Raw genomic sequence first — 44,751 nt, forward strand, 5'->3', positions numbered from 1 at the left:
ATCGCTCCTGGAAAGGCGCCCAGACCGAACGCGAACTGGACGGCCACGGCCTGGTCTTCCACTCCGGCCGCTGGTACGTGACCGGCCACGACCACCGGTCCGGCGAGATCCGCACCTTCCGCATCGACCGGATCTCCTCCATCGTCCCAGGGACGGCCTCCTACGAGATCCCCGAGGAGTCCGACCCGGTGCGGCAGGTCACCGCGTCGCTGGCCCAGGTGCCGTATGCGCACATTGTCGAGGTCATCCTGCACGTTCCCCTCGCCGAGGCCGCCCGCCGCATCCCGCCGTCGGTGGCCACACTCACCGAAACACCGGACGGAGTCCTCCTGCGGACGCGAGCCGAGTCCCTGGACGGCATGGCCGCCATGCTCGCCGGGCTCGGCTTCCCCTTCACGATCTCGTCGCCGCAGGAACTGCGCACCGCCGTCCGACGCCTGGCCCAGCGCCTGCTGGAACAGCCGTTGGAATGAGCACTCCCCGAAACGCTCTACGCGCAGAACCGCAGGTCAGCCCCAACAGCCGGGTTTCGGGCACCCAGAGGCCTGGCCATCTGCGCGACCCGGCGTCGCACCGACACCCAAGCCCCGCCACCGCGCCCGCCTCGCTACCGCATACACCCAGCTCAGCTGAAAGCCGTACTTTCCCGAAATGCCAGTCGATGCGGCACGCACACCTCGTGTGCCTTGTCTGTCCCGCCGCTCAGCCGGTCGGCCAGCAGGTCCACCGCCGACTGCGCGATCAGCGCCTTGTCGGGCGCCACGGTCGACAGTGTGGGCGTGGCGAACCGGCCGTCCTGGATGTCGTCGAACCCCATCACCATCACGTCGCCCGGCACCTCGTACCCCCGCTTGAGCAGCGTCCGCAGGGCGCCCAGCGCGAGCGTGTCGTTGAAGCAGAAGACCGCGTCCGGCGCGCCGGAGTCGAGCAGGCGGCTCATGGCCTCGGCGCCGTCGGCGCGCCCCCAGCGTGCGACCGGCGCGACCAGTGACGGGTCGGCGGGGATGCCGGCCTCGGCGAGCGCCTGCTGGTAGCCCTTCAGCCGCAGGCGGCCCGTCGCGGCGGCGGCCGTGCGCTGCACGCCGATGGCGGCGATCCTGCGTCTGCCGCGCTCGGCCAGGTGCAGGGTGGCCGCCCGCGCGGCGGCCACGTTGTCGATGCCGACGTGATCGTACGGCGAGCGGCCCGTCCCGATGCGCTCCCCGAGCAGCACCATCGGCGTACGCTCGTCGCGCCCGGCCAGGTCCTTGCCGGTGAGCGCGAGCGGGCTGAACAGCAGCCCGTCGATGAGGTGGTCGCGGATCCCGGAGATCACCACGCGTTCCTTGGCCCGGTCGCCCTGGGTCTGGTCGATGAGCACGGTCCAGCCTCGCCGGTCGGCCGCCTCGATGACGTTGGTGGCCAGTTCGGCGAAGTAGGGGTTGTCGAGGTCGGGCACCGCCAGCGCGACCACGCCGGAGCGGCCCGCGCGCAGGCTGCGCGCCGACAGGTTCGGCCGGTAGGAGAGCTCGGCTATCGCCGCCTCCACCCGGGCGCGTGTCTCGTCACTGACATGGGGATAGTCGTTGACCACGTTGGACACGGTCTTGATCGACACCCCGGCCAGCTCGGCGACGTCCTTCAGCCTCGGCCGCACCATGCCCCCTTCGCCATCGGAACCCTACCTGGTTTACAACGATGTAACGAACTGGCGCCAGGCAATTTACAACGTTGGAACCAACGATGTAGAACGTCCGTAACCTCACGGGCAGGAGTGATCTGGCATGTCCCTCGACAATCTCTCCAGGCGGCACGCACTGGGCCTGGGCCTCGGCGCGCTGGTCATCGGCGCCGCGGGCTGCGGCGGAGGCGGCGGCCCCAAGCAGGCGCAGGCGCCGGCCACCACGTCGGCGCCCACCGAATACACCGGTCCCTCGGTCTCGCTGAAGTTCTGGAACGGCTTCACCGGCGGCGACGGCCCGGTCATGAAGAAGCTGGTGGACCAGTTCAACACCGAGCACCCGAACATCAAGGTGTCGATGAACGTCTACAAGTGGGAAGACTATTACGCGAAGGTCCCCGCGGCCGTCTCCGCAGGTCAAGGCCCTGACCTCGGCATCATGCACGTTGACAGCGTCGCCACCAACGCGGCACGGCAGGTGGTCCTGCCCCTCGACGACGTGGCCAACGCGCTCGGCCTCACCGAGGCGGACTTCTCCCCGCCGGTCTGGAAGGCCGGCGTCTACAAGGGCGCGCGCTACTCGATCCCGCTCGACGTGCACCCGCTCGGCATGTTCTACAACAAGACGGTCATGAAGAAAGCCGGGCTCGACCCGGAGCAGCCGCCCAAGACCGGCGAGGAGTACCTGGCGGCGCTGGAGGCGCTGAAGAAGGCGGGCATCCAGGGGCACTGGGCCACGCCGTTCCCGTTCACCGGAAGCATGCAGTTCGGGACGCTGCTCTACCAGAACGGCGGCCGGCTCTTCGCCGACGACGCCGGCGTCTCGCGCTTCGCCGAGGACCCCGGCGTGCAGGCCCTGACCTGGCTCGTCGACCTCATCAACAAGGGCTACAGCCCCAAGAACGTCGGCCAGGACGCCGACTTCATCGCCCTGCAGAACGGCAAGGCCGCGTTCAACTGGAACGGCATCTGGTCCATCAACACGCTCAAGGAGATCAAGAACCTGGAGTGGGGTGTCGCGCCGCTCCCGCAGATCGGGTCGAAGCCGGCGGCGTGGGCGGGCTCGCACCAGTTCGTGGTGTTCAAGCAGCGTACGCCCGACCAGAACAAGCTGACCGCGGCCAAGGTGTTCATCAACTGGATCAGCGGCCACTCGCTGGAGTGGGCCAAGGGCGGCCAGGTGCCGGCGCGCAAGTCGATCCGCGACGGCGCGGAGTTCGCGGCGCTGAAGGAGCAGGCCACGATCGGCACCCAGATCGACTACCTGTACTTCCTGCCGTCGGTGGCGGGCATCGGGGACGCCTCCGCGGTCGTCGACCAGGCGATCAACGCGGCGATCCTGCTCAAGAAGAGCCCCAAGGACGCGCTCACGGAGGCCGCCGCCAAGGCCGACAAGATCCTTGAGGCCAACCGGAAGAAGTACGGCGCCTGATGGTCGCGATCTCGGCGAAGAGGGCGGCGGAAGAGACGCCGGGGCGGGACGTGCCCGTTCCCCGAGCGGGCAAGGCGACGCCGTACCTGTTCCTGGCGCCGTACCTGATCCTGTTCTCCGTGTTCGTGCTGGCCCCGGCCCTGTTCGGGATCTGGGTGAGCCTGCACGACTGGGACTACCTGCTCGAGGGCAAGCCGTTCGTCGGCCTGGACAACTACACGGCGCTGTTCGACGACCAGTCGCCCGTCTACGGCGACTTCTGGATGTCGATGCGGGCGACGGGGATCTTCACCGTGTTCAGCGTGCCGTTCCTGGTCGTGCTGCCGCTCGGGGTGGCGTTGCTGCTCAACCGGCCCTTCCGGGGCAGGACGCTGTTCCGGGGGCTGTTCTTCGCGCCGTTCGTGCTGGGCGTGGCGGTGGTGTGCCTGATGTGGCGGCTGCTGCTCGACCCGAACCTCGGCCTGGTCGACTGGATACTCGGCACGCCGATCCCCTGGACCACCGCGACGCCGTGGGCCTGGATCGCGCTGGTCGGGGTGACGGTCTGGTGGACGCTCGGGTTCAACGCGGTGATCTACCTGGCCGGGATGCAGGACATCCCGCGCGAGCTGTACGACGCGGCGAAGGTGGACGGCGCGGGGCGGTGGGGCGAGTTCGTCCACGTCACGCTGCCGGGGCTGCGGCCCGTCGCGCTGTTCGTGGTGACGACGACGATCCTGGCCTCGGCGAACATGTTCGGGCAGTCGTACCTGCTGACCCAGGGGGCGCCGGGCGGGGGCACGCGGACCGCGATCATGTACATGCTCCAGCAGGGGCTCAGGGAGTACAAGATGGGCAGCGCCTCGGCCATGAGCTACCTGCTCACGCTGCTGCTGATCCTGGTCAGCGTGGCCAACTTCCGGCTGTTCAGGACCCGGCCATGAAGCGCTACACGGGCCTGCTGGCCCTCGCCGTGCTGTTCGTGGGGCCGCTGGTGTGGGCCTTGGGCGTGTCGTTCAAGACGCAGACCGAGGCCACCCGGGTGCCGCCCACGCTGCTGCCCGCCGAGCCGACGACCTCCGCGTACGGGACGGTCTTCCAGGGCACCACGGACACGCCGGTGCTGCGCTGGTTCGCCAACAGTCTCATCGCCGCCACAGGGCACATGCTGCTGGTGCTCGCGGTGTCGTCGCTGGCCGCGTACGCGCTGGCCAGGCTGGAGTTCCGCGGCAAGAAGCTGATGTTCGGGGTGATCGTCGGCACGCTGCTGGTGCCGGGGTTCGTCTTCCTCATCCCGCAGTTCCTGATCGTCGACCGGCTCGGCTGGCTGGACAGCCTGACGGCGCTCATCGTGCCGGGGGCGGCGGGCGCGTTCGGGGTGTTCTTCCTGCGGCAGTTCTTCCTCGGGCTGCCGCGTGAGCTGGACGAGGCCGCGCTGATGGAGGGCGCCAACCACTGGCACATCTTCTGGCGGATCACGCTGCCGCTGTCGCGGCCCGCGCTGGCCACGCTGGCCGTGCTGAGCTTCCTGTCCAACTGGAACGACTTCATCTGGCCGATCTACGTGATCTTCAGTCCCGAGTACTTCACGCTGCCGCCGGGCCTGTCGATCCTGCAGGGCGCGTACACGATCCACTATCCGGTGATCATGGCGGGCGCGGTGCTGGCCGGCATACCCGTCCTGATCCTCTTCAGTCTGACCCAGCGGTACGTCATCGAAGGCATCTCTCGTAGCGGCCTGAAAGGCTGACCTATGCACTTGGCTGTCATCGCCACGCTGATCCTCTCCCTCTTCACCAATCCGGTGTCCAGTTCCTTCTCCGACACGTTCGCCGACCCCTCGGTGATCCGCGGGCAGGACGGCTACTGGTACTCCTACGGCACGTCGGACCCGCTGCGCGAGGGCGAGAAGGTCCTGCACAGGCTGCCGATCGCCCGCTCCGGCGACCTGGTCAACTGGACCTACGTGGGCGACGCGTTCGGGCCGGACAACCTGCCGTCGTACGCGGCGCCGGGCAGTCTGTTCTGGGCACCGGACATCCGTTACCTCGACGGCCGGTACGTCATGTACTTCACCGTCACCGACACCGCCACCACCCCCGCCAACTGGGACTACTCGATCGGCGCCGCCACTGCGCCCACGCCGACCGGGCCGTGGACGCACATCGACGCCCCGGTCGTCGCCCCGCGCCCCTCGGGCAACTCCTACTGGAACACGATCGACCCCTCGCAGTTCACCGACGTGGACGGGCGCAAGTACCTGTACTTCGGCGGGTTCTTCGGCGGCCTGTGGGTGACCGAGCTGTCCGCCGACGGGCTGCACGCCACCGGGCAGCCGCAGCAGGTCGCGATCGACAACAAGTTCGAGGGCGCGTACGTGGTGCGCCACGACGGCTACTACTACCTGCTCGGCTCCTCGGCGAACTGCTGCGCCGGGCCGACCACCGGCTACTCGGTGCTGGCCGGGCGCTCGACCAGCCCGCGCGGGCCGTTCGTCGACCGCGAGGGCGTGCCGCTGCTGGCCTCACGCGCCGGTGGCACCCCTGTCCTGGACCAGAACGGCAACCGCTTCATCGGCACCGGCCACCACGCCCAGCTCACCGACCTTTCCGGTCAGGACTGGATGCTCTACCACGCCATCGATCGAAGCGACCCGTTCCTGGACGAGCCGTACGGGATCAACGAGCGGCCCATGCTGCTGGACCGGCTGGACTGGATCGACGGCTGGCCGACCGTGCGTGCGGGGGCCGGGCCTTCCGAGCAGTCGCGGGAGACGCCGGTGACCCGCGGGGTCGTGGACGACCGGTTCGCGGGCGATCTGTCGGGCTGGCGGAACACGGCCGGCTGGACCGTACAGGATGGATATGTCCGTGGCCAGGGCACGCTCATCAGCCGCAAGTCGCTCGGCGGGGACGTCCGCGTCGAGACCGACCTCAAGACGGACAAGTCCGCCGGGATTCGCATCGGCGGCACGACCGCGGTCGTTTCGCGCGACGGGTTGACGCTCACCTCGGGCGGCGCGTCCCGTACGGTGGCGCTGCCCGGAGGGGCCGCGACCTGGCACAACCTGGCCGTCACCGTCAAGGGACGGACGATCACCGCCGAGGTGACCGAGGCCCGGCTCCGTGACCCACAGGCGAGCGTCACCGTCACGGGCAGCGCGAACGGCCCGATCGGGCTGATCTCCGACGGGGGCGCCGACTTCGACAACGTCTCCGCCGCCCCGCTGTTCAAGGCCGTCACCAAGGCGGCGCCGACGCCGCGTACGGGCAGGCTGCTGGCCGCCGACGAGTTCGACGGGCCGCTCGACTCCCGCTGGACCTGGGTGCGGCAGGACGCCGCGGCCAAGACCGAGGAGGGCGTGCTGCGCTGGCCCGTCCAGGGCGCCGACCTGGTCGGGGCCGGCAACAAGGCGTCGGTGCTGCTGCGCGAGGCCCCCAAGGGCGACTACGTCGTGGAGACCAAGGTCACGCTCGACCTGGGCGAGGACGCCGTACGCAACTACCAGCAGGCCGGGCTGGTCGCCTACGCCTCCGACGACGACTTCGCCCGCCTGTCCCAGGTCGCCATCTGGAACACCCGCCAGGTCGAGTACGGCCGCGAGCTGGCCTTCGCCGACCGCCTGTCCTACGGCGGCAACATCGTCGGCCCGCCCGCCAGGACCACCTGGCTGCGGCTGGCGCACCACGTGGACCCGGCCAACGGGGAGCACGAGTTCCGCGCCGGATCCAGCCGCGACGGCAAGACCTGGACCTGGGGCGGCGTGTGGACCTTCCCCAAGGACACGGCCGTGCGCATCGGCCTGGTCGCCCACGGAGGGGCCCAGCCGGCCGTCAACGCCGACTTCGACTATGTACGCGTCTACCGAGGAGCCTGACCTGTGCCGCAAGCACACCTGACCCTTGACCCCTCTTTCCGCATCGCCCCCGTCAACCGGCGCCTGTTCGGCTCGTTCGTCGAGCACATGGGCCGGTGTGTCTACACCGGCATCTACGAACCGGGCCACCCTGCGGCGGACGACAACGGCTTCCGCACCGACGTGCTGGAGCTGACCCGCGAGATGGGCGTGAGCGTGGTCCGCTACCCGGGAGGCAACTTCGTCTCCGGCTACCGCTGGGAGGACGGCGTCGGCCCCGACCGGCCCTCCCGGCTGGACCTGGCCTGGCGGCAGATCGAGACGAACGCGTTCGGGCTCAACGAGTTCATGACCTGGACCCGGGCCGCCGGGGTGGAGCCGATGATGGCCGTCAACCTCGGCACCCGGGGCCTCCAGGAGGCCTGTGACCTGCTCGAATACGCCAACCACCCCTCGGGTACGCAGTGGTCGGACCTGCGGGTCAAACACGGAGTGACCGACCCGTACGGGATCAAGCTCTGGTGTCTCGGCAACGAGATGGACGGACCCTGGCAGATCGGCCACAAGACCGCGCACGAGTACGGACGCCTCGCGAACGAGACCGCCAAGGCCATGCGGCTCGTCGACCCCGACATCGAGCTGGTGCTGTGCGGCAGCTCCAACAGCGGGATGCCGACGTTCGGCGCGTGGGAGGCCACCGTGCTCGAACACGCCTACGACGCGGTCGACTACCTGTCGCTGCACAACTACTACGAGGAGAATGGCGACCTGCCCGGCTTCCTCTGCAGCGCCGTGGACATGGACCGCTACATCTCGGCCATCGTGGCCACGGCCGACCACATCGGGGCGAAGCTCCGGCGCAAGAAGAAGATCAACCTGTCCTTCGACGAGTGGAACGTCTGGTACCAAAGCCGGTTCACCGGGCGCGAGCGCTCGCCGTTCCAGGAGGCGCCGGAGCTGATCGAGGACACCTTCACCGCCGCCGACGCCGTGGTGGTGGGGGACTTCCTGATCACGCTGCTGCGGCACGCCGACCGGGTGAGCATCGCCTGCCAGGCGCAGCTCGCCAACATCATCGCGCCGATCAGGACCGAGCCCGGCGGCCCGGCCTGGCGTCAGACGATCTTCCACCCGTTCGCGCTGACGGCCCGGCACGCGCGCGGCACCGTGCTGCGGGTGGAGCCGTTCGGGCCGCTCCTGGAGACCGAACGGTACGGCGAGGCGCCCGCGTTGTCGGCGGTGGCCACCGTCGATGGGTCCCGGGTGGCGCTGTTCGCCGTCAACCGGTCGCCCGACCAGGACCTCGACCTCACCGCCCGGCTCCCGGCGGCGGTCAGGCCGGTGTCGGCCTCGGTGATCGCCGCCGGGGACGACCCGCACCGGGTGGAGGCCCTTCCGCAGCCGCTGACCGTACAGGCTGACGGTGACCGGCTGACGGCGCGGTTGCCCGCCGCCTCGTGGACGATGATTCTTGCGGAGTGCGAAAACTTGCGTGATCAGCAATAATTTGTAGATCGAGTCGAGGCCGCGGTCCAGCTCGCGCTGGACCGCGGCCTCGACACCTCTGAGTCTCGGACATGGCGGGGTCTCACCGCGGACGTGGCCGCGCTGACAGTGCGGTCAGGACGCGATGCGGGTCACCGGCCACCTCCGCCGCACGCTATCGTAATTGCGAAGATGCGTAATTGCTGTGAGTGTGGTGTTCGCGGGCTGGGTCGCGCGGGCGGATGAGAGGTGCTGGTGAGCACGGTGTTTGCTGCTGCGGTGCGGGAACGGGTCGGCCTGGCCTGGCAGGCGTTGCAGGCCGCCCGCGACGCTGATGACGCGCACGCGCTGCTGGTGGCCGAGGACGAGTGGGAGGACGCTTGCCGGCTGGCCCAGGCGCACGGGATCGCCGTCGAGCAGGGTCGTCCCGGCTCGCAAGGGGAGGCGGGGGCGTGATGTCGGTACCGCTTTATGAGGCCAAGGCCGAGCTGTTTCGACTGCTGGGCCATCCGGTGCGGATCCGGGTGCTGGAGCTGCTGCAGGACGGGCCCATGCCGGTGCGGGAGCTGCTGGACGAGATCGAGGTGGAGCCGACCGGGCTGTCGCAGCATCTGGCGGTGCTGCGCCGCTCGGGCATGGTGACCGCGCAGCGCGACGGGGCCACCGTGGTCTACGCGCTGGCCGGTGGCCGGGTGGCCGGGCTGCTGCGCGCAGCCCGCGAGCTGCTCGCCGAGAAACTGTCCGGGCAGCACGAACTGCTCAGCGAGCTGCTGGAGGACAAAGCCGAAAGCGGCGCCTCGTGAGCCGGTTGGCCTCGGCGTCCGCCGATCGGAGCGGGCTGCCGGCCGCGTCGCGGCAGCCACCGCGTCGGCCTCGACCCGGGTGATCTTCTGCTGATCGTCTGGGGTCCTGGCTGGTGAGCGGTGGAGGGGCAACGATGGGGTTGTGGCGGAAGATCGTGAAGACGGGCCGGGTGGCCGAGCCCGCGCCGGAGCGCGCACCGGGTGAGCCGCCGGTGGGGGCGGCGGAGCTTGCCGGATCGGTGCAGATCAGGCATGTGGACGCGGGGTCGTGCAACGGGTGCGAGGTGGAGATCGCCTCGGCGTTCGGGCCGGTGTACGACGCCGAGCGGTACGGTGCGCGGCTGGTGGCCTCGCCGCGGCATGCGGACGCCCTGCTGGTGACCGGGCCGGTGACCCGCAATATGGAGGTGGCGCTGCGCCGCACCCATGACGCGGTCCCCGAACCGCGGCTGGTGATCGCGCTGGGTGACTGCGCGCGTAACTGCGGCGTGTTCGCCGGAGCCTATGGGGTGGCCGGTGCGGTGAGCGACGTGGTGCCGGTGGACGTGGAGGTGCCGGGGTGCCCGCCGGAGCCTGAGGTGATCGTGGCGGCGTTGCGGGGGCTGACCGGCCGATGAACCTGGTCGGCACGCTGTATGTGGTGGCGCTGTCCGGCTGCGCGGTCGCCGCTGTGGCCGCCTTGCTGGCTCCGCCACGGGTGCGACTGCGTCTGGCGGGCTGGTGCACGGCAGGCGGGGGCGGGCTGGGAGCGGCGGCGGGTGTGGTGGCCGTGGTGGGTGCCGGGGCCGGTCAGAGCTGGTCGGCCTGGCTGCCGGAGCTGCTGCCGCTGGCCGGGATACGGCTGGCGATCGATCCCCTGAGCGGGGTGTTCATCGCGGTCACCGGGGTGGTGGCGGTGTGCGCGGCGATCTACGGGATCGGCTACTGCTCCCACGGCCTGGACGGGCGCGTCTTCCAGTCCGTGCTGCCGCTGTTCGTGGCGGCCATGCTGGCGGTGCCCGCGGCGGCCAGTGTGAGCACGTTCCTGCTGGCCTGGGAGCTGATGGCGGTGTCGTCGCTGCTGCTGGTCCTGGCCGAGCACCGGCGGCGGGCCGCGGTGGGCCGGGCCGGGCTGTGGTACGGGGTCATGACGCATCTCGGCCTGGTGACGATCCTGGCCGGGCTGGTCGCGTTCGCCGCCGGGGCCGGCGGGGAGAGCTTCGAGCAGTTGCGCGCCGCCGCGCTGTCGCCGACCGCCAAGACCGTGGTGTTCCTGGCGGTGTTCGCCGGGTTCGCCTCGAAGGCGGGCATCGTGCCGCTGCACGTGTGGCTGCCACGGGCGCATCCGGAGGCGCCGAGTCACGTGTCGGCGCTGATGAGCGCGGCGATGGTGAACATGGGCGCTTACGGCGTGATCCGGGTCGGGCTGGACCTGCTGCACGGCGGTCCCGTCTGGTGGTGGCTGCTGGTGCTGGGACTGGGCGCGGCGTCGGCCCTGTTCGGAATCTTGCAAGCGGTGGTGGCCTCGGATCTGAAGCGGCTGCTGGGTTACTCCACGACGGAGAACCTGGGGCTGGTGCTGGTCGGTGTGGGCGCGGCGGGCTTCTTCGCGGCGTCCAGGCTGCCGGCGCTGGCGGCGTTGGCGCTGGCCGCGGCGCTGCTGCACGTGGTCAACCACGCCGCGTTCAAGACGGTGTTGTTCTTGTCGGCGGGCTCGGTGCTGCACGCGACGGGCACCCGCGATCTGGACGCGCTGGGCGGGCTGCGCACGCGGCTGCCGTACACGACCGTCGTGTTCGCGGTCGGCGCGTTGTGCGCCTCGGCGCTGCCGCCCGGTAACGCCTTCGTCAGCGAGTGGCTGCTGCTGCAGAGTCTGATCCACGCACTGCCTGGGTCCGGGGTGGCGGGTGCGGTGACGATGCCGCTGGCCGTGGGGGTGATCGCGTTGTCGGCGGGGCTGGCGGTGGCCACCTTCGTCAAGGCGTTCGGCGTGGGGTTCCTGGCCCGGCCGCGCAGCGCCGAGGCCGAGCGGGCCAGTGAGAGCCCGCCGTCGATGCTGGGCGGGATGGCGCTCGCGGTGGCGGGCTGTGCGGCTTTGGCGCTGGCCCCCACGCTGGCCGTGCCCGCGCTCGGCCGGGCTGTGGCCGTGGTGTTCCCGGCAGCGGACGTGGTGAGCGGGGAGCTGACTCTGCGGCTGACGGGGGTCGCCGGGGTGATCTCGCCGCTGCTGATCGCCGTCGCCCTGCTGGCGGCCGTCATGGGTGTGCTGGGCTTGGTACGTGCGGTGGCGGCGCGGCGGGCACGGCGGGCCGCCCGGCTCTGGGATTGCGGCGCGGGACCGATGTCGGCGCGCATGGAGTACACCGCGACGTCGTTCGCCGAGCCGTTGCAGCGGGTCTTCGACGACGTGCTGGCGCCCGAAAGCGATGTGGACGTCACTCCGGTGAAGGAGTCGGCCTACTTGGTGGAGCGCGTGCGCTTCCAGGCGCGGGTGCCGGATCGGATCGAGCACCGGCTCTATGATCCGCTGATCGCCGCCGTGCCGGCCGTCGGGCGCGCCGCCCGCGCCCTGGCCACCGGCAGCGTGCACCGCTATCTCGGCTACGGGTTCTGGGCGCTGACCGCGGCGATGATCGTTTTGGTGGTGCTGTGGTGACGGGCGTGATCGGAGCGGTGCTCCAGGTGATCGTCGTCGGAGTCGGCTCGCCGCTGCTGGTGGGGGTGATGCGGCAGGTCCGCGCCCGGCTGGAGGGACGCGCAGGGGCCGGGATCCTGCAGCCGTGGCGGGACTTGCGCAAGCTGATGCGCAAAGAGCCGATCACTCCGCGCGGCACCGGCTGGGTGTTCCGCGCCGCGCCGCTGCTGCTGGCCGGCACCGCGCTGGTCGTGGCCGCGGTGGTGCCGCTGGTGACCACGGCCTCGCCGCTGGACGGGGTGGCCGACCTGTTCGCGGTGACCGCGCTGCTGGCACTGGGGTCGGTGGCGCTGGCGCTGGGCGCGCTGGACACCGGGACGGCGTTCGGCGGGATGGGCGCCAGCCGGGAGATGACCGTGCTGGCGCTGGTGGAGCCGACGATCCTGGTGTCGATCTTCGCGCTGTCGATCAGAGTCGGCTCGACCAGCCTGGGAGCGATCGTGACGGCGGCGGTGGAGGATCCGTTGTCGGTGATCTCCCCGGTGAGCGTGCTCGCCGCGGTCGCCCTGGCGATCGTCACGATCGCCGAGACCGGCCGGATCCCGGTGGACAATCCCTCCACGCATCTGGAGCTGACGATGATCCACGAGGCGATGGTGCTGGAGTACGCAGGCCCGGACCTGGCGCTGATCGAGTGGGCGTCGGCGATGCGGCTGTCGGTGCTGCTGGGCCTGCTGGCCAGCCTGTTCTTCCCCCTGGGGATCGCGGTCGCGGACGCGGGAGTGCTCGCGCTGCTGCTGTCGATGATCGCGCTCGTCCTGAAGGTGGGGCTGCTGGGGGTGCTGCTCGCGGTTGGTGAGGTGTTCATGGCCAAGCTCCGGCTGTTCCGCGTTCCCGAGCTGCTGGCCGGTTCGTTCCTGTTGGCGCTGCTGGCCGTGGCCGCTTCCTTCTTCCTGGCCTGAACGTGGACGTGAACATGACTGATGCGATGTACGTCCAGCTGCTGGACCTGGCCTGCGGGGCGTTCCTGCTCACAGGGGTGCTGGTGCTGTGGCGGCGCGAGTTGTCGGCGATCGTGTGGCTGTTCGCCCTGCAAGGCGTGGCGCTGACCGCGCTGATCGTCGTCCTCGGCGTCCGGCAGGCAGACCTCGAACTGATCCTGATCGGTCTCGGGGTGGGCGCGTTGCGCGCCGCGCTGCTGCCGTACCTGATGCGCCGCGCGCTGGTGGCGAGCGGCGAGGGCCGCGAGACACAGCCGCTGGTCAACGTGGCGACCTCACTGCTGGTGGCGGCGGTGCTGGCGATGCTCGCCTACGCGATCTCCCAGCCCCTGGTACGGCTGTCGCCCACCCCGGCCACGCAGGCGGTGCCGATCGCGCTGACCGTGCTGTTGATCGGGTTCTTCGTCCTGGTGACCCGGCGGCGGGCGCTGTCACAGCTGGTGGGCTTCCTGCTGATGGACAACGCCATCACCGCCACCGCGTTCCTGACCACCAGCGGCGTCCCGCTCGTCGTCGAGCTGGGGATCTCCCTGGATGTCCTGCTGGCCGTGCTGGTGCTGCAGGTGCTGACCACCCGGATGCGGGCCGCCTTCGGCGGCACTGATCTGGACGAGCTGCGGGAGTTGCACGACTGATGGACGGCTTGCTGGTGATCGCTCCGGTCGCGGTGCCCGCGGCGGCCGCGTGCGTCTACGCCGTGCTCGGCTGGAACCGCGTCACCGCCTGGTTGGGCACGCTGTCCGCGGCCGGCCTGCTGGCCTGCGCCATCGCGCTGGCCGCGGCGGACCGGCGGGAAGCGCTCGCGGGGCTGCTGCACTGCGACGCACTGAGCGCCTTCATGCTGATCGTGATCGGCGCGGTGGCGCTGCTGGCGATGGCCGCCAGCCCCGCCTACCTGGCGGCCGAGCTCGCCGCCGGGCACACCGGCCCGCGCGCGATGCGCCGCTACGGGGTGCTGACCCAGTCGTTCATCGCCGCGATGGCGCTGGCCGTCCTGGCCTCCAGCCTGGGCCTGCTGTGGGTGGCCATCGAGGCGACCACCATCCTGACCGCCTTCCTGGTCGGGCACCGGCGCACCCGCCAGGCCACGGAGGCCGCGTGGAAGTACGTGGTCATCTGCTCGGTCGGCATCGCGCTCGCGCTGCTGGGCATCGTCATGGTCCACTACGCCGGCACCCACGCCGGCGTGGCCTCCCTGGACTGGGCGGCGCTGGCCGAGCACGCGAACCGGCTCGACCCCGGCGTGATGCGCATCGCGGTCATGCTGCTCGTGCTCGGGTTCGGCACCAAGGCCGGGCTGGCACCGATGCACGCCTGGTTGCCCGACGCGCACAGCCAGGCCCCGGCTCCGGTGTCGGCGCTGATGTCAGGGGTGCTGCTGTCGGTGGCGTTCTACGCCATCCTGCGCGTCAAGGTCATCGCCGATGTGACCCTCAGCGCCGGGTTCATGCGCACGCTGCTCGTCATCGTGGCGCTGGCCTCTCTGGCCGTGGCCGCGCTGCTGCTGCTCGGCCAGCGCGACTACAAGCGGCTGCTGGCCTACTCCAGCATCGAGCACATGGGGCTGCTCGCCCTCGGCGCGGCGATCGGCAACACCCTCGCCCTGGTCGCCGTCCTGCTGCACATCCTCGGCCACGGGCTCGGCAAGTCGGTGCTGTTCCTGTCCGCAGGACAGCTGCACCAGGCGCTCGGCAGCAGCCGCATCCACGCGGCAAGCGGCCTCATGGCCAGAGCGCCGCTGCTGGCCGGGGCGTTCGCGCTGGGGCTGCTGGCCCTGCTCGGCCTCCCGCCGTTCAGCCTGTTCGCCAGCGAGCTGGGCATCGCGCGGGCGGGCTTCGCCGCCGGGCTGGGCTGGGCGGTCGCGGCGGCCCTGGTGCTGATGCTCATCATCGTCGCCGCCATCGGCCGCCACAGCCGCCGCATGCTCCTGGGCGGCGGGCCGGGCGACGCCATCGCGCTACCGGCCACCGTGGCCGCCCCGCTGGTCGCGGGCCTGGCCGCCTGCGCCGTCCTGGGCATCACTCTTGGGCCGCTGCGCTCCTTGCTGCAGGCCGCCGCCACCATCGCCGGAGCAACGCCATGAGCACGCGCGCCATCGCCGTCATCAGCCCCGCCGAACTGCCCGGACAAGCCGCCCGGCTGCTGGCCGACGGCCACCGGCTGGCGCTGGTCTCCGCACGCCAGGAGGCCGGCGGATTCGCCCTGGCGTACCTGTTCGTCGCCGGCCGCCCGGATCGCCGTACCGAGCTGCGGCTCCGCCTCCCCTCCGAGCAGCCGGCCGTGCCCAGCCTGGCCCACCTGTCCTTCCCCGCAGGCCGGTTCGAGCGGGAGATCCGCGACCTGTACGGCATCACCCCCCTCGACCACCCACTCCCCCGGCGGCTGGTGCGCCACCACCACTGGCCGCGCGGCTGGTACCCCATGCGCGCCGATGCCGGGCCGCCGCCGTCGTTCGGCGACCCCGAAGGGCCTTACCCGTTCGTCACCGTCGAGGGCCAGGGCGTCTACGAGATCCCCGTCGGCCCCGTCCACGCCGGCCTCATCGAACCGGGGCATTTCCGCTTCTCCGTGGTCGGCGAGACCATCATCAAGCTCAAGGCACGGCTCTGGTTCGTGCACAAGGGCATCGAGAAGCTCTTCGAGGGCCGCCACCCCGCCGACGGGCTGGAGCTGGCCGAGCGCGTCAGCGGCGACACCTCCGTCGGCCACGCGCTCGCCTACTGCCTGGCCGTGGAAGAGGCCACCCAGGCCCCGGTCAGCGCGCGGGCGCAGCGGGAGCGGGCCATGCTGCTGGAGCTGGAACGCCTCTACAACCACGTCACCGACCTGGGCGCACTCTGCAACGACGTGGCCTTCCCCATCCTGCACGCGCACACCGCACGCATCCGCGAACAACTCCTGCGGATCAACGCCGAGGTCACCGGACACCGGCTGCTGCGCGGCGGCATCCGCCTCGGCGACGCCCACCTGCAGGCCCTCCCCGACCCCGATCAGCTGCACGCCATCGGCACCGACGTGGCCGAACTCGCCGAGCTCGCCCTTGGCCACAGCGTGGTCGCCGACCGTTTCACCGGCACCGCCGTCCTGTCCGCCGCCGCCGCCCGAGACCTGGGCACGCTCGGCTATGTGGCCCGCGCCAGCGGCCTGGACCTCGACGCCCGCCGCGACCACCCCTTCACCGACCTCGGCGACTTCGTTCCTGCCCGCCGCACCAGCGGGGACGTGCTGGCCCGCTTCCAGATCCGGGCCGAGGAGATCGCCACCTCCATCGCCCTGATCACTCATCTGGTCGACGACCCCACGGCGCCGGCGGACTCACCTCCGGCCGAGGGATCTTCCTCGGGCGTGGGACTCGTCGAGGGCTGGCGCGGCACGATCGCCCACCGCATCGAACTCGCCTCCGACGGGACTCTCACCCGCGTGAAGATCGTCGACCCGTCCTTCTTCAACTGGCCCGCTCTTCCGGTAGCGCTCAACAGCGCGATCGTCCCCGACTTTCCCCTGGTCAACAAGAGCTTCAACCTGTCCTACGCCGGCAACGACCTCTGACAGCAGACGCGCCGGCATCCGAGCGGCCCGCCAAGGTCGCCGCCGTGAAGTCGGCCCCGGCTACATCGACGACCGGACTCGGAGGAGACCACGGCCGGGCCCGCCGCCGCCCGGCACCGATCCGTCGTCGCCCGGGGATGGTGCCGAGCGCCCAGGCGGGTGGGGTAGGCAGGGCCGGTCGGCGGGCGGGTGTCAGTCGAATGCCGTCAGTTGTCGCTCACGCGCCGCGCTCAGGTGCCCTCGCATCGCCGCCTCGGCCGCGTCCGGGTCCCCGGCCCCGATGGCCGCGGCGACGCGTTGGTGCTCCTCGATCGTCGTGCCGGCGTGGGCGTAGGGGAAGTATCTCCGGTGCAGGTGAAGGTGGACATGCAGGCGCTCGAGGCCGTCGCGGAGCAGGGGGTTGCCCGACGCCTCGGCGATGAGGTCGTGGAAGCGGGCGTCGTGGGTGGTGAAGGCCGCGTGCCAGCGCCAGCCTCCACGGTCGTCCGGCTCCTGCGCGATCGATGTGGCGGCCTCCGCGATGATCGACTCGCGTTGCGCTGAGGTGGCCCGCTCGGCGGCCCATCGCGCGGTGGCGCACTCCAGCAGCAGCCGCATCTCGAACAGGTGGTTGAACTCGGCACGGGTGAGCAGCGGGGTGACCGTGTAGCCCACGAGGGGGCGCTTGCGGACCAGCCCGTCGGACTCCAGGCGAGCCAGGGCCTCGCGAATCGGCGTCTGGGACACCTCGAGCTCGCGGGCCAGCGCGTCGATGTTGACGCGGTCGTCGGGCTGCATGCTGTGCTCGAGGATGCGCGCCCTGAGCACGTCGTAGACGTCGTCGCCGAGCGTCGATCGCCTGAGCCGGATCGGTTCGGTGGATGCCATCGGGCCCAATCCTCCCACGGAGTCGGCGTGTCACCGGAAGGTCAAGTCTTGACGTCCTGACGAGCAGGAACTATACCTCCATGAAACATCCTATAGGATCTATGATCCTGAGAGGCGCCGTCATGAATCAACGACCACTGATCCGGCTCGGCGGGCTGGCTGCCACCCTCGTGCTCGCCGTCACCGCCACCGCCGGTTGCACGAGGAAGAGCGACGACACGACGACGGCCGGCGCGCCCACCCGGACGCCCGACCAGGTCAAGATCGCCCTGGTCCCCGGCGGGGCACATCCCTACTTCCAGCCGTGGAAGGACGCCGCCGCCAAGGCGAAGAGCGATCTCGGCGTCGGCGACGTCACCTTCAACGAGACCTCCGACTGGGACCAGACCAAGCAGAACGACGTGCTGAAGTCCCTCGCCGCGCAGGGCTACAACGCCTTCGGCGTCTTCGGCGTCTCCCCGGAGAACATCAACGCCACCTTCGAGGACCTCAAGCGGCAGGGCTTCCCGGTCGCCTCGCTGGCGTCCTGCCCGGCCGGCGAGGTCGACAAGGCGGACTTCTGCCTGTCCACCGACGTGCAGCTGGCCGGCTACAAGGCGGCGCAGGCCGCGATCGAGGCCATGGGCGGTCAGGGCGACCTCGTGCACCTGACCGGCAACAAGGTGGATTCCAACACCCAGCGCCGCATCGCGGGGGTGCAGAAGGCGGTCGATGAGACCGGCGGGAAGGTCAAGCTCCTGCAGACCGTGACCGACGTGGACAAGGACCTGCAGACGGCCCAGAAGGCCGTCGCCGACCTCCTCGCCGCCAAGGGCGACCAGATCCAGGGCATCGTCAACACCGCCTACAACCCCGCGGTGGCCTCCGCGGAGGGCGTCGAGCGGTCCAAGCTGCCGATCAAGGTCGTCGCGATCGACGACGACAAGGCCATCCTCGCCGGCCTCAGGGACGGCTCGGTCGCCGCGACCGTGCTGCAGAACCCGGTCGGCCAGGCGTCCGTCGGCTCTTACGCGCTGACGAAGCTCGCGGGCGGCTGCACGATGGCGCAACCGGGAGTGATCATCGACTCCGGTTCCTTCGTCGTGACCAAGGACGACATCGACACCTACGACACGGACCGCCAGGCGAAGACGGACGAGCTGAAGAAGGCGTTCGACAGCCAGTACTTGTCCTGCAAGTAGTCCCACGAGCCCAGGAGGAGCCACTTTGCCCGCGATCATCCACGCGGAAGCGTATCTCGTCGACCTCGCGGTCGAGACCGTCCGCACGGACGCCGTCCAGTCGTTCATCAAGCAGGAGACCGTCTTCGTCGAGATCCGGACCGACGACGGCGGCACCGGCACCGGTTACACGTACACGATCGGCACCGGCGGCACCGCCGTGCTCGCCCTGCTGCGCGACTACCTGTTGCCCAGGCTGACGGGCGCGGACGCCCGCCGGGTTGAGGCGGTGTGGCACGATCTGTTCGCCGCGACCCGGGCGACCACGGTCGGCGCGATCACCTCCCTGGCCCTCGCCGCCGTCGACACGGCCCTGTGGGACTGGCGGTGCCGCGACGCCGGCCAGCCGCTGTGGGTTCTCGCGGGTGGCGCGAAGGACCGCATCCCGCTGTACGACACCGAGGGCGGCTGGCTGCACCTCACCACCGAGGAGCTCATCGCCGGCGCCAAGGCCAGCCAGTCCGCGGGCTGGCCCGGCGTGAAGCTCAAGATCGGCCGCTCTCCCGTCGAGGACGCGGAAAGGCTGGCCGCCGTCCGTGCGGCGGTCGGGCCCGACTTCGACCTGATGCTCGACGCCAACCAGTCACTCACTCCCGCGGAGGCCGTCAGGCGGGCCCGGCTCCTCGAACCGTCCGACCCCTACTGGTTCGAGGAGCCGCTGCCGGGAGATGACGTCGCCGGGCACCAGGCACTGGCCGCGGCCGCCTCGATCCCCGTCGCGGTGGGTGAGTCGCTCTACTCCGTGGCGCAGTTCCGCGAGTATCTGCACCGGCAAGCGGTCGGCATCGTGCAGGTGGACGTGGCACGCATCGGCGGCATCACGCCCTGGCTCAAGGTCGCGCACCTGGCCGAGGCGTACAACGTGCCGGTTTGTCCGCATTTCCTCATGGAGCTGCACGTGAGCCTCTGCTGTGCGGTCCCGAACAGCCGCTACCTGGAGCACATCCCCCAGCTCAGGGCGATCACCCGGCAGGAGATCGGGATCGCCGACGGGCACGCCCTGGCGCCGGACTCCCCCGGACTCGGCATCGAGTGGGACCGCGACGCGATCGACGACCGGAGAGTCGCGTGAGCACGCGGACCGCGACGCCGCCGGAGACCCCCGCGGCGGGTCCGCCCGGACCGCGCGGGCCGTCGAGGATGCCGCTCTGGGCGAACCCGCGCCTCGGGCTGCTCATCCTGCTGATCGCCCTGGTCGCGATCTTCACCGTGCTGCGGCCGGCGTTCATGGACACCACGCTCACGCTCGTGCCGCTGCAGTCGGACATCAGCGTGTACGCGGTGGTCGGCCTCTCCCAGTTGGCGGTCCTGTCGCTGGGGCACATGAACATGGCCGTCGGCCGGATGGCGGCGATGAGCGCGTTCGCCATGGGCCTCGCCCACGACCGGCTCGGCGTGCCGCTGATCGTCGCCCTGGTGATCGGGCTGATCGTGGGCACCTCGCTCGGCGCGCTGGCCGGGCTGATCATCTCGCGTACCGGCGTCAACTCGTTCGTGGTCACGCTGGCGATGGACTTCGCCCTGGTGGGGCTCATCACCATCCTCTACACCAGGTTCACCGACGGCGTCGCCTTCAGCAGCCGGCCCGCCGGCATGGACGCGCTGCGCAATGACACGTTCGCCGACTACTGCATGGGTGACCTGTGCGGCCCGCACATCCCACTCGTCGTGCCACTCGCCCTCGTCGCGGTGCTGGCGGTGGGACTGCTGTTCCGCTTCAGCAGGCTGGGCCGGGAGATCCTGATGACCGGCGCCAACGAGAAGGCGGCCGAGCTGTCCGGCATCCCCGTCCGGAGCCGGGTGGTGCAGGCCCACGCGCTCAGCGGGCTGCTGGCCGGGATGGCCGGCTTCCTGCTCGCCGCGAACAACGGCGCGTTCTCGGCGCGCATCGGCGACGCGTTCCTGCTGCCTTCCTTCCTCGGCCCGGTGCTCGGCGGCACGCTGCTGGCCGGCGGCGCCGTCAGCGTGCTCGGCACGGTGCTGGGCGCGACGCTCACCCAGGTCATCTACAAGGGCCTGAACCTGCTGCAGTTCCAGCTCGACCAGCTCAATCTCTACATCGGCCTGGTGCTGCTCGGCGCGCTGTCGCTCGATCGGGTGCGCCATGTCGTCGCGGAACGAAGGAGGGCTCGGGCATGAGCACCGGCACCACGACGGCCGGCCGCGCCGGACTCGGCGGGAGGCTCAAGGACGTCACCGCCCGGCCGGAGTTCACCCTCGCGGTGCTCGCGGCCGCCGGTTTCGTCGCGCTCGCCGTCGCCACGGACGGCAACCTGCTCTCGCGCGGCACGCTGGACGCGTTCTTCCGCTTCCTCGCCGTCCCGATCGTCATCGGGCTCTCCCAGATGGTCGTGCTGGCCATCGGCCAGATGAACCTGTCGGTCGGCACGCTCACGGGCCTGTGCGCCATGGTCGCGGCGTGGCTCATGCTCGAAGGCGGTCTGCCCGCCCCGCTGGCCGTGCCGGCCGCGCTCGGGGTCGGTCTCGCCGCCGGCCTGGTCAACGGGCTGCTCGTCGTGTTCACCCGGATCAACGGGTTCATCGTGACCCTCGCCACCATGACGATCATCGAGGGGCTGCGGTACGGGGTCAACGGCCCCGACACCTTCCAGGGGTACTCGCCATGGCTGCGCGGCCTCGGCACCGCCTCGGTGCTCGGGCTGCCGGTCGTCCTCGTCCTCGCTCTGGTGGTGGCCGCCCTGGTGGCCCTGTTCTTCGGCCGCGCGGTCATGGGCCGGCAGTTGCTGGCGACCGGCGGCAGCCCGTTCGCCGCGCGGCTTTCCGGCATCTCCAACGATCGGTCGATCGTCATCGCGCACGGGCTCAGCGGCCTGCTCGCCGGCGTCGCCGCCGTCATCACGGTCGCCGCCTCCGGCTCCGTCAACTCCAGCATCGGCGACGATCTGCTGCTGCAGAGCTTCGCCGCGCCGATCATCGGCGGGGTGGCGCTCGCCGGCGGGGTGGTCAGCGTGGCCGGCACCTGCCTCGCGGCGCTCCTGGTTCGGCTGGTGGACGTCATGCAGGCGCAGTTCGACATCAACCCGCGCTGGATCGACCTGATCGTCGGCGCGGTCGTCCTCGGTGCGGTGCTGCTCGGCACCGTACGCCAGAAGCTGTCGAAGGGGTCGTCATGATGCTCACCGCCGAGAACCTGGTGAAGACGTTCCCGGGAGTCCGCGCGCTGGACAGGGCCACCCTGCGGCTCGCCGCGGGCAGCGTGCACGCCCTGCTCGGCGAGAACGGCGCGGGCAAGAGCACGCTCATCAAGATCCTCACCGGGGTGCACAGGCCGGACGGCGGGCGGGTCACGCTCGGCGACGCCGAGCTGCACCTGAACGGGCCACTCGACGCCCAGCGGGCCGGCATCGGCGTGGTGCACCAGGAGCGCAACCTGATCCCCGAGTTCTCCATCGCCGAGAACATCCTGCTCCACCACCTGCCGCGGCGCTTCGGTCTCGTGGACCGGGCGCGGATGCGTGCCGAGGCCGGCCGCTGCCTCGGCCTGCTCGATCTGGACCTCGACCCGGGCACCCCGGTCTCCCGGCTTTCCGTGGCGCAGGCGCAGCTGGTCGAGATCGCCAAGGCGCTGAGCGTCGACAGCAGGGTGCTCCTGCTCGACGAGCCGACCGCGTCGCTCACCGGGGACGAGGCCGACCGGCTCTACGGGATCGTGCGCAAGCTGCGCGACAGCGGACACGCCGTCGTGCTGGTGAGCCACAAGCTGGAGGAGGTGTTCGCGGTCGCGGACACGGTCACCGTGCTGCGCGACGGGCGCAGCGTGGCCGAGGCCGAGCCGCTCGCCGGCTACACGCAGGACCAGATCGTCGACCTCATGGTCGGGCGGGCGTACTCCTCGGTCCGCCTCGCCGAGCGCCACGTCGACCCGGTGACGCCGCCGGCCCTGCGGCTGGACAAGGTGTGCACCGCGCGGGGCCACCGCGACATCTCCCTGTCGGTGCGCCCGGGAGAGATCCTCGGACTGTACGGCCTGGTCGGAGCCGGCCGCAGCGAACTGGCCAAGGCGCTGCTCGGGCTCGACCGGATCACGTCGGGAACCGTGGAGGTGCGGGGCCGTCCGGTGCGCATCCGCGATGTCGGCGAGGCGCTCCGCGGCCACCGCATCGGCTACGTGACCGAGAACCGCAAGGAAGAGGGCCTCTTCCTTGACCAGCCGATCACCCGCAACGTCGGCGTCACCGTGTGGCGGCGCCTGGCCAGGGCCGGGCTGGTGACCGACCGGGCGGAACGTCGTCTGGTGGCCCGGTACGTCGACCGGCTGGGCATCCGGATCTCGTCGCCGTCCCAGCTCGCGGGCCAGCTCTCCGGTGGCAACCAGCAGAAGGTGAGCCTCGCGAAGTGGCTCGCCGCCGAATGCGAGATCCTCATCGTGGACGAGCCGACGGTCGGCATCGACGTACGCACCAAGGCGGCGTTCCACGAGCTGATCGCCGAGCTGGCCGGAGCAGGGCTGGCGCTGCTGCTGATCTCCTCGGACCTGCCGGAGATCGTCACTCTGGCCGACCGGATCGCGGTGATGAACGACTTCAGCCTCCGCGGCGAGCTGGTCAACGACCACGATTACGCCCGGATGAGCCAGGCGATCATCCGGTTGATCCACGCCGAACGGACGCCCGGGGGGCAGGTGCGTCACGCCTTGTAGGACGACGTCCCTCGCCCCAGACGGTTCTGGCACCGGACGCGCTGTTACAAGCCGGGCAACATTCTACGTTCACCATCTATTTAACATCCGACGTTGGACGTAGGATGTCCCCTCGTAACCTTCTCCTGTCAGGAAGGGCGAGGACATGACCCATGGTCATCCCCCGGAGGGCCGTACCGGGCTCCGCGCCCGGCGCCGCCGGGCGGGCGCCGTAGTGGTGCTTGCCGGCTTACTCGTCAGCGCGTTCGGCGCGCCGGCGACCGCGGCGCCGGCCGAAACCTTCGAGGCCGGCGCGACCGCCGACACCGCACCGTTCGTGGACGAGCAGGTGCTCTACAAACAGGGCGACTTCGGATACGGCTGCTTCCGGATCCCCGCCGTGGTGCGGGCCGCGAACGGCATGCTCCTGGCGTTCGCCGAGGGACGGGTGAAGGATTGCGGCGACGACGAGGACATCGACCTCGTGCTGCGCCGTTCCGCCGACGGCGGGCGGACCTGGGGCCCGCTGCAGGTGATCTCGGAGGGCAACGGCACGACCCACGGCAACCCGGTGCCGATCGTCGACGAGCGCACCGGGCGGGTCGTGCTGGTGAGCACCCACAACGGTCCGGAGCCGTGCCCGAACGGCTGTGACCGCGACCCCTGGGTGCAGTTCAGTGACGACCACGGGGCGACCTGGTCGGCCGCCAGGGAGATGACCGAGGGCAAGCGTCCGGAGTGGAACTTCTGGTATGCCACCGGCCCGATGCACGGCATCCAGCTCAAGCGGGGCCCGCACGCCGGGCGGCTGGTCGCCGGGGCGAGTTTCGAGAGCTGGGACCGGGTCGGCAAGCACGTCTACGGCACACACCTGCTCTACAGCGACGACAGCGGGGCGACATGGAACATCGGCGCCGAGACGTTCCGCGATGACGGCGCGGTCATCGCCCAGGAGGTCACCGTCGTCGAGCTGACCGACGGGCGGATCTACGCCTCGGCCCGTGAGCGCGGCACCGACGAGGGCAGCCGGGCGTACGCGACCAGCAGCGACAGCGGCGAGACGTGGGACGCCCCGTTCCGCACCGTGCCGACGCTGGCCACGACTGACATCCAGGCGTCGCTGCTGCGGTTCGGTGACGGGCGCATCCTCTTCTCCTCACCGATGCACCCGGGCGCCCGGGAAGCGATGGGGATCCGGTCGTCCTACGACGAGGGACGCCGCTTCGAGACCTGGGACGAGGGCAAGGTCTTCCACTGGGGGCCGTCGGCGTACTCGGACATGGTGCGTCTGGACGGCGACGAGGCGGCCCTGATGTACGAGGCCGGCACCATCACGCCGTACGAGCAGATCCGCTTCGCACGGTTCAACGAGGCCTACCTGGAGACGCCGAACGGCACCCCGCCTGGCATCCCCGGTCCCCCGGCGCCCGGCCCGACGACGCCGGACAAGTCGCCGTACCGCAACCAGGCGTATGTCCGCGGTGGTGCGCAGACCGCCGACGGGCGGTTCGGCGACGGGCTGGCCCTGGACCGGGTGGACGACCGGGTGGAGGTGGCGTTCGACGACTCCATCGACCTCGGCGCGAAGGACTTCACGCTGACCTCCTGGATCCGCTATTCGGAGCAGACCGGCGCGCACGCGATCCTCTGGTTCCACCGGGTGAACAGGGGCACCAACCCGCCGGCGCTGTGGCTGCGGGCCGAACCGGCCGCCAACCGCATCCGGGCGGTCCTCTCCGTCGACCGGTTCAACGTGACCGTACAGTCGCCGAGCGCGTACAACGACGGGCAGTGGCACTTCGTGGCGCTCCAACGGGTACGTGACGAGCTCCGGCTCCTGGTGGACGGCGTGCAGGTCTCGTCGGCGGCGGCGCCGGCCGGTTCGCTGACGCTCGGCAAGGAGTTCGGGCTCGAGGGAATCCACATCGGACAGCGGATGGACGGTGTGGACCGCTTCCGCGGAACGCTGGACGAGGTACGCGTCTACCGGCGCGCCCTCACCGACGCCGAGCTGGACCTGGTCCGACGGTGGAACCTCCCGATCGGCGGCCGGCTCGGGCTGCGGCTGCCGTTCGATCACGTCGGCTAAGGGGACGAGAACCCCGCTTCGAGATGGCGCTCGCGAGCCCCGGCGGGCGCCATCTCCGTGCCTTGACGGCGTCTGCGAAGGACATCCTACGTCCTGTCGCATGCGCAGGCCGTCGAGCTCCACGGTGGCGAGCACGTCCAGCGCCGCCTCAAGGCGTGTCCAGTCGATCGACTCGTCGTCCCGGATGGGCAGCAGGACCGTACCCCAGGTGCCGCCGAGCGTCCCCGGCGTCAATGCCTCCACGACGCCTCGCCATCCGTTCGGCACACCTAGGACATCCTATGTCCCGGCCGAGCATGCGAACAGGCCATGTCCGTCCGGTGGGTCATCTGTGTCGCCGGCGTAAACTTTCCTACCCCGGGCTGGCCTTCCGGCACCGAGAGATGGGATGTTTTGAGGCAAGGTCTTCGACGAGCCTGGAGGTGGCATGCGTGCACGTGACGACGCGTCGCTTCAGGAGCGCATCGTCTCCCTGATCCACGAGCGCGGACTGGCCCCCGGGTCACCGATGCCGACCGAAGTGCAATTGATGGAGCTGCTCGGGGCGAGCCGCAACAGCGTCCGCGAGGCCGTGCGGGCCCTGCAGGCGTTGGGCATCGTCGAGATCCGGCACGGTCATGGGACGTTCGTCGGGCACGCGTCGCTCGACGCGCTGACCCCGTCGTTCGCCTTCAGGGTGCGTTCGGGGCCGGGCGGGATCCGCGCGCTGCACGATCTGGTCGAGGTCCGCGAGCTGCTCGAGACCGGGCTGATCGGCCAGGTGGCTCAGAGCACCAGCGGCCCCCGGCTCGCCGCGTTGGAGGCCCTGGCCAATGGCATGGACCGGGACCGGGAAGCCGATCGGGCGTTCCACGCGCTGCTGTACGACTCGTGCGGCAACGAACTGGTGCTGCAGCTCATCGGCCTGTTCTGGGACGTCTACCACGAGGTCGAGCCGACGCTCGGCCCGCCGGAGGAGCGGACCGAGGAGATCGCGGTCAACCACCGCCGGATCGTGGCGGCGCTTCGCGCCCGGGACGCCGAGGCCGCACGGGAGGCGATGCGACTGCACTTCCGCGACGTCAAGGCGCGTATCGCGCGGGCGGAGGCGCGGCCGATACCCGCGCCGAGCTGACCCCCTAACGTTTCGGGGTCCCGTACGGGTCGTGCGGCGTGTCGGCGTAGGCCCACTGGTGGTCACGGGCGTGCCGGCAGGCCACCTCGACGTCCCCGGCGCGCATGACGTCCAGCAGCTCGCGGTGCTCATCGGCGACCCGCTCGAGTTTCGGCCTGGTGACCATGAGAGCGATGGCCGTGCGCGCCTCGATCTGCAGCGCCTCCCAGGCGCGGGTCAGCAGCACGTTGCCGCCGGCCTGCACGACGTGCCGGTGGAACCGCGCGCTGGCCAGGCCGATGCCGTGCACGTCGTTGTCCCGGGCGTTGCGGTACATCTCCTCGACCGCCTCCCCCAGCCGGTCGAAGGGGAGGGTTCCGGCCAGCATGGCGAGCCGCGTCGCAGTCTCCTCAAGGGCCGCCCGCACGATGTACGCCTCGCGGATCGTCTGCTCCGCGAAGGGAAGCACCCGGCTGCCGTGACGAGGCCGGCTGTCGATGAGGCCGAGGCCCTCGAGCTGCCGAAGCGCCTCCCGAACCGGTGCCTGGCTCGTTCCGAACTCGATGGCGATCTTCGTCTCGATCAGCCGGTCGCCCTCGCCGAGCTCGCCGGAGACGATCCGTTGCAGCAGACCGTCGCGGATCTGCCGGCTCAGGGTCGGTCGCGCGGAGCGCGGGACGGTGGACGGGCTCCCCGTGGGTTCCGACAACAAACCTCCTGTGATGTTGAGGGCCCGGAGGGCCCTTGACTCTTAGATCATGCCACGTATGTTAATTATCGATATCGATAACTGGAGTGCACATGCTGACCTCCGTTCAGACACCCGAAAGCCCCGAAGCGGCTCATGCGGCACTTCGGACCGGGGCCGTGCCCCTCGGCGGCGGCACCTGTCTGCTGGCCCGATTGAACGATCAAGCCGGAGACGACCTGCGGCTGGTCAGCCTGCGCAGGGCGGGACTGTCCGGCATCGACGTCGAAGGCGACGCGGTGGCCCTGGGCGCGGCCACCACTCTCGCGGACATCGAGGACGACGACCGGTTGAGCTACCTGTCCGGCTGTGTGCGGTCGATCGCCTCGCCGCCGGTCCGCAGCCTCGCCACAGTGGCCGGCAACCTTTTCGTGCCGCAACCGTACGGTGATCTGGCGGCGGCTCTTCTGGCCCTGGACGCGGAGCTGGACGTCCTCGGCGCCGGCGGCGCACGCCGCGAGCCGCTCGAGCGAGTCGTCACCGATGGCCTGCGGGCGGGCGACCTGGTGACCCGCGTCCGGTTCACCGCTCCGGCCAAGGACACGTTCCGGTTCTACAAGGCGAGCCGGCGGCGGCTCAACTCAGGATCCATCGTGACGGTGGCGGCCCGGATCGTGATCGAGGATGGCCTGGTCAGCGACATCCGTCTCGTGCTCGGCGGCCTGGCGCGGCGCCTGGTACGTGCGGTCGGCGCCGAGCGCGTTCTGCTGGGCGCGCCGCTGAACGCCGAAGTCGTCGCCCAGGCAGCCGGAGCCGACCTCATCGAGCCGTTCGACGACGCCTACGCCTCCGGCTGGTACCGCGCTCGGGTCTACCCCGTCCACCTGCGTCGCGCCCTGCTGGGGGCCTGAAAGGGGATCGCATGCCCTCGACAATCGTCACGCTCAAGCTGAACGGCACCGAGCGGGAACTGATCGCCCGGCCGTCGACGACGCTGCTGAGCGCACTGCGCGAAGCGATGGGGCTGACGGGGGCCAAGCGCGGCTGCGCGCAAGGGGGCTGCGGCAGCTGCACGGTGCTGCTGGACGGCAGGCCCGTGGTCTCGTGCCTGATCCCCGTCGTGACGATCGACGGCTCTGCCGTGGAGACGATCGAGGGCGTGGCCGACGGCGACCGGCTCGGCGACGTACAGCAGGCGTTCGTCGACCTCTTCGCGACACAATGCGGGTTCTGCACCCCTGGAATGATCATGTCCGCCACGGCCCTGCTCAACCGGAAGCCGAATCCGACCCGTCAGGATGTCACCGAGGCGATCTGCGGCAACGTCTGCCGCTGCACGGGATACGAGCCGATCATAGTCGCCGTCCTCGCCGCCGCGGAACGCCGCCGCGGCGCCCCGCTCGCGAACGCGGAGGGCGAGGTCTGATGGCGCGCGTCACCCCGATCGAGACCGCGTACTTCAAGAGCGAGCGTGCGGACGACTTCGTCGTCATCGGCTCCGCCGTCCCGCGCACGGACGGCCGCGGTCACGTCACCGGTCGCACGATCTTCTTCGAGGACATGGCGCTGCCGGAGATGACGCACGTCAAGATCCACCGGTCCACGCGGCACCACGCCCTCATCAACCGGGTCGACGTCTCCGGCGCCCTCGAGGTCCCGGGCGTGCTTCGTGTCATCACCCACGAGGACGTACCGAACAACTGGTACACCGTACTGCGGCTGATCGGCGTGGGACCCGACGACGAGCCGGTGCTGGCCGAGGATCGGGTCCTCTATCGGGGCGAGCCGATCGTCGCCGTGGTCGCCGAGACCGAGGACGCCGCCCGCGCGGGCGCGGCCCGGGTCGCGGTCGACTACACCGACCTGCCCGCCGTCCTCGACGTCGAGGAAGCGCTGGCCGACGGCGCCCCGATCATCAAGCAGGCGGGCGCCAACCACTTCGTGTACGAGGGACATCACTGCCGCCGGATCCGCTTCGGCGACGTCGAGCGAGGCTTCGCCGAGGCGGACCGCATCGTCGAGGGCCGCTACAGCTCCTCGCCCATCGAACACGCGCCGACCGAGCCGACCGGCTGCATCGTCGTCCCTCAGGGCGACGGCCGGCTGCGCATACACACCAACACCCAGGCCGCCTTCTTCACCCTCGACAACACCGCGCTCATCCTCGGCGTCCCGCCTACCAGCCTGCGCGTCGTCGGGGGCACCGTGGGAGGCGGCTTCGGCGGCAAGGTGGACGTCATCGTCGAGCCGCTCGCCTGCATCGCCGCCACGCTCACCGGCCGACCGGCCAAGTACGTCTACAGCCGCGCCGAGGAGATGCAGGTGTCGTCCCCCCGCGCGGCCGAGCGCATCTACATCAAGGACGGCGTCATGGACGACGGCCGGATCGTCGCCCGCAAGATCACGCTCTACGTGGACGCGGGCGCGTACTCCCGGCACAGCCCGTACGGCACCACCAAGGCGGCGGCGCACATGCCCGGCCCGTACACGATCCCGAACGTCCATGTCGACGGCTACTGCGTCTACACGAACCGCACGCCGTCCAGCGCCATGCGCGGGTTCGGCGTCACGATCGGCGACTTCGCGCTGGAATCGCACATGGACCGCATCGCCCGGGAGCTGAACATGGATCCGCTGCAGCTCCGGCTCAAGAACGCCTACCGGGACGGCGACATGAAAGCTCATCGCAAGATCGCGTCCGGCACGGCGCTGGTCGAGGTGATCAAGAGCGCCGCCGATCTGGTGGGGCACGACCTTCCGCCGGAGTACCGGGCGATGTCGTCGACAGAGCCGTCGACCGGGCGATCGGAGGGCTGAGCGATGGCGTTACGGCACGGGCGCGGATACGCGGCGGTCAACTACCCGACCGGGATGAACCTCGGCGGCGACCCGTCGCAGGCACTCGTCCACGCCACCACGATGGGCGGATTCGTCGTCACGCTCTCCTCGGTGGACCTCGGCCAGGGGCTGCGGACGGTCGTCGCCCAATGCGCCGCCGAGACGCTCGGCATCCCGATCGAGAACGTCATCGTCGACACCGCCGACACGGACACCGGCCCGCACTGCATGGGGACGTTCGCCAGCCGCGGCACCCACCGTGTCGGCAACGCCGTGATCATGGCGGCACGCGAGGCCAGGGATGTCATGCTGCAGGTCGCCGCCGACGAACTGGAGGTCGACGCGGAGGATCTGGAGGCCGACGGTACGGGCTTCATCCGCCTCAAGGGATCGTCGGAGAAGAAGATCCACGTCAGCGACGTCGCGCTCGCCGCGCACTTCCGGCAGGGCCGGACCATCTCCGGCCGGGGCATCTTCCTCAAGGAGCCGAGCACCCCGGTGCCAGAGACCGGCGAGATGGACCCGGACTCCTGCCAGGCGCACGCGTGCACCGTGGCCGAGGTCGCGGTCGACGACGAGACCGGCGTGATCGAGGTGCTGCGGCTCTACAACACCTACGAGATCGGCCGGGCGCTCAACCCGGCCCTCGCGACGCAGCAGGTCGAGGGCGGCACCTGGATGGGCCTGTCACACGCCCTGTTCGAGTCGACCGAGCCGTACTATCCGGAGTCGCGCGAGCACGGGCCGGTCGATTTCGCGGAGTACCTGATGCCGGGCCCGGCCGACATCCCGGCGCAGACGAGCATGTTCCTCGAACGGCCCGCCGACAACGGGCCGTTCGGGGCCAAGGGAATCGGCGAGATGACGGCGAACGCGCCGATCCCCGCGATCGCCAACGCCGTGTACGACGCGGTCGGCGTACGGCTGACGAGCATGCCGTTCACCCCGGAGAAGGTGCTGCGCGGACTCGACGAGTTGCGGGCCGGCCGTGCTGGTTGATCAGGACGCGCTGGATCGGCAGCTGGGCGCGGAGGGCTACCTCGCCGACGAGGGCTTGCTCACCGCCATCCACCTGGCAGGCACGCTCGGGCTGCCGCTGCTGCTGGAGGGTGAGCCGGGGGTCGGCAAGACCGAGGTCGCGAACGTCCTGTCCCGGGTCCTCGACCGCGAGCTGATCCGGCTGCAGTGCTACGAAGGGCTGGACGCCTCCCAGGCCCTGTACGAGTGGGACTACCCGAAGCAGTTGCTGTCCCTTCGGGCCGCCGAGGTGGAGGGGCGCGGCGTCGGCGACCTGTACCGCGAGGAGTTCCTGCTGCAGCGCCCGTTGCTGCGCTCGCTGCGGGCGGCATCCGGTGCGGTGCTGCTGATCGACGAGATCGACCGTGCGGACAGCGAGTTCGAGGCCTTTCTTCTGGAGTTCCTCGGCGACTTCCAGATCACCATCCCGGAGATCGGCACCATCAGGGCGGCGAGCGTTCCGTTCGTCGTCCTCACCTCGAACCGGACCCGCGAACTGCACGATGCGCTCAAGCGCCGGTGTCTCTACCACTGGATCCCCTTCCCCGACGCCGAACGGGAACGAGCGATCATCCGGGCGCAGGCGCCGGGCCTGGACGAGAGCAGCGCGGCCCGCCTCGTGACCGCCGTGCATCGGATCCGCGGACTGGCCTTGCTGAAGCGGCCAGGTATCGCGGAGTCGGTCTCCTGGGCCCGGGGCGTGCAGACGCTGGCCCGCGAGGGTTCAAGCTGGCTGGAGGCGATGCGCCGGTCCGCGGGGCTGCTGGTCAAGCACGAGGAGGATCTCGCACTCCTCGGCCGCCACGCCGCGGAGGTGTTCCGTGACTGAGCGGTCCCTCGTCGCGCGTATCGGCGATCATGTGCACGGGTTCCTGCGGGACCTGCACGATCAGGGCCTGCCCGTGCCGGTGCCCAAACAGCGGGTCTTCCTTCAAGCGATCGAGGCCGTCGGCCCGCTCGACGCCACGCACCTCTACTGGATCGGGGCGGCCACGCTCACGACCTCCCCCGAGGATCTGGAGGTGTACTCCCCCACGTTCGAGCGCTGGTTCGGGGAGGTCGCGGCAAGGCGCATCCCCGATGAGGAGTTCCCCGACGACGAGGCCCCCGCGCCGCGCGGGAAGGGAGACGATGCTCCTCTCACGGCGGCGTTCGGCGGGGAGGCGGGCCTGAAGGCCAGCTCCTCGGAGCGCGAGAGACGCCCGGTGTTCGGCCCGGCGAGCGAGGACGACCAGGCAGTGCTCTCGCTGCTGCGGCGGGAACTACCCGGCGCGGTGCCGACGGTCCGGTCGCGCCGCCGGCGACCCGCCCGGCGAGGTCCGTGGATCGACGTCGCCAGGATCTGCCGTGAGTCGTGGCGCAGCCACGGCGAGATCGTCACGTTGCGTCGGCGGAACCGGCCGCGGCGGCAGCGCCGTGTGCTGCTGCTCATCGACGTGTCCGGGTCGATGAAGCAGCACAGCGCCCACTACCTCCGCTTCGCCCATGCGGTGGTCGAGCGGCTCGACCGCGTCGAAGTGTTCACCTTCGGCACCCGGCTGACCCGCGTCACCGAGCCGCTGCGCGTACGGCATGTCGACGCGGCCGTCGCCTCGTTGAGCGACGTCGTCCTGGACGCCGAGGGCGGGACGCGGATCGGCGCCTCGCTCCAGGAGTTCCTCGCCAACGCCCGATATGTCACCGTGGCACGCGGCGCTCTGGTGATCGTGCTCTCCGATGGCCTGGAACGCGGCGACTGCCGGCCCATGCAGGCGGCCGTACGGCGGTTGTCGCTGCTGAGCCACCGGTTGCTGTGGTGGTCGCCACTCGCCTGCGACCCGGCGTACCGGCCGGTCACCCGCGGCATGTCGGCCGTGCTCGGCAGTGTGGACGCGCTCGCGGGCGTACGCGACCTGCGTACCGCGTACGAGCAGGTGGGGACCTTGATCAAGGAGTGATGTCATGTCGGACGCGACCCGCTACTCGGGCGACATCGTCGACTCGCACCACCACATCTGGCGGGCCGGCGACCTACCTTGGCTGTCCGGACCGATGGTGCCGCGGATCTTCGGCCCGTACGAGCCGATCAGGCGGGACTACCTGATCGACGAGTACGTCGCCGACGCCGCGGCCTCAGGCATCAGCGAGTCGGTCTACGTGCAGACGAACTGGCCGCTCGACCGGGTCGTGGACGAGGTGCGATGGCTTCACGAGGTCCATCAGGAGACGGGCCGGCCGATGGCCGTCATCGGATCGGCCGACATGTTCGACGAGGGCGCTCCGGACACCATGCGACGACAGGCCGCGCTCACACCGCTGATCCGGGGGATCCGTCAGCAGCTGCACTGGCACGAGCGCCCGGAGTTCCGGTTCGCCACTGCGCCCGACCGTATGAAGGATCCGGTCTTCCGCAAGAACATCGGCGCGCTCGCCGACCTCGGCTGGCTGTTCGAGCTGCAGGTCTTTCCCGAACAGATGCCGGATGCGGTCGAGCTGGCGGCGGCCTTCCCTGACGTCACCTTCGTCCTCGTGCACGCGGGCATGCTCATCGGGCTCGAGTGCGTCGAGTCGTGGCGGGCCGGGATGGCCGCGCTGGCCGAGCGGCAGAACATCGTCGTCAAGCTCACTGGTCAGGGCACCTTCGTCCACCGGGTGGATCCCGACTTCATCTCCTTCGTCGCCGACGAGGTGATCGGCTGGTTCGGCGCCGGCCGGGCCATGTTCGGCACCAACTTCCCGGTCGAGAAGATCTGGACCACCATGCCGCAGCTGGTTGACGCGTGGAAGGACGCACTGGCCCACCTCCCGCCCGCCGACCAACGCGGCATCTTCGCCGACAACGCACGACGGGTGTACGGGCTGGAGGGCTGACCTGGAACTGCCGGGGCTCGGGCCGCGAGCTCCGGAGAGCTTCGACCGGCGCCGTCAGGCGGTCCCGGTCGTCCAACGGAAAAAGGAGTGTCTCGGCATGGCACTGTTCGTCCTGACCTACGGCTACAACGACACCCCGCTGAGAGCGGAACGCCGCGAGGACCATCTCGCACACCTGAACAAGCTCTTTGAGCAGGGCAGCCTCGTCGCGGCCGGCCCTTACACGGACCTGACGGCCGGCATGATCGTCCTGCGGGCCGAGGACGAGACCGCGGCGCAGGCGCTCGTCGACCAGGACCCGTACACACAGCTCCAAGTCACCAAGGATCGCGAGCTGCGCCAGTGGCGCGTGACGGTCGGCTCGCTCGCCTCCAGCTAGAGTCCCCCTTCTGCGCCGCTCCGCCGGCGCGCGACGCGCTAACCGGACCGCCGCGCCCGTGCGACGAGCTCGGCGAACTCCTTCTCGGACGTGGCGAACCCCAAGGTGCCGCGCTTCGGGTCGGTGACCACGAAATGGAGCCAGGAGCCCGCGGCCGGGTGGAGGGCGGCCTTGAGCGCGGCCTCACCGGGGTTGGAGATGGGCCCCGGAGGCAGGCCGCGATGGCGGTAGGTGTTGTACGGCGAGCGCAGCTTCACGTCCTTGATCGTGACCTCGCCGCGGTACCCGCCGAGGCCGTAGCGGACGGTGCTGTCGAGCTGCAGCAGCATGCCGCGGGCCAGGCGGTTGTGGATGACGCGGGCCACCTTCGGCATGTCGGCCTCGGTGGACGACTCGGCCTGGACGAGGCTGGCGATGATGACGACGTCCAAGGGGGCGCGTCGGGAGGCCAGGCCGAGCTTGTCCGCCGTCTCGCGGAACCGGGCCACCATCGCGGTCAGGATCTCGGCGGGGGTGGCGGAGTCGGCGAAGCTGTACGTGCCGGGGTGGGCGAAGCCCTCCAGCCTGCCCTTGGCGTACGGAGGCAGGCCCAGTGCCCGGCCGTCCTCGGCGGCCCGCGCGAACGACTGCGCGGGCTCGCCGGTCACCCGGGAGAGGTCGTCGAACAGGCGGGCGACCCGCCATCCCTCATTGATGGTCACCTTGCGCGTCCGCTCCGGCTCGGGGCGCCCGGCCACGGGTGCCTCCGGCCGGCCCGCCTCGGGTGAGAGGGTCCTGACGGCGATCGTGCCGCCCACGGCCAGGGCGACGACGGTGACCGCCGCCGCCAGGGCGGCGCCCCTCCGGCGGGCAGGACGGTGCGGGAGGAAGCGGGCCGGGGGCGGCGGCACCTGCTCGTCCGCCATGTCGGCGAGGGTCTCACGCAGCAGGTTCTCGACGTTCAACGGAACTCCCTCACAGTGCTCAGTTCGGGGGCGGACTTCTTCAGCCGCTCCAGCGATCGATAGATCTGGCTGCGGACCGAGCCCACCCGCACGCCCAGCAGGTGCGCGATCTCGGTCTCCGACTTGTCCTCGAAATAGCGCAGGACGAGCATGGTCCGCTGCCGGGGCGTCAGCCGGGACAGCGCCGCGCGCATCGTCACGCGCAGGTCCGCCACCTCGGCGTGCCCTTCGCCGGCCCGGTCGAGCCGCTCGTCCGTGCTCACCTCCACGACCCGTGACCGGCGGCGCCACCAGCTCACCTGCTCGTGGTACATGGTGCGGCGGACGTATCCCTCGATGGCCTCGGGGTCGCGCAGGCCGCGCCACCGCGCGGCCGTCTTCGCCAGAGCCGACTGGACGAGGTCCTCAGCGGCGTGCCGGTCGCCGGTCAGCAGGTACGCCGTACGGAACAGCGCGCTCGACCTGTCGATGACGAACTGCCGCAGAGCCGCCTCAAAGCCTGGATCCACCCGTCCTCCTCTTGATGTCACCCACCAAGGACGAGCGGGCCCCACGGAACTATGCCGGATGCCGGAAAAATGTCAGACGCCGCGCCCGACCGACCTCGTCTTGCGCACGGGCGAGGTGAGCTGGAGACGGCCGTGTGCGAGGAGCCGAGCTCGGGGCTGACCGGCTTCTTCGAGCCGGAAGCCGTGCGCTGTGCATGGGTTCCGCGACGCCGCTTCCAGGACCTCAGCGGCAGGCTCGCCGTGTCATCGCAGGGAGTCGGCACCCTGGTCGGGACTGTGGTCGGTGCGGTGGGTCGTCAGGCGGTCGGGGTTCGGCCAGCGTACGCCGTGGGCCCAGCCGGCCCGCTCGAACCAGCGGATCAGCCGCGCGCTGGGATCGAGCTGGCCCTTGAGCACGCCGTGCCGGGCGCAGGTCGGCTCCACATGGTGCCAGTTGTGCCAGCCTTCGCCGAGCGTCAGCATCGCCACCCACCACACGTTGGACGAACGGTCCCTGGTGCGGAACGGGCGGTCGCCGAAGGTGTGGGCGATCGAGTTCACCGACCAGGTGACGTGGTGCACCACGGCGTAGCGGATCAGACCGCCCCACAGGAGCGCGCTCCACGCGCCCGACCACGACATCGACCACAGCCCGCCGGCGGCGGCCGGGAGCGCGAACGACATGAGAACGACCGCCGGGTAGGCGGCGTCGACACGCCGCACGTCCGGGTCGGCCAGCAGGTCCGGCACCCAATGCCTGCGGCTGGAGCGGTGATGGGTCGTGTAGAACCAGCCGATGTGGGCGTGCAGCATGCCGCGCAGCAGTGCCAGGCCGCTGTCGCCGTAGCGCCACGGCGAGTGCGGGTCGCCTTCGCGGTCGGCGTACTTGTGGTGGCGGCGATGCTCGGCGGCCCACAGCGTGAGGGGGCCCTCGACGGCCATGCCGCCGGCCAGCATGAGCGCGATCCGTAGCGCCCGGTTGGCCTTGAAGGCGCGGTGGGTGAAGAGGCGGTGGTAGCCGATGGCGATCCCGAAGATGCTCACCAGGTACATCGCGACCGCGATGACGAGGTCGCGGGGGCCGATGCCCCAGCCCCAGGCGGCCGGCACCGCGAGGACCAGCAGCAACACGGGCAGGACGACCAGGACGACCAGATAGGCGGTGCGGCGGCCGGTGGTGACCGTCACCGTCTCCGCCGTGCCCGGCTGCGGCATGGGTGACGTCACGTTTCCTCCCATGAGCGGTGCGGGACGATCAGGCTCCTTATTCAACGGCCAGGCCCATGGAGTGCGGCAATGTCCTGACAGTAACGGAGTAATTACTGTGGGGAAGCAAAACAATGCACTCGGTTGTCATGAAGGAAAGGCGCGACGCATCCCTAGATTGTGATTGCACAACGTGATCATCGTTGTGCGCTCCGACATCAGGCGGAAGGTCCACAGAATGGGTGCTGTCGATCAGGAGACCACGGGCGGCCATCTGGAGAGATACGACGAGGCGCTGGCCAGGGACCCGATGTCCGCGTTCAGCCTGGTCCGGGAGTGGATGCGTACCGACTGGCGGAGCCTGTTCGCCGAGCTGCGCGAGCGGCGCCCCATCTTCGTCACACCCGCCTTCACGGTCGTGACCCGCTTCGCCGACGTCACCGAGGTGCTCTCCCACGAGCAGGTCTTCTCGGTACGTGCCTTCGGTCCGCGCCTCGACGCCGCGCTGGGCGCCCCGTTCATGCTGGGCAGGGACGCCACGCCGATGAACTGGCGGGAAAAGGGCCTGATGCAGCTCATGCTCGACCCGCGGGACGCGGCCGGCGTGCGCGAGCTGGCCGGCTGCCTCGCCGACGAACTGCTCGACGCCGCCTGGCCCGACGGGCGCCTCGAAGCGGTCAACGGGCTGTTCCGCCCTGTCGCCCTCGGCGTGTGCGCGCGGTATTTCGGCGTTCCCGGCCCCGATCCGCAGACCCTGGGCCGGTGGACGCGGGCCATCGTCGCCGACGGCTTCGCCAACTTCCTCGGAGATCCGGAGATCCAGGCCGCGTCCGTCAGAGCGGGCACCGAGCTGGTCGGATACCTTCGAGACCGCCTCGCCGAGCACCGGGCCACGCTGCGGGCCGGACGGGACCTCCCCGACGACGTCTTCGCCCGCCTCGTCCGCTTTTCCCTGCCCGCCGGGGCCGACGTGACCGACGACCGCATCGTGATCAACATGGCCGGGCTGCCGCTGGGCTTCGTGGAGAGCGCGCCGGGGGCCATGGTCGAGGCGGTCGAGCAACTCCTGCTGCGCCCGCGGGTGCTCGCGGAGGCCGCGGCCGTCGCCGGAGATCCCGAACGGTTCGATCCGTACGTCTGGGAGGCACTGCGGTTCAGCCCGTTCTTCAAGCTGCTTCCCCGGCTGTGCGAGCGCGACCATGTCCTGGCCGCCGGCACCCCGCGCAGCACGGTGATCCCCGCGGGCACGTTCGTGCTCGCGGCGCCGGCCTCCGCCATGTTCGACGCGGCCGTGGTGCCGGAGCCCGACGAGTTCCGCCTCGGCCGCCCTCGCCACCATCAGCTGTTCTTCGGCTCCGGTCATCACGCCTGCCTCGGAGTGCACCTGGCCGGCGCGGTGATCGCCGAGACCGTACGCCGCCTGCTGCTGCGTCCCGGCGTGCGTCCGCTCCCGCCACCGGCGGGCCGCGTCGAGCGGACACTCGGGATCTTCCCCGACACCTTCGCCCTCGGGCTCGGCACCGAGGGAAGGGCCGCCGCCGAAGAGCGGCTCGGCATCGACGGGTGGGAAGGCTGACGATGGCGGCGAGCCGAGCACGCGCACGCAGCATCGCCACGGATGGTCTCGCCAACCGGCTCAGGTTCCTGGCACTGACCAACGGCCGGCCGTTCTGGGACCTCGTACAGAGAAGCCAGCCGGTCCGGCGCCGGATCAACGCCTCGCTGATCGACCATGCGATCCGCGAGATGCCGCCGCGTCCCGAGCCGTTGAGCACCATGGCCGACTACACCTCGTGGGCCTCCTTGACCGACCGCACCTACAGCGGCAGGCACCTGCCCCCGGTCCCCGTCGCCGAGGGAAACCGTCCCACTCCCGAGAGCGCCGGCGGCCTGTTCACCCGCGGCGAGTCCATGATCCCCTGCCCGCGCTCCACGGTGCTTTTCGCGTACTTCGCCCAATGGTTCACCGACGGTTTCCTGCGCGGCGACACCAACATCCCGCGCGACCCGCGCAAGAACAGCTCCAACCATCACATCGACCTGAACCAGGTGTACGGCCTCGACGAGGCGGCGACGGCCGCACTGCGCACGTTCGACGGCGGGCTGCTCAAGAGCCAGCTCATCAACGGCGGCGAGTTCCCGCCCTACCTGTGCGAGAACGGCAAGATCAAGCCGGAGTTCGCCCCGCTGAGCGTCATCCGCTTCGACCGGCTCTCCGACGAGCAACGCGACACGCTGTTCGCCACCGGCAGCGACCGGGGCAACGGCCAGATCGGCTTCACCATGCTCACGGTGCTGTTCCTACGCGAGCACAACAGGGTGACGCGGCTGCTCGCCCGGGAACATCCGCGCTGGGACGACGAGCGGCTGTTCCAGACGGCCCGCAACATCCTCATCGTGCTGCTGATCAAACTGGTCGTCGAGGAGTACATCAACCACATCACCCCCTACCACTTCCGGTTCGCCCTGGACCCGCGGCTGTCGGCGCGGCTGGACCACGCGCCCTGGCACCGGCAGAACTGGGCCTCGGTGGAGTTCAACCTCGTCTACCGCTGGCACAGCCTGATCCCGTCCCACCTGTCGGTGGGCGGGCGCGAGCTGCCGATGGCCCAAACCTTTTTCGGCAGCGCGCTGATCCCCGGCCCCGGCCTCGGGCGGCTGTTCGAGGACGCCTCCCGCCAGCGGGCCGGCCGCATCGGCCTGTTCAACACCGACCCCGTCCTGCGCGAGATCGACGTGGCCAGCATCGCCGACTCCCGGGCGCTCGGCCTGGCCCCATACAACAGCTACCGCGAGCACTGCCGCTTCCCCAGAGTGCGTGCCTTCGAGCAGATCTCCAGCGATCGGCGGGTCAGCGGCGCGCTGCGCGAGCTCTACCGCGACGTGGACGACGTCGACCTGTACGTCGGGCTGTTCGCCGAGGAACCCGGATCCCCCGCCGCGATCCTGCCTCCGCTGCTGACCAAGATCATCGCTATCGACGCCTTCTCCCAGGCGCTCACCAACCCGCTGCTGGCTCCGCGGATCTTCAACGCCGCCACCTTCTCCCCGGAGGGCGTGCGGGTCATCGCGGCCACGCGCACGCTGTCGGACGTGCTGCGCCGCAACACGCCGGAGGACCCGAGCCCCCGCCTCGTCAGTATGTCCCGGCGGACCCGGTCATGACCGGGGAGAACGATCCGGCCGCCGGGCCGCTGCGCGCCGCGGCCCGCGAGCTGGTGGACATCGCGCTCACGATCCAGGACGCGGCGGCTCACGCCACGGCCGCGCTCACCGACGACGCGCTGCTGCGTGCCCTGCCGCACGCTCCCTCGGCGGCCGGGCCCGCCTACCGCGCGCTGCTACGGGCCACGACGAACGGTCAGGGCCTCGGGTGCGCGTTGACCGGCGGCCGGCTGGCCACCGTGGCCGCCAAGGCCGGTGCCATGCTGGGGGCCGAGAGTCTGGCCGTACGCGTGCTGGCCACGTCGCTGCGGTTGCGCGTGGCAGCAGTGGCGGTCGCTCACCCCGAGCTGACCGGGGACCCCATGCTCGCCCGGCTCATCGACGCGGCCGCCGCCGACCGCGATCTGGAGGCCGTCCGGGCCCTGCGCGCCCTGCTCAAGGACCGTGGTGCGGTGCGCGCGCTCAGCCAGCTCGCCCCGGTCTTCGGCGAGGTTCTCGCGCTGCGCGCGCTGCTGGACGAGAACCCGCTCAACGACGCCACCGCCTGGCTCATCGCTACGGGAAAGGGCTTCGCCACCGCCGATCCGATCACCGGCATGAGCAACAGGGCCATCGCCGTCCTCGACACCGGGGAAGGCGCCGCGCGCCGGATCGAGCTGGCCGCGGCCGAGTCGGCCCGGCTGTGCACGCGGGGGTCGCTGCTCGGCTTCCTGGGCAACATCAGCACGATCGGCACCACCGGACGGGCCCTCGTCCAGAGCGTCGAAGGACCCGACGGTGTGATCCGCCACGTCCTCCAGGCGCCGGGCATGCGAGTCGGACGCCCCGACGGCGAATCGCCCCAGGACCTGCTCGGCGCGTTCAGCAGCGCCGTCCTGGCCGGCAGCCCCTACAGCCGCGCCCTGGCCGAGGCCGTCGCCGACTACGGGCTGCCTCCGGGCGCCGAGCTGGCGCTCGTCGGGCACAGCGCGGGCGGGGCGGCGATCATGAACCTGGCGCAGGACCCCGACTTCTGCGCCCGTCACACGGTCACCCACGCCGTCGCCGTCGGCTCGCCGGTCGACTTCAAACGCCCCGCCGACCCGCGCACCTGGGTGGCCAGCGTCACCAACCAGCACGACATCATCCCGACCCTCGACGGGCAGGGCGCCGGCACCTGCTTCGACCCGCGCCCCGGCTGGTACGTGGTCGATTACGGCGATTCCACCCACCTGTTCCCGCGCTGCCACAGTATCGAGCACTACCTCGCCAACATCGCCGACGACCTGCCCGAGGCTCGCGATCTCATCGACGAGCGGCTGACACCCTTCCGGGGGCAGGTCGTGCGTTCCCAGGCGTACCTGCTGTTCGACCGCCCGCCCGACCCGGAGGAGTTCCCCTTCCTGACCGTGCCGACCCGCACCGTGGACTGTCCCGAGGGAACCGTCGAACTGCCGATCAGATGCCGCAACGGCAACGCGCTCACGGGGTACTTCGCCGCGTGCCCGACAGCGGCGGCCGGCCTGCTGGAGGGCACGGGGCTCGGTCCCGCCGTACAGGTGGCGGGTCGTGCGCTGGTCGCCGTGCACGCCGCCTGGAACCGGCACACCAGTGCGGGCGGCTACGGGGAGTTGCATGTCGGCGTCGTCGTACCCGGCCCGTTCCGTCGACGCTCCCGTTCTCCCGCCTGGTCCGACCTGCTGAGGCTTCCCGTCTGGTCCGACCTCCTGGGGCTTTCCGTCTGGCCTGACCTGCTGCGGGCGGCGGACCTGCGCCGCTCCGGCAGCTTCCTCGTCGGCTCCGCGGTCGACACCACGATCGTACGCGCCCTCGGCCCGCGGCTGTGGGGCGGCGCGACGTACCTGACGCCCCTGGAACTCCGGCTCGGCACCCGGTCCGCCCACGTCACCGTCGGCCAGGTCCTCACTCTGCGTGGACGGCTCGGTCCGGGACTGCCCCTGAGCGATCCCGGCCTGGTCGGCTACACACGCGAGGCCGGTGCCGTGCTGCGGTCCTGCGTACGGACCCGCGGGCAGGCCCGGCTGCACCCGGCGCCGTCACTGCGGCTGGTCGTCGAGCCACAGTCGACCCACCCGCTGGCCGACCAGCTCCGCGAGCTGGGTCTCGACGGCGCCCGCCCGCTGCTGTGCCTGTCGGCCACCACCCGCCAGACGCTCCGGGACGCCGCAGTCCCGGTGCCGCCCGCCTGACGGAGGAGCCATGCCCGCCCGGATCGCCGCGATCATCGCCCACGCCGAAGTCCTGCGTTCGGACGCCCGCGCCCTCGCCGCCTGCGCCGAGCGCCTGCGCGCGATCGAGGCAGGGCTGAAGGACGGCGGCGGGGCACCGCACTGGCTGCACGCATCGGTGACCGCCCACCTCGCCGCCTGCGCGGCGGCCGCCGCCGACCTGGAGACGGCCGCGCAGCGCCTGAGCCGCTACGCGGACGAGGCGAGCCCATGACCGGGGCGACTCGCCACACGCGGGCCAGCGACAGCTTCCTTCAACTTCCCGAACCGCTTCCTGCGTCACTACAACAACATCGTCTACATCGGTGGCGAGGGCGGATCGAACACCTTCGACAGTGCGACGTCATGGGCCGACGACGTGAGCTGGGTCGTCGCCTCACCCTGGGCGTAGGCACCCCGGGCGGAGCCGACCCGCCACTCAGGCCCGAGGACGGCTCCAGCCGCCGCAGCGAACCGGCCAACGCCGTGGAGCTGCCTTTCCGAGCGGGACAGGGTCGGCGGTGTTCAGCCTGGAAGCCTGGCTGGATTCGGCCCACCGCCGGCCCTGCCACTCGATGTAGGGAATGTTCCAGGTGTTTCGATCCCCAGCAACCTGGCCCTCGCCGTCCCGCCGGTCAAGCTCGCGCAGACCCCGATGGTGCGCCGCGACGTGTTCTTTCCTCATTCCCCACTTCGGCCCAGCAGCACCAGCCAGCCGCACGCTCGGAGCGCGATCAGCTACAGGAGACGGAGAGGCGTAAGGACCGATCTTGCCCGTACCGCCGCGGCGCTCAGGAGCCGATGATCCCGTGCCACGCCGCGCCGCCACCGGCGGTCGAGAAGGAATTATGCCGCATCAGCCAGCAAAAGCGCTGATCAGGGACTCGCGACAACGTCAAAAAGGCTTCACGCGAGCGGCAGATCCAGCATCCTAGGCATGGCCAACAACTGGCCCGAGCATGGCCCTCACTCTCTGACCTCCCCTTTTCCCTGAAGAGGTCTTCGTGACTCGGTATGCCATCGACCGTGCCCACAACACGCTTGTCGCGCATTGGAGCACCGGCATCGGCGACACCGCCAGCGTCGTGACCCGCTTTACCCACGACCAACTCCACCAGAACACCCGCCAACTCGCCGCGGAGCTGACCCGCCTGTCGCACATCTGCTGGCGCTTGTACACCCACCCCGCCACCGCTGCCGACCGGCACGGCCCCCACAGCCCCGGGACGCGACGCGTTCGCCATAGTCCTCCCCGCCCTGATCGCCACCAAGCGACCCACCAACCAGCCGCGCAGCACCAAGATCGAGCAAGCCGCCCACGCCGTTGCCCGTATCCTGCACATGCTCAACACCTCTCAGCTCACCACGCACGTCACCACCGACGTCGCCGCCGAACGGGCCGCCATCGAACAAGCCGAACGCGGCGACCTGTCCGAACGGGCACAGCAAACCGTCACCCTCAGCCGCGAAGACGCCTCACCCCTGCAGATCTACCAAGCCGACCGCCTGCTGCACGACAATCCCTTCGGCAACCAGACCCTCCTCGCCGACATGGATCCCACCGCAGCCGCCATCGCCGCTGCCCACTGGTTCTACGCCGCCGTAACCATCACCGCCCAACACAACGGCATGCACCCGATCCAAGTCGTCGCCGGCGCCGAGCAGTCCGACAAACCCCTCGCCATCGAAAGCCTCGCCGACATCGCCACCGCCATCACTGCCGGCGCCCGCGCCCGGCACGTGGTCATGCCCCTGATCCGCAACGCCCTGCACATCGTCGACGGCTACTTGCGCGGCATCCTTGACGTTCAACACCGCATCACCGCCGCCCAAGAACTCATCCAGGCCGCCCGCGCCGACCACTCCGAACTCGACCTCAGCCCTGACACCATCCATTTACCACTCACCTCAATCGACCCCGCCCGGCCCGCCCCAGATCTGCTCGAGAACCTTCTCCACGGCATCGACACCTGCTGGCATCTCTACCAGCACCACAGCAACCCCCGACGCCTCCACCCCGGAAACCTCGAAGCTGCACGGCAAGACCAACTCCGCCAGGCATTCCTCACCGCGACCCGACAAGAAGCAGCCATCCGAAGCGAACGACCCATAGGCGGCAGCGACCTGCGCGCCGATCGGCAGCCCGTCGGCGCCGCGGCCCACCGGCAGGAACCGACGGGCCCACCGGCGGGCTCATCGGCTGCTCGGTAGCTGCTCGTACGGGTCCGATCGGCCGTGAGTATCGGCACATAATGCCGATACTCACGAACGCGCGGTTGCTCGGTAATTGCTCGTGTGTACGTGCCACAGCCCGGCACACGTCGACACGGGCCGATACAACGGGAGAGAGAATTCCGGACACAGCGCTATAAGAAACACCCTGAGGCATTCATCGACACCAATCGAACCGACTCATACGGCCAGGACGGCGATCTTGACCCGGGCGTCAGTCTCAACCGTGCCGAACGGAGGATGTCGACGGGCTTGCCGACCAGCAGCCCGCCACGATCCCCGTTGCCACGGGGTCGCTCAGCGTGTCGGCCAGTCAACACGCTGCAGGCTGGATATATCGACCGATTTAGCTGAATGAACCGCCCCGACTTTGATGGAGACCTCAACGGTTGATTCCGGCGGGTTCGCTGGGTTGGTGTTGAGCGTAGTAGAGAGCCTCGTACTCCTCTG

Annotated in this window: 40 protein-coding genes and 1 pseudogene (1 of these 41 only partly in view); 35 read left to right on the forward strand and 6 right to left on the reverse strand. The window is 70.4% G+C overall.

The window, feature by feature from the left end; translation table 11 throughout:
- Window positions 1–473: the final stretch of a helix-turn-helix transcriptional regulator gene (locus tag ACIBI9_RS20645; RefSeq protein WP_397223746.1), read on the forward strand. 475 nt of this gene lie to the left of the window's left edge; 473 of the gene's 948 nt are visible here — the last part of the coding sequence; its start codon lies off the left edge, out of view; it ends in the stop codon at window positions 471–473.
- A 152-nt stretch (window positions 474–625) separates the two neighbouring features.
- Here ACIBI9_RS20645 and ACIBI9_RS20650 read toward each other — a convergent pair whose 3' ends face one another.
- Window positions 626–1,639: a LacI family DNA-binding transcriptional regulator gene (locus ACIBI9_RS20650; protein ID WP_397223747.1), complete on the reverse strand. Its 1,014-nt coding sequence runs from the start codon at window positions 1,637–1,639 to the stop codon at window positions 626–628.
- A 124-nt stretch (window positions 1,640–1,763) separates the two neighbouring features.
- Between ACIBI9_RS20650 and ACIBI9_RS20655 the strand changes: the two genes are divergently transcribed.
- From ACIBI9_RS20655 to ACIBI9_RS20715, 13 genes are all read left to right on the forward strand, one after another.
- Complete coding sequence (locus ACIBI9_RS20655; RefSeq protein WP_397223748.1) at window positions 1,764–3,092, forward strand: ABC transporter substrate-binding protein; 1,329 nt, start codon at window positions 1,764–1,766, stop codon at window positions 3,090–3,092.
- Complete coding sequence (locus tag ACIBI9_RS20660) at window positions 3,092–4,015, forward strand: carbohydrate ABC transporter permease (protein ID WP_397223749.1); 924 nt, start codon at window positions 3,092–3,094, stop codon at window positions 4,013–4,015. Before ACIBI9_RS20655 ends, ACIBI9_RS20660 begins: the two co-directional genes overlap by 1 nt.
- Window positions 4,012–4,821, forward strand: coding sequence for a carbohydrate ABC transporter permease (locus tag ACIBI9_RS20665; RefSeq protein ID WP_397223750.1), 810 nt, complete (start codon window positions 4,012–4,014; stop codon window positions 4,819–4,821). Before ACIBI9_RS20660 ends, ACIBI9_RS20665 begins: the two co-directional genes overlap by 4 nt.
- Before the next feature lie 3 nt (window positions 4,822–4,824).
- Window positions 4,825–6,948, forward strand: coding sequence for a family 43 glycosylhydrolase (locus ACIBI9_RS20670; protein ID WP_397223751.1), 2,124 nt, complete (start codon window positions 4,825–4,827; stop codon window positions 6,946–6,948).
- 3 nt (window positions 6,949–6,951) lie between these two features.
- Window positions 6,952–8,433: an alpha-N-arabinofuranosidase gene (locus ACIBI9_RS20675; RefSeq protein ID WP_397223752.1), complete on the forward strand. Its 1,482-nt coding sequence runs from the start codon at window positions 6,952–6,954 to the stop codon at window positions 8,431–8,433.
- 234 nt (window positions 8,434–8,667) lie between these two features.
- On the forward strand, window positions 8,668–8,868 hold the full coding sequence (locus ACIBI9_RS20680; RefSeq protein WP_397223753.1) for a hypothetical protein: 201 nt from the start codon (window positions 8,668–8,670) through the stop codon (window positions 8,866–8,868).
- A complete protein-coding gene (locus tag ACIBI9_RS20685; protein WP_397223754.1) occupies window positions 8,868–9,215 on the forward strand; it encodes an ArsR/SmtB family transcription factor in 348 nt (115 codons plus the stop codon). Before ACIBI9_RS20680 ends, ACIBI9_RS20685 begins: the two co-directional genes overlap by 1 nt.
- Window positions 9,216–9,349: 134 nt before the next feature.
- Complete coding sequence (locus ACIBI9_RS20690; RefSeq protein ID WP_397223755.1) at window positions 9,350–9,832, forward strand: NADH-quinone oxidoreductase subunit B family protein; 483 nt, start codon at window positions 9,350–9,352, stop codon at window positions 9,830–9,832.
- Window positions 9,829–11,850, forward strand: coding sequence for a proton-conducting transporter membrane subunit (locus ACIBI9_RS20695; RefSeq protein ID WP_397223756.1), 2,022 nt, complete (start codon window positions 9,829–9,831; stop codon window positions 11,848–11,850). Before ACIBI9_RS20690 ends, ACIBI9_RS20695 begins: the two co-directional genes overlap by 4 nt.
- A complete protein-coding gene (locus ACIBI9_RS20700; RefSeq protein WP_397223757.1) occupies window positions 11,847–12,791 on the forward strand; it encodes a respiratory chain complex I subunit 1 family protein in 945 nt (314 codons plus the stop codon). The genes ACIBI9_RS20695 and ACIBI9_RS20700 overlap by 4 nt, the downstream gene beginning before the upstream one ends.
- 14 nt (window positions 12,792–12,805) lie before the next feature.
- Complete coding sequence (locus tag ACIBI9_RS20705) at window positions 12,806–13,465, forward strand: hypothetical protein (protein WP_397223758.1); 660 nt, start codon at window positions 12,806–12,808, stop codon at window positions 13,463–13,465.
- Window positions 13,465–14,913: a proton-conducting transporter membrane subunit gene (locus ACIBI9_RS20710; protein WP_397223759.1), complete on the forward strand. Its 1,449-nt coding sequence runs from the start codon at window positions 13,465–13,467 to the stop codon at window positions 14,911–14,913. The genes ACIBI9_RS20705 and ACIBI9_RS20710 overlap by 1 nt, the downstream gene beginning before the upstream one ends.
- On the forward strand, window positions 14,910–16,379 hold the full coding sequence (locus tag ACIBI9_RS20715; protein WP_397223760.1) for an NADH-quinone oxidoreductase subunit C: 1,470 nt from the start codon (window positions 14,910–14,912) through the stop codon (window positions 16,377–16,379). The genes ACIBI9_RS20710 and ACIBI9_RS20715 overlap by 4 nt, the downstream gene beginning before the upstream one ends.
- Window positions 16,380–16,571: 192 nt before the next feature.
- On the opposite strand, the gene ACIBI9_RS20720 is transcribed toward ACIBI9_RS20715, so the two are convergent.
- Window positions 16,572–17,246: a GntR family transcriptional regulator gene (locus ACIBI9_RS20720; RefSeq protein ID WP_397223761.1), complete on the reverse strand. Its 675-nt coding sequence runs from the start codon at window positions 17,244–17,246 to the stop codon at window positions 16,572–16,574.
- Window positions 17,247–17,368: 122 nt separating this feature from the next.
- Here ACIBI9_RS20720 and ACIBI9_RS20725 point away from each other — a divergent pair, with 122 nt between their 5' ends.
- From ACIBI9_RS20725 to ACIBI9_RS20755, 7 genes are all read left to right on the forward strand, one after another.
- Window positions 17,369–18,427 carry a sugar ABC transporter substrate-binding protein gene (locus tag ACIBI9_RS20725; protein WP_397223762.1) on the forward strand — a complete coding sequence of 353 codons (1,059 nt, stop codon included), beginning with the start codon at window positions 17,369–17,371 and terminating at the stop codon, window positions 18,425–18,427.
- A gap of 25 nt (window positions 18,428–18,452) precedes the next feature.
- A complete protein-coding gene (locus tag ACIBI9_RS20730; protein ID WP_397223763.1) occupies window positions 18,453–19,538 on the forward strand; it encodes a mandelate racemase/muconate lactonizing enzyme family protein in 1,086 nt (361 codons plus the stop codon).
- Window positions 19,535–20,605: an ABC transporter permease gene (locus ACIBI9_RS20735; protein ID WP_397223764.1), complete on the forward strand. Its 1,071-nt coding sequence runs from the start codon at window positions 19,535–19,537 to the stop codon at window positions 20,603–20,605. The genes ACIBI9_RS20730 and ACIBI9_RS20735 overlap by 4 nt, the downstream gene beginning before the upstream one ends.
- On the forward strand, window positions 20,602–21,600 hold the full coding sequence (locus ACIBI9_RS20740) for an ABC transporter permease (protein ID WP_397223765.1): 999 nt from the start codon (window positions 20,602–20,604) through the stop codon (window positions 21,598–21,600). Before ACIBI9_RS20735 ends, ACIBI9_RS20740 begins: the two co-directional genes overlap by 4 nt.
- A complete protein-coding gene (locus ACIBI9_RS20745; protein ID WP_397223766.1) occupies window positions 21,597–23,126 on the forward strand; it encodes a sugar ABC transporter ATP-binding protein in 1,530 nt (509 codons plus the stop codon). The genes ACIBI9_RS20740 and ACIBI9_RS20745 overlap by 4 nt, the downstream gene beginning before the upstream one ends.
- Window positions 23,127–23,271: 145 nt before the next feature.
- Window positions 23,272–25,194, forward strand: coding sequence for an exo-alpha-sialidase (locus ACIBI9_RS20750; protein ID WP_397223767.1), 1,923 nt, complete (start codon window positions 23,272–23,274; stop codon window positions 25,192–25,194).
- Window positions 25,195–25,621: 427 nt separating this feature from the next.
- Window positions 25,622–26,308, forward strand: coding sequence for a FadR/GntR family transcriptional regulator (locus ACIBI9_RS20755; protein ID WP_397223768.1), 687 nt, complete (start codon window positions 25,622–25,624; stop codon window positions 26,306–26,308).
- Window positions 26,309–26,312: 4 nt separating this feature from the next.
- Here the strand turns inward: ACIBI9_RS20755 and ACIBI9_RS20760 are convergent, their stop codons facing one another.
- Window positions 26,313–26,996: a GntR family transcriptional regulator gene (locus ACIBI9_RS20760; RefSeq protein WP_397223769.1), complete on the reverse strand. Its 684-nt coding sequence runs from the start codon at window positions 26,994–26,996 to the stop codon at window positions 26,313–26,315.
- Between the two features lie 92 nt (window positions 26,997–27,088).
- On the opposite strand from ACIBI9_RS20760, the gene ACIBI9_RS20765 reads away from it, so the two are divergent.
- The 8 genes from ACIBI9_RS20765 to ACIBI9_RS20800 all read left to right on the forward strand — a co-directional run bounded on the left by ACIBI9_RS20765 (window position 27,089) and on the right by ACIBI9_RS20800 (window position 34,059).
- Window positions 27,089–27,886: an FAD binding domain-containing protein gene (locus ACIBI9_RS20765; RefSeq protein ID WP_397223770.1), complete on the forward strand. Its 798-nt coding sequence runs from the start codon at window positions 27,089–27,091 to the stop codon at window positions 27,884–27,886.
- A gap of 11 nt (window positions 27,887–27,897) precedes the next feature.
- On the forward strand, window positions 27,898–28,401 hold the full coding sequence (locus ACIBI9_RS20770) for a (2Fe-2S)-binding protein (protein ID WP_397223771.1): 504 nt from the start codon (window positions 27,898–27,900) through the stop codon (window positions 28,399–28,401).
- Window positions 28,401–29,792, forward strand: coding sequence for a xanthine dehydrogenase family protein molybdopterin-binding subunit (locus tag ACIBI9_RS20775; RefSeq protein ID WP_397223772.1), 1,392 nt, complete (start codon window positions 28,401–28,403; stop codon window positions 29,790–29,792). Before ACIBI9_RS20770 ends, ACIBI9_RS20775 begins: the two co-directional genes overlap by 1 nt.
- Before the next feature lie 3 nt (window positions 29,793–29,795).
- Window positions 29,796–30,812, forward strand: coding sequence for a xanthine dehydrogenase family protein molybdopterin-binding subunit (locus ACIBI9_RS20780; RefSeq protein WP_397223773.1), 1,017 nt, complete (start codon window positions 29,796–29,798; stop codon window positions 30,810–30,812).
- Window positions 30,802–31,659, forward strand: coding sequence for an AAA family ATPase (locus ACIBI9_RS20785; RefSeq protein WP_397223774.1), 858 nt, complete (start codon window positions 30,802–30,804; stop codon window positions 31,657–31,659). The genes ACIBI9_RS20780 and ACIBI9_RS20785 overlap by 11 nt, the downstream gene beginning before the upstream one ends.
- On the forward strand, window positions 31,652–32,767 hold the full coding sequence (locus ACIBI9_RS20790; RefSeq protein WP_397223775.1) for a VWA domain-containing protein: 1,116 nt from the start codon (window positions 31,652–31,654) through the stop codon (window positions 32,765–32,767). Before ACIBI9_RS20785 ends, ACIBI9_RS20790 begins: the two co-directional genes overlap by 8 nt.
- Before the next feature lie 4 nt (window positions 32,768–32,771).
- Complete coding sequence (locus tag ACIBI9_RS20795) at window positions 32,772–33,680, forward strand: amidohydrolase family protein (protein ID WP_397223776.1); 909 nt, start codon at window positions 32,772–32,774, stop codon at window positions 33,678–33,680.
- Window positions 33,681–33,777: 97 nt separating this feature from the next.
- Window positions 33,778–34,059, forward strand: a complete 282-nt coding sequence (locus ACIBI9_RS20800) for a YciI family protein (protein ID WP_397223777.1) — start codon at window positions 33,778–33,780, stop codon at window positions 34,057–34,059.
- Between the two features lie 38 nt (window positions 34,060–34,097).
- Here ACIBI9_RS20800 and mltG read toward each other — a convergent pair whose 3' ends face one another.
- The 3 genes from mltG to ACIBI9_RS20815 form a co-directional block, all read right to left on the reverse strand.
- Window positions 34,098–35,003, reverse strand: coding sequence for an endolytic transglycosylase MltG (gene mltG, locus ACIBI9_RS20805; RefSeq protein ID WP_397223778.1), 906 nt, complete (start codon window positions 35,001–35,003; stop codon window positions 34,098–34,100).
- Window positions 35,000–35,512, reverse strand: a complete 513-nt coding sequence (locus tag ACIBI9_RS20810) for a SigE family RNA polymerase sigma factor (RefSeq protein WP_397223779.1) — start codon at window positions 35,510–35,512, stop codon at window positions 35,000–35,002. Before ACIBI9_RS20810 ends, mltG begins: the two co-directional genes overlap by 4 nt.
- Window positions 35,513–35,755: 243 nt before the next feature.
- Window positions 35,756–36,718 (reverse strand): acyl-CoA desaturase, encoded by a 963-nt coding sequence (locus tag ACIBI9_RS20815; RefSeq protein WP_397223780.1) that lies wholly within the window; start codon window positions 36,716–36,718, stop codon window positions 35,756–35,758.
- A gap of 217 nt (window positions 36,719–36,935) precedes the next feature.
- Between ACIBI9_RS20815 and ACIBI9_RS20820 the strand changes: the two genes are divergently transcribed.
- From ACIBI9_RS20820 to ACIBI9_RS20845, 6 genes and pseudogenes are all read left to right on the forward strand, one after another.
- Window positions 36,936–38,273: a cytochrome P450 gene (locus ACIBI9_RS20820; RefSeq protein WP_397223781.1), complete on the forward strand. Its 1,338-nt coding sequence runs from the start codon at window positions 36,936–36,938 to the stop codon at window positions 38,271–38,273.
- 2 nt (window positions 38,274–38,275) lie between these two features.
- Window positions 38,276–39,862: a peroxidase family protein gene (locus tag ACIBI9_RS20825; protein ID WP_397223782.1), complete on the forward strand. Its 1,587-nt coding sequence runs from the start codon at window positions 38,276–38,278 to the stop codon at window positions 39,860–39,862.
- The gene (locus tag ACIBI9_RS20830; protein WP_397223783.1) at window positions 39,859–42,051 is read left to right on the forward strand and encodes a hypothetical protein; all 2,193 of its coding nucleotides are present in this window, start codon (window positions 39,859–39,861) and stop codon (window positions 42,049–42,051) included. The genes ACIBI9_RS20825 and ACIBI9_RS20830 overlap by 4 nt, the downstream gene beginning before the upstream one ends.
- 10 nt (window positions 42,052–42,061) lie before the next feature.
- Complete coding sequence (locus tag ACIBI9_RS20835; RefSeq protein ID WP_397223784.1) at window positions 42,062–42,304, forward strand: hypothetical protein; 243 nt, start codon at window positions 42,062–42,064, stop codon at window positions 42,302–42,304.
- A 39-nt stretch (window positions 42,305–42,343) separates the two neighbouring features.
- A pseudogene (locus ACIBI9_RS20840) lies at window positions 42,344–42,481 on the forward strand (AbfB domain-containing protein); the annotation flags it as partial.
- A 929-nt stretch (window positions 42,482–43,410) separates the two neighbouring features.
- Complete coding sequence (locus ACIBI9_RS20845; protein ID WP_397223785.1) at window positions 43,411–44,280, forward strand: hypothetical protein; 870 nt, start codon at window positions 43,411–43,413, stop codon at window positions 44,278–44,280.
- Window positions 44,281–44,751 lie beyond the last annotated feature (471 nt).

It is taken from the genome of Nonomuraea sp. NPDC050451 (assembly GCF_044458585.1).

Excerpts from the sequence above, each read along its gene's own strand:
- ACIBI9_RS20650 (WP_397223747.1), bottom strand. The coding sequence starts at position 1,639 with ATGGTGCGGCCGAGGCTGAAGGACGTCGCCGAGCTGGCCGGGGTGTCG.
- ACIBI9_RS20655 (WP_397223748.1), top strand. The coding sequence starts at position 1,764 with ATGTCCCTCGACAATCTCTCCAGGCGGCACGCACTGGGCCTGGGCCTC.
- ACIBI9_RS20660 (WP_397223749.1), top strand. The coding sequence starts at position 3,092 with ATGGTCGCGATCTCGGCGAAGAGGGCGGCGGAAGAGACGCCGGGGCGG.
- ACIBI9_RS20665 (WP_397223750.1), top strand. The coding sequence starts at position 4,012 with ATGAAGCGCTACACGGGCCTGCTGGCCCTCGCCGTGCTGTTCGTGGGG.
- ACIBI9_RS20670 (WP_397223751.1), top strand. The coding sequence starts at position 4,825 with ATGCACTTGGCTGTCATCGCCACGCTGATCCTCTCCCTCTTCACCAAT.
- ACIBI9_RS20685 (WP_397223754.1), top strand. The coding sequence starts at position 8,868 with ATGTCGGTACCGCTTTATGAGGCCAAGGCCGAGCTGTTTCGACTGCTG.
- ACIBI9_RS20690 (WP_397223755.1), top strand. The coding sequence starts at position 9,350 with ATGGGGTTGTGGCGGAAGATCGTGAAGACGGGCCGGGTGGCCGAGCCC.
- ACIBI9_RS20695 (WP_397223756.1), top strand. The coding sequence starts at position 9,829 with ATGAACCTGGTCGGCACGCTGTATGTGGTGGCGCTGTCCGGCTGCGCG.
- ACIBI9_RS20705 (WP_397223758.1), top strand. The coding sequence starts at position 12,806 with ATGACTGATGCGATGTACGTCCAGCTGCTGGACCTGGCCTGCGGGGCG.
- ACIBI9_RS20710 (WP_397223759.1), top strand. The coding sequence starts at position 13,465 with ATGGACGGCTTGCTGGTGATCGCTCCGGTCGCGGTGCCCGCGGCGGCC.
- ACIBI9_RS20715 (WP_397223760.1), top strand. The coding sequence starts at position 14,910 with ATGAGCACGCGCGCCATCGCCGTCATCAGCCCCGCCGAACTGCCCGGA.
- ACIBI9_RS20720 (WP_397223761.1), bottom strand. The coding sequence starts at position 17,246 with ATGGCATCCACCGAACCGATCCGGCTCAGGCGATCGACGCTCGGCGAC.
- ACIBI9_RS20725 (WP_397223762.1), top strand. The coding sequence starts at position 17,369 with ATGAATCAACGACCACTGATCCGGCTCGGCGGGCTGGCTGCCACCCTC.
- ACIBI9_RS20740 (WP_397223765.1), top strand. The coding sequence starts at position 20,602 with ATGAGCACCGGCACCACGACGGCCGGCCGCGCCGGACTCGGCGGGAGG.
- ACIBI9_RS20745 (WP_397223766.1), top strand. The coding sequence starts at position 21,597 with ATGATGCTCACCGCCGAGAACCTGGTGAAGACGTTCCCGGGAGTCCGC.
- ACIBI9_RS20750 (WP_397223767.1), top strand. The coding sequence starts at position 23,272 with ATGACCCATGGTCATCCCCCGGAGGGCCGTACCGGGCTCCGCGCCCGG.
- ACIBI9_RS20755 (WP_397223768.1), top strand. The coding sequence starts at position 25,622 with ATGCGTGCACGTGACGACGCGTCGCTTCAGGAGCGCATCGTCTCCCTG.
- ACIBI9_RS20765 (WP_397223770.1), top strand. The coding sequence starts at position 27,089 with ATGCTGACCTCCGTTCAGACACCCGAAAGCCCCGAAGCGGCTCATGCG.
- ACIBI9_RS20770 (WP_397223771.1), top strand. The coding sequence starts at position 27,898 with ATGCCCTCGACAATCGTCACGCTCAAGCTGAACGGCACCGAGCGGGAA.
- ACIBI9_RS20775 (WP_397223772.1), top strand. The coding sequence starts at position 28,401 with ATGGCGCGCGTCACCCCGATCGAGACCGCGTACTTCAAGAGCGAGCGT.
- ACIBI9_RS20780 (WP_397223773.1), top strand. The coding sequence starts at position 29,796 with ATGGCGTTACGGCACGGGCGCGGATACGCGGCGGTCAACTACCCGACC.
- ACIBI9_RS20795 (WP_397223776.1), top strand. The coding sequence starts at position 32,772 with ATGTCGGACGCGACCCGCTACTCGGGCGACATCGTCGACTCGCACCAC.
- ACIBI9_RS20800 (WP_397223777.1), top strand. The coding sequence starts at position 33,778 with ATGGCACTGTTCGTCCTGACCTACGGCTACAACGACACCCCGCTGAGA.
- ACIBI9_RS20820 (WP_397223781.1), top strand. The coding sequence starts at position 36,936 with ATGGGTGCTGTCGATCAGGAGACCACGGGCGGCCATCTGGAGAGATAC.
- ACIBI9_RS20825 (WP_397223782.1), top strand. The coding sequence starts at position 38,276 with ATGGCGGCGAGCCGAGCACGCGCACGCAGCATCGCCACGGATGGTCTC.
- ACIBI9_RS20830 (WP_397223783.1), top strand. The coding sequence starts at position 39,859 with ATGACCGGGGAGAACGATCCGGCCGCCGGGCCGCTGCGCGCCGCGGCC.
- ACIBI9_RS20835 (WP_397223784.1), top strand. The coding sequence starts at position 42,062 with ATGCCCGCCCGGATCGCCGCGATCATCGCCCACGCCGAAGTCCTGCGT.
- ACIBI9_RS20845 (WP_397223785.1), top strand. The coding sequence starts at position 43,411 with ATGCTCAACACCTCTCAGCTCACCACGCACGTCACCACCGACGTCGCC.